This window comes from Candidatus Zixiibacteriota bacterium, assembly GCA_036397555.1.
Lineage (GTDB): Bacteria > Zixibacteria > MSB-5A5 > WJJR01 > WJJR01 > DATKYL01.
The window spans coordinates 57,672-115,342 of record DASWIS010000025.1 but is presented as its reverse complement, the minus strand read 5'-3'; the positions used below and the strand labels follow the sequence as shown (position 1 = coordinate 115,342).

Genomic DNA, 57,671 nt, shown 5'->3' with positions numbered 1-57,671 from the left:
ACCACGGCCGAGCGCGCCCCGGTAACGGAATCCGCGTTGCGCGTTCCTTTGAATCCCGCGCACCGTGCGTGTATCTTGGTACCATGCCGCAGGCGCTGTCATCGATCGCAAGTTCCATACCCCGCAGGGGCGAGACGGTCGAACTGACCATCGAGGATTGGGGCGACAAAGGACGCGGGATTGCGCGGCTGGGGCGGATGGTGGTGCTGACCGACCGTGGGTTGCCCGGAGACCGCGTACGCGCCCGGATTACCGCCCGCAAGCGCAATTTGCTGCACGCCGCGCTGGAGGAGATCGTAACGCCGGGTCCGGGGCGAATCGATCCGCTGTGCCGGCATTTCGGGCTGTGTGGCGGCTGCCGCCTCCTCGATCTGCAATATGAGCGACAATTGGAGGGGAAAGTCCGTCACCTGGCCGAGCAACTGCGCCGCATCGGCGGGCTCGACAGAATACCGGACATCGACATTGTTCCGTGCGAGCCGCCGTTTCGCTATCGCAACAAGATGGAGTTTTCGTTCGGCGGATTCGACGGTACGCTCGCTTTGGGATTGCACCCCCGTGAGAACTTTCGCGATGCCTTTGATCTGTCCGAATGCTGGCTGACGGACGCACGGGTGGCAGACATCGTCGGCGCCGTGCGCGGTTTCTTCGCAGATGGATCAGTGGCCCCCTATCACCCCGTTCACCATACAGGGTTTCTGCGGTTCGTGGTTACGCGCTTGGGACTTCGCACCGGCGATGTGCTGGTCAATCTCGTCACCGCCGCCGGTGAATGGGACCGGTCAGACGATTTCGCCCAGTGTCTGCGGCAGAGGTGTCCGTACGTGACAACTGCGCTGTGGACCGTCAACGACCGGCGCGCCAATATCGCCACCGGGTCACTGCGGCAAGTCTTCTTTGGTCCGGGGCGCCTCACTGAGCAACTCGGTGGCTTCACATTCGAAATCGCGCCCGGCGGATTCTTTCAGACCAATACGTTGCAAGCCGAGCGGCTCTTCGATCGGGTCATGACATACGCCGATCCGCAGGGAGGGACGGCACTCGACCTGTATGCGGGTGCGGGTGTGATTTCGCTGTTGCTTTCGCGTCGGGCAGACCGCGTGATCGGCGTGGAATCGCATGCGGACTCCGTCGCCGCCGCCGAGCGAAACGCCGCACTGAATGATGTCACGAACTGTCGATTCCTCTGTGGGGACGTGCTCGAGTATTTGAAAGCAGATTCGTCGGCGATGAGTCCATTCGACCTCATTGTCGTCGATCCGCCGCGCGCCGGACTGCATCCGAAAGTGGCCAGGGCGTTGACGCGGATGACACCGAGTCCCCGGCGCCTGGTCTATGTCTCGTGCAACACCGCGGCACTGGCGCGTGATTTCGTGCTGCTGGCCGAGGCATTTTCCTTGGAGCGTCTGGCAGCGGTCGATATGTTCCCGCACACGCCGCACATTGAAGCCGTCGCGCTGCTGACGCCGCGAGTGTCCGGCTGAGAGGATTCGACGATGGTCAAACGGCTGTATGCTCCATGGCGCGAAGAATTCATCCTCGGACCGCAACCGGACGGGTGCATATTCTGCGATCCCTCCAGGCACCGACCGGTGCGCGAATTGATTCTCCATCGGGGGAAGCGCGCCTATGTAGTGATGAACCGTTATCCGTATACGTCGGGCCATGTGCTGGTCATTCCCTTTCGGCATGTCGCCGCGCTCGAAGACTTGACGGTGAGCGAACGCAGCGAACTGATGTCGCTGACCGCGCTGTCGACCCGCGTCCTGAAGTCGATACAGGATCCTGCGGGAATGAACATCGGGATGAACTTGGGCCGTGCCGCCGGCGCCGGTATCGAGGGCCACCTGCATCTTCACGTCGTCCCCCGCTGGGTCGGCGACACAAACTTCCTGCCGGTCTTGGCTGATACACGGATCGTCTCTGTCGACCTGCTCAAGCTTAAGCGAACCTTGCGGACTGCGTTCCGCAGAGCATCGCGTTCCGCAAAGTGACAGTAACCATAAGTACTCCAATCGGTTACAAGCACTTGCCCGCAGGGATTGAGCCGCGCCCGGAACGCGCGGCACCCGTTTGACTTGGCAAAATCGAAATTCCTACATTGCGACTCAGACACGATTGCAATGCCGTGATTGTTCACCAAGCGGCCCGGCAGTTGTCTTTGGCGATGAGAATCCCGCGCAAAACAGAACTGATTCGTCTCCAGGCACTCTATAAGACCGATGCCCGCATTGCGGAGGCATTGGGGGGGATCCCGGAGTACCTGGTCACCTACTGGCGTCGCAAGAAGAAGATTCCTCGGCACACGTCGACTAAGTTCACTCAACAGCAGATTCAGGAACTCTGGGAACGATTCGGTGATGATTTTCGCGCCGGTCGCGAGTTGAATATCTCCAAGGCGGCCTTCTACACTTGGCGGCGCAAGTACGGCCTTGTCGAAAAACCCAGCGAATTGCGACTGGAACAATTGCAGCTGCGCCTGGGCGTGCCGCCGCCGCCTCGCGACCAATCCGAGATCGGGCCGCACGCACAAACCGCCAGTGCCAAGATCATGCGGCGCAGTCTGGACAACCGCCCCGATGGGAGTCCCGCCTTCGACTGGATCGTGCGTAAACGGGGTGACTCCGATGACGCACCCGTCGCGGTGTGTCCCGGACCACGGTTCCGTTGGCCGTCTACCGAACCGACTGCCGCCGACGGCGATCTCGCCGCGGCAGCGCATGGCGAGCCCCTGTGGTGCCTGCCACACGCGGGCGCGATCGACTGGCAACTGGTCGAATCACGACTCGTTTATCCCGGCCAACTGGTGCGCGGGCCGCAGACTCTGCTGTCGGGATTGGGCGGTGTCGGGTTACTGACCTTCGGTGAAGAGCAAAACGGCTTTCCCAAACACACCATCAAGATTGAATTGACGCGCCGCATATCCGGATCGGTCGATGTTGAGGATCTGTTTTTGACGATGCTGTCGCACCGATGGCACGAGGATTGGCCGGGAACCATCATTGAGTTCTGGGGGGGGCCGATCGAGCGCTTGTCGCTGGATCGCAAGGTCAAGCTCTGCCACCTCACGGTCCGGGCGGGCGCCGCAGCGGCGATGTGCCCATTCGACGATGTCATCCGTCGCCACTATGGGCGACTCCTGCAGGGGCGGTTTCCCCAAAGCCATCCCGACCGGGCGGCTGTCTATGACGGTGAGCACTTTCTTGAAGGACGGCATGTCGAATCGTCGCTGGGAGTGCTCCACGAAGAGACGCGCTGGACTGTCGCGCGATCCGCCGAAGAATCCGGCGAGCCGGGCGGGGTCCTGATCGGTCCGGGTGCGCTACCCTATGAGATCGAGCGTGCGGCCGAACTCGTCGATGGACGGCGCATCCAACCGGACCAGGCGGGGTGTTTGCTCGTCTGTCCGGCTACGCCCAGAGTATATCAGGGCGCCTTCCGGCGCGGCTGGGCGCAAAAGATCATCGCCGCCGGGGGATCGGTGCTTGATGTCGCGCTCAGTCGCCGGCTGGGAGTCGATGATCTTTTGCAATTGGCGGCCACCGGAACGTCATCCCGGCGCGTCTACATCAGCTCGATTCCCCAGACGACCACGCGATCAGTCGGTCAACTGATCCTATGCAGCGTGCGCACCGCGTTGCGTGCGGGTTTGGGCATCGGCTGAGCAGATGGAAGGAGAGTCTCGGGGATGCACCTATGTCTCGACGCCCGTCCAGTTGCGCAATTCGAAAGACCCATTCCGGAGCACGACATACTGAAACGTCTCGAAGAATTCGCCTGTATTAATCCACCATCCACGCTCCAATCTCCGTACCCACCCGACATGCAGGTGGCCGACGATGACCGCGTCGAATCCGGCCGCAAGCGTTTCGGTCGCCATCTTGTCGTGCTCCGGGAACGATGTCCGCTGCTGACGCAGGTGCCGCAGACGCGAGCTGCGCGACGAAAAATTGGCCAGTCTGTAGGCCCAATCGGCCGGAATCAACCGATAGGCGGCGATGTTCAATGGCAGCCGCAGAATTCCTCGGAGCATGCGATAACCGCCTTCCGACGGTGATAGACCGTCGCCGTGGGACAGATACAGGCGCAGCCCCTGACGGTTCGGCGTGTAGTCGCCTTGATGAACCGTGACGCCCAATTCGCGCGCCATGTAATCTCCGGTCCAATAGTCATGATTGCCGACGACGAGATGGAATAGACCGCCGCTTCGTGTGTAGTCCTCGATGGCGGCGAGGACGGTCAGATTGGTTTTGGGTATCCAGTGCCGATACTCAAACCAGAAATCGAAGAGATCACCCAGACAGAACACTTCGGCGCCGATTTCCCGGGCGTGCCGCAACAGTCCCCTCACGGACTCGGCGATGCGATGGTCCTGATCGGCGCCATGCACGCCGATGTGCGCGTCCGAGAAGAATACGACCGGAGGGTCGCCGGCTGTGGAGACGCCTGACATTCCGGGGAGTATAACCGATTGCCGCCGCGACCTCCATGACGGAACAAAGTGGGCATCGATCGACGATGAGTAGCAGTGACATCTTGACACCCCTGCGGATGGGCGGTATCAGTGCCCCGGCGTCGTCTCGGGGCGGGAGCCGGAGTCAGGGGGTCGGGTCTGGATAAATTCGTCATCAATGGCGGCCGTCATCTGAAGGGGACCGTCGCGGTCACGTCGTCGAAGAATTCCACACTGCCGATCATCTGCGCGTCGCTCTTGGCGTCGACCGGACGCACCGTCCTGCGGGACATTCCCGACTTAGTCGACATCCGCACAGCCGTCCAAGTCTGCCAACATCTGGGCGCCAGTGCCGCGTACGATCCGAAGAGTCGCACGGTCGCCATCAATGCCGCCCTCGTCGATGGCGACAACGTACCGTACGATTTGATGCGACGCATGCGCGCGTCGTTTCTGTATCTGGGCACCCTGCTGTCCCGCGTGCGGCGGGCGCGGGTTTCCCTGCCGGGCGGGTGCGCCTTTGGGCCGCGTCCGGTCGATTTGCACATCAAGGGCTTCGAAGCGTTGGGCGTGAAGTTCAACGAAGAGCACGGCTATCTTGTGGGCGATGGGCGAAGCATGAAGTCCGGCACGATCGTATTCGACCGCCCAACTCACACCGGCACTGAGAACGTCATGATCGGGGCAGCGCTGTTGCCGGGGGAAACGATGATCGTCAATGCCGCCTGCGACCCTGAAATCGCCGATGTCGCCGACTTCATGAATCGCATGGGAGCGAAGATCCAGGGCGCCGGAACAGCCACGATCCGGATACAGGGTGTTCGGAAGCTCAAGGGAGTCGAGTACCGACCCATACCGGACCGACTGGAGGCGGGGACTTTCATGATGGCGGCGGTCATCACCAAGGGGGCGGTCGAGCTGAGCCACGTGCGCCCGGATCACCTGACGGCGGTGTCCGTCAAACTGCGCGATATGGGTGCCAGAGTCGAGGAGAAGAAGACCTCTGTTTTTGTGCAGGGGCCCAGGAAGATCTGGCCGACGCGTGTGGCGACCTTCGCCTATCCCGGTTTCCCGACCGACCTGCAGCCGACGCTCCTGCCGGTGTTGGCGGTCGCCGATGGCGCTTCGCTGTTGTCCGAGACGGTGTTTCCGAACCGGTTTTCTCATGTCATGGAACTGGCACGCATGGGAGCCGACATTCAGGTGACGGGCGATGAGGCCCGCATCGCCGGGGTACCGTTTCTGCGCGGCGCCTCGGTCATGGCATCCGACATCCGCGCGGGGGCGGGACTGGTGACGGCGGCGCTCGGCGCAAAGGGGCAGTCTGAAGTTCTGCGCGTCTATCACATCGATCGCGGGTACGAGAGTTTGGAGGAAAAGCTCCGGCAACTCGGGGCCGATATCAAAAGAGTCGAAGACGGCTGATCGCTCGTGTCGGAACAATCGCCCCGGCGGGCTGTTTGATTCGACAAGAACGTCTGTCCGGTTTTGCGTGACATCAGAACGATGATTCCCCAACTCCATACACGTTTTTATCACATGCGTGATGCCGTTCTCAACGGATTCAACAGGACGGACGGGATGCGGTTCGTCGCCTTGGCCACATGTGCGATGGGGCTGGCGGTCCTGTTGTCCGCACCCAGTGCGCGCGCGCAGAGCGACCGATTCGGCAAAAACAAAGTCCAGTACCGCGAATTCGAGTGGCACTACCTCAGCACGGACAACTTCGACATCTACTTTTATGATGGCGGCTACGATTTGGCGGTCTTTGCGGCGCGTGTGCTCGACTCCGCATATGCCGAGGTCGCGTCACAGGTGAACCACCGGCTGCGCGAACGGGTCCCGTGCATTCTCTACCAATCGCACAACGATTTTCAGCAGACCAATGTCACCGGCAGCATTCTCGAAGAGGGCGTGGGAGGGTTCACCGAATCGTTTAAGAACCGCATGGTGATGCCCTTCACCGGTTCGTACGAGGACTTCCGGCATGTCCTGCATCATGAACTGACGCACGCTGTCATCTTCGACAAAATCTACGGCGGCGGGTTCGGCTCGATCCTCTCCACGCGGTCACTGTTTAATCTGCCGCTGTGGTTTGCCGAGGGTTATGCAGAGTACTCATCCCGCCACGGATGGGACACGTTCGCCGACATGGTCATGCGCGATGCGACGGTGCATGATTACCTCGTTCCGCTTGAATATGTCGGCGGATATCTCGCCTACAAGGAGGGACAGTCGGCGATTCTTTATCTGGCCGAGCGTTACGGCGAGGAGAAGATTCCGGAGATCATCAATCGCGGACGCTTCGAATCGACCATAGACAATTCGCTGAAAAAGGCGATCGGCATGGGGATGAAGGAGTTCTCCGAAGACTGGGAAAAGCGGCTGCGACGGGAGTACTGGCCCGAAATTTCCGAGCGCGAAGAGCCCCGGGAGTTTGCGCGGCAACTGACCGATCACGATAAAGACGGCAGCTACATGAACGACAAACCCGTCTTCTCGCCGCGCGGCGACCGACTGGCAATCTTCAGCGAGCGCTCCGACAACACCGAGGTCCGCATCATCTCCGCCGTGGACGGCAAGGAACTGAGCCGCGTGCTGAAGGGCGGACGCAGCGACCAATTCGAATCGCTGCACTCCTTCCAATCGGCAATGAGTTTCTCGCCGGACGGATCGACGCTCGCGCTGATTGCCAAATCCGGCGGTCAGGACGCCCTGTTCTTAGTCGATGTCGATGGATCGGGACGCGACGACGTGTTGACGTTTGGCTTCTCCGCCATGCGCTCGCCGGCGTACGCGCCCGACGGGAAGTCCGTCGTCTTCCTTGCGACGCGCTACGATCGCAGCGATCTGTATCGGGTCGATCTGGAAACTGAGAAGATTCTGCGGCTCACCGACGATCACTACGATGAGCAGGACCCCGAGTTCCACCCCGACGGCGCCCGAATCGTCTTTGCCTCCGACCGTCCGTCAGGGACGGCTTCGACGCTGCGTCTGGGCGGCGAGTTCGATCCCCGAGCCGCCGCGTACGGACGCTATAACATCTTCGAGGCCGACTTGTCGTCGGGCTCCGTACGCCCGCTGACGAACGACGATTTCGAAAACCGGATGCCGATCTATTCCCCCGACGGCACCCGTATTTGTTTCGTTTCCAACCGCAACGGCATCTACAATCTCTATGTCATCGACTCTTCGCGGTCTGAGCCGTACCCGATCACCAATGCGCTGTCGGGCTGCTTTTCGCCGACGTGGTCGCCCGACGGAACCGGCATCGCCTTCACCGCTTTCTTCAAGGGCGGATTCGATGTCTTCCTGATGGACAACATCCGACCCAAAATCGAAGAGGGCGACGCACTGGCGATGACCCCGTTCATGCGACGCCAGCTCGGTCTGGATACCAATTCTTTCGTCATGCGCGGCAACATCCGGTTGTCGGACCGCGTCCCCAAGGCGCTCCTTGAGGAAGACTTGGAATTCACTTCGTACGTGCATCGCGCGAAAAGCCCTCTGGAGCACGAGCCGCTGGGTGCAGCAGAGGCGGACACGGCAGGGGCGCCGGCCGACGATCAGCCAGCGCCGGAAGCCCGGCGCGACACGACCTCATCGGCGCCGGATACTGTGTCGGGGACTCGGGAGCTGGCCGGGAAGCCGCCGCCCGCAGAACCGTCGGCATCCGTCGCCGACAGCTCAGGCGACACGACCGAGTACGCCGTACGCAAGTACCGCCGTCGCTTTTCGCCCGACTTGGTATCGGGCGGGCTTGGGTACGACACATTTTTCGGTCTGCGGGGTCAGTCGTTTTTTGTCATCTCCGATTACATGGGCGATCACCAGCTTTTCATCGTCAGCGATCTCATCAACACGATCGATCAGTCGAACATCCAGGTCTACTATGCGTACCGTCCCAAGCGGATCGACTACGGAATCGGCCTGTTCCATTCCAAGTACTACTACATCGATTTCGACGACCGTCTCTTTTCGGATCGCACCTACGGCTTCGTCGCGAATGCTGCGCGGCCCTTTTCGAAATTCACGCGCGTGCAGCTTGACGGCGTCATGCTGTTCATCGATCGCAAATTCTTCGACCCAAACCTGCAGTCCGGCGAATACGAGGACCGCTTTGCCCGCGTCGGTCTGGGCTCAATCTCGCTGGTGCACGACGACATCATCTGGGGGCTGACGGGCCCCGTGACCGGACGCCGCTACCGGTTGGAGCTTGAGTATGCGCCGGGTGGCGTCTCTGAAGGAATTTCATATCAGGCGGCCTTGCTCGATTTCCGTCAGTACGCGCGTCTGGGCGGGCGCTACAGCGTGGCGTTTCGTCTGGCCGGGGGTGTGTCCGGCGGCAAGACCCCGAAACGCTACTACGTCGGCGGTGTCGAGAATTGGATCGGCTCGAGCATCGGGCGCGGCGACGTCTATGATGTCGAAGGGCTGTACTTCGCCGATGTGATCACGCCGTTGCGTGGATACAACTATTACGCACTGTCCGGCAACCGGTTCTTCGTTGCCAATGCGGAGTTTCGCTTCCCATTTGTCGAGTACCTCGCGTTGCGGTTCCCTTTGCCCATCGTCCTCTCCCGTATCGGCGGCGCCATCTTCGGCGACATGGGGGCCGCATGGGACGACAACAACTTCCGCGGCGCGATCACCGAAGACGGCTTCCGTCTCAACGACATCAAAGCGTCGTTCGGCTACGGAGTGCGAGCCAACCTCGGATTCATCGTTCTGCGCTTCGATCAGGCATGGCGGACCAACCTCGATTCGGTTGACGACAAGCCGAAGTCCTATTTCTCCATCGGCGCGGACTTCTAAGAGAACTTACCGCGAGAGTGGCGTTTCATCGGTTGCGGCACGATACGCGTAACCTCTTGTGGCAAAGCGTGATATGCCGACCTGACTAAGCGCGGCCTCGTGTCACTACGATCAAATGTCAGTCTCCAGGATAGACTGCAGCAAACTGCAATTTGACTCATTGCTGCCGGGTTGTGTATCTTCGCCGCCCCGCGATTAGTGCATCTGAGACCGCCGTTCAAAGGTCTGTTTGTTGCCCTCTCGCGGATCGGCAATGTGACTTTGTGCGCCCCGCAACTCTTTGGGCGTGAACGGTCAACGGACAAACAGAGGGGATCACTACCATGGGCCTGAACGGATACATGATCCTGATTATCGGGATTAGTTTGGCAAGCTTGGTCTTTGTCGTTTGGCTCTCCCGCCATGTTCTGGGTCATGACACCGGCAGCCCCGCCATGCGTGCGATCTCCGATGCCATCAAGGAGGGCGCGGAGGCATTCATGCGCCGTCAGTATGGCACCATCGCCATGCTGAGCATTCTGTTGTCAGCCATCATTTTTGTTCTCTACGGGTTCGTCCGATCGACGCACGAGTTCGATCCGGTCCAGTCAAGCATCGCCATGGCATTCTGGATCACGCTGTCGTTCGTCCTGGGGGCCCTGTGCTCGGGAATTGCCGGATTTATCGGAATGTGGATCTCCATTCGCACGAACATCCGGACCGCCAGCGCATCCACTCGCTCGCTCAATGACGCCTTGCGAGTGGCTTTACGTGGCGGCGCAGTTTCCGGGCTTCTGGTTGTCGCCATGAGTCTTCTTGGAGTCGGCGGGCTCTTCTGGCTTGTGAGCAGCACCACGGAAATCCCATTGGGGAAAATCCCCCTGCTGATCGTTGGATATGGGTTCGGCGCATCATTCGTAGCGCTGTTCGCTCAATTGGGAGGAGGGATTTACACCAAGGCGGCCGATGTCGGCGCCGACCTCGTGGGCAAGGTCGAAGCCGGCATCCCGGAGGATGATCCGCGCAATCCCGCTGTGATCGCCGATTTGGTCGGCGACAATGTCGGTGACTGCGCCGGGCGCGGCGCCGATCTCTTCGAGTCGACGGCGGCCGAGAACATCGGCGCAATGATTCTCGGGGCGGGAATTGCACTGGCGGCGGACAAGCAAGGGCTGGGCTTCGCGGCCGGGATCGTCGGCGTCATGCTGTTCCCTCTGATCGCCCGCGCCTTCGGTATCATCGCTTCCATCATCGGCATCATGGTTGTCAAGACCAGGGATGATGAGGACCCGATGAAGGCGCTCAACCGTGGCTATACGGTGGCGGTTGTGCTGGCCATGATCGGTTTTGCCGTTGCCACGCGCTGGCTGCTGTACATCGAGTCCAGCCCCAACGCCTGGCTGTATTTTCTCGGATGCGGCTTGATCGGCGTGATGACTTCGGTGGCATTTGTCTACATCACCCAGTATTACACCGAGTACCGATATCGCCCGGTTAGAGAGATCGCTGAGGCATCGCAGACGGGGCCTGCGACGAACATCATCACGGGCATGGCCGTGGCCCTTGAGTGCACGGCGATCCCGGTCATCGCCATATCGATTGCCATCCTTTCATCTTACTTCCTCGGAGAAGCAGCGTTGCCGCATGGCGGCTTCTTCGGGACGGCTGTCGCCACGATGGGCATGCTGGCAACAGCGGCCTATATCCTGGCGATGGATACTTTCGGGCCGATCACCGACAATGCAGGGGGCATCATCGAGATGTCCCATCAGCCCGAGGAGATTCGACGCAAGACAGACCGGCTGGACGCGGTCGGCAACACTACCAAGGCGCTGACCAAGGGGTATGCAATCGGATCGGCCGCACTCGCGGCATTCCTGCTGTTCACGGCATACATGGATGAGGTTCGCAACTATATCGGCGACCCCGAGGCCTTTCACGCGATCGACATCGCGAAGCCGGTTGTCTTTGTCGGTGGGCTCTTGGGCGCGATGCTGGTCATGCTATTCTCCGCATTGGCGATCCGTGCGGTCGGCAAGGCGGCGTACTATGTCATCAACGATGTTCGCCAGCAGTTCAAGGAAAAGCCCGGCATCTTGAAGGGCACCGAGAAACCCGACTACGGACGCTGTGTCGACATTGTCACGCGCGGGGCGCTGCGTCAGATGGTGTTGCCGGGCGTACTTGCCGTCGGGATGCCGATCGCGGTCGGGCTGTTGTTCCGCACGTTCATCACTGCGGAAGACCCGCTCATCGCGGCGGAGTCGGTGGCGGCGCTGCTGATGGTCGGCACGATTACGGGCGTGCTGATGGCGACCATGCTCAACAACGGCGGCGGGGCCTGGGACAACGCGAAGAAGTGGATTGAGACCGGCATGTACGGCGGCAAGGGATCGGAGGCGCACAAAGCCAGTGTTGTCGGCGACACGGTCGGCGATCCCTTCAAGGACACCGCGGGGCCATCGCTGCACGTGCTGATCAAGCTTCTGTCGACGATTACGCTCGTGTTGGCACCTCTCTTCATCTGAGGGGGTGGCTGAAGAGCCGATTCACCGTCAATTGCTTTACGGAAGTGCACGCTTGGATCCAGAGTTGCTTGTGCGATTTCGCTGCGGCTCATGTCTACGGGAAGGCGTCTCATCAATCATGCATCTGAATAATGAAACTTTCAGTGTCCCAAACCGTTTGTTCAACTCATGCCGGCCGAACCCGCCTGGTTCGCCGGAGTCTCGGGGTGGATGATGACGGAAACGACCTCTGAAGTGGGAATGGCGGCCACGCCGGGACCGGTTGGTGCCGCGCCGCAGATGAGCTTCCCCGCCAAGCTGTGGAATCTCTTTTTCGACCCGCGCAAGACATTTGCCAGTGTCGGGCGTACGCACGAATGGCTCATTCTCGGGATTCTTGTCTCGGCGATCTCAATCGGCGGCTATATGCCGATCAAATCGATCGTCAAAGAATCGCAGATGACCAGGACCAAGGAAGCGCTCGTGGAGCGTGGTCTCCCCGAGGAGCAACAGGCGGAGATTCTCTCGGGTATGGAGGACAACTTCGACAATCCGACCTACCTGCTCTTCGTGCCGGTATCGATATTCGCCGCGATGTTCATCGTCGCCGGAGTGTTGCTCTTCGTCGGCAACATCCTGCTCGGAGGCGATCTGAAATACCTGCGGACCTTGAATGCGTACGCGTGGACGGCGATGATCGTCATCCCGGTTACACTGGTCACCGTCCCGCTGGTGATGGCCAAGGGCTCGATGGATGTGTCCCTGGGGCTGGGAGTGCTCACATCTCCCGACACGGGCGCATTCATGAGAAAGCTGCTGTCTTCTTTCGAGATATTTGCGCTCTGGCAGCTATGGTTGTCATCGGTCGCAGTGTCGGTTATGGCGAACGTGAAGACGGGCAGGGCGTTCGGCGCGATCTTCGTGTTTTGGTTCATCTGGGTGCTGGCGCAGAGCGGGCTGGCGACTTTGGGAATTAATTTCAGCATGTAGCGAGCTTTCGAACACACACGGCCACACCGAGGGAGAAATCCATGCAGCGATTCGCAAAGGGATTGATTTGTCTGCTTGTTGCAATGAGTCTGACCGCCGCAGTCAATGTGAGCCGTGCCCAGGATGTTCTGACATTGGATCAATGCATCGATTTGGCGCTAACCAATCGCGGGTCGGCGGAATTCGGCCTGCCCGGCGCGCACACATCATACCACCGCGCCCAGCAGGGCGTGTGGTCGGCCTGGGGAAATCTGTTGCCGTCAGCGACATACGGTGCGAGCTATTCCCGCAGCAACAGCGATTCCTATTTTGATCAGAACTCTAACACCTTCATCGAAGCACTCCGGTGGAGCAGCGGCTTGTCAATTCGCCAGACGGTCTTCGACGGCGGCGCCAATGCCTACGGGGTCGCGGCCGCCTATCACTCACGAGCCGCCGCGCGCGAGAACTACTGTGCGACGGTCAACAACCTCGTCTTCGGGGTCAAAGAGGCGTACTTCAATCTCCTGAAAGCCATCAAGCTGGTCGAAGTTCAGGACGCAGCGGTCGATCGCGCCGAAGAGTCGCACAAGACCATTCGCAGCAAATACGAGCTGGGATCGGCGTCGCTCTCGGAGGTGTTGAAGGCCGAGGTCCAGTTGGGGACAGAACAACTCGAGCTGCTCCGCCGCCAAAACGAGGTGGAGAGCGCACGGGCGAGATTGAATACCATCCTCGGACGCTCCGTCGACGAGCCGTTCGAAATCGAGGACATCGGCGAGGGCGTAACGCAGACACCCGACTACCAGGCGGCATTGGCCGAGGCGCTGGAGAACTCACCGGAGGTCCAGGGCGCGCGCGCTGCACTGCGGCTGGCGAAAGACGATATCGGCATTGCGCGCGCGTCCCTGTTCCCGAACGTCGGCTGGAGTTATTCGCGCGGCTGGGTAGCCGGAGATTTCAGCGACCTGATGGGATTCGATCAAAACCAGAGTTGGCGATTCTCGTTGAGCGCCGATTTGCCGCTGTTTTCGGCATTTAGCCGCAAGACGATGATTTCCAATGCCCGCGTCGGCGTCAAGAACGCGCGCGAACAACTCGAGCAATCCGAACACTCCGTTGAGCTGGGCGTGAAGCAATCACACTTGGGCGTCGAGCTGGCACAGCGAAGCCGTGAGGTGGCAGATCAAACCGAGGCCTCAGCGCAGGAAGATTTCAAGCTCGCGCAGGAAAAGTACAATCTCGGCGCGGCGACCATCCTCGACTTGCTGGATGCGCAGGCATCCTTAACATCGGCGCAAAACGAGAAGGTCAATTCGCTCTACGACCACTATGTCGCCGTCGCCCGCCTGGAGAATGTTATCGGACGCGGACGCTGAGCGCGGTCTGCCGCGTGACAATGATCGCACCCGCCGGTCCGGGGGCTGAACCATATTCTGAGTTTTCCCGTATATTGACAGGCGGACGGTGTCAGTCGGGTCCGTTGACGCCGTAGCGCGACGCGTTCTATCCGTATGCTGAAGAAACGAAAAAAACTCCTGATCATCGGCGGCTCCATCGCGGCCCTGATCATTGTGGTCGTGTTGAACTTGACGCGCTCGTCGGAGAAAACCGTTTCCGTCAAGGTCGGAGAGGTCAAACGCGGTCATCTGGTGTCGGAAGTCTCCGCCTCCGGCAAGGTCCAGCCGCGCACAGAGGTCAATATCTCGGCCAATGTCTCCGGCGAGATTATCGCGATCCCGATCGTCGAGGGGCAGGCCGTCGCCAAAGGTGTGTTGTTGGTCCAAATCGACCCCAGGAATTATGAAGCGGCTCTTCGCCAGGCCGAGGCCGGCTTGGAGGCCGGTGTCGCGACTCTCCGTCTGGAAGAAGCGCAGGCGGCCGAGGCGAAGCTGGTCTGCGAGCGCCAACTGGCACTGCATGAGAGAGGTCTGACATCGCAGGAGACCTTCGATGCGGCACGGACCCGGTACGAAACGACCCAGGCGGCCGCCGAGGCGGCACGCTCGCGCATGCAACAGGCCCGGGCCACGGTCGATCAGGCGCGCGAAAACTTAGGATATACCACCATTCGCTGTCCCATCGACGGGTACGTGACCGACCTGCGCTCGGAGGTCGGCGAAATTGTCATGGGATCGCAAACCTATCAGGCCAGCATCATCATGGTGGTCAGCGATCTCTCGGAAATCGAAGTTGAGATCGAGGTCGACGAGACCGACATCGGCAACGTGGACTTGCAGCAGCCGGTCAAAATCTCACTTGATGCGTTTCCCGACACCGAATTTGTCGGTGCCGTCAACCAAGTCGGAAACTCCGCGCAAATCTCCGGTGCCGGAACGCAGGACCAGGTTACGAATTTCCTGGTCACTGTGCTGATCATCGACAGCGTTCCGAACATCAAGCCCGGCATGACCGCCACCTGCCGGATTACGACCGATCGGCGCGAGAGCGCGTTGACGGTTCCCATCGGCGCCGTAGTGCTTCGCGATGAGTCGAAGCTGAAGCGCGCCGGCGATTCTGTCAGGACAGAGTCGGCCGCACCCGTGGGAGAAGCCGTCGCCGCCGATACGGAGGACGATGGATCCGGCGGCGACAAACCGGATACCGACAAGAAGCCGTTACAGGGCGTCTTCGTGATTCGCGACAACAAGGCAATCTTCACCGAAGTCGAAACCGGCATCGCCGATCAACAGAACATTGAAGTTACGTTGGGTCTCAGCGAGGGGGACACGATTGTGGTGGGCTCATTTCGGACTCTGCGAACGCTCGAAGACGGAGACAAAGTCGAGCCCGAGAAGAAGGGCAAATCCGACGAAGACGCGTAGCCGCGCGCCAGGCGATACACAGATCGGAGCAGACCAATGTTGATCGAGACGAAAGACCTGTGGAAGACCTACCAGATGGGGGCCGAAGAGGTCCATGCGCTGCGCGGCGTTACGCTGGCGATCGAACGAGGCGAGTACATGGCGATCATGGGGCCGTCGGGCTCGGGAAAGTCCACTCTGATGAACCTGATCGGCTGCCTGGACACGCCGACGCGCGGAACATACCAGCTCAACGGGCGTCAGGTCGCGACCATGAACGATGACGAGTTGGCCCGCGTGCGGAACAAGGAGATCGGGTTTGTCTTTCAGACCTTCAACCTGTTGCCGCGTGCCACGGCGCTGCACAATGTCGAGCTGCCGCTCATCTACAACGGCACCGGCGGCGAGCAGCGCATCGATATGGCAAAACACGCGCTGGAAATGGTCGATCTGGGCGATCGCATGACGCATCGCCCGAACCAGCTTTCCGGCGGACAGCGGCAGCGTGTGGCCATCGCGCGGGCACTGGTCAACAATCCGTCGCTGATCTTAGCCGACGAACCGACCGGAAACCTCGACACCAAGACCGGTCTGGAGATTATGGGCCTCTTCGACCGCCTGCACGTAGCCGGCAATACGATCATTCTCGTGACGCACGAGCACGACGTGGCGCGTTACGCCGACCGAATCGTCCACATCCGCGACGGTCAGATCGAGCGCGAGGAGCGCGGCCGCAAAGATGCCGCCGCCTGATCGCTGTCCGACGCGGCACCTGCGGTCGTCGTCTCCGACGGCCGCCACTCACTGAGGTCGTATGGGGCAGTTCGTCGAAAGTGTCCGCATCGCCCTGGGCGCGCTGTGGGCGAACAAGCTGCGTTCGGCGCTGACCCTCATCGGAATCATCATCGGCGTCACGACCATCATTGCAATCGTCTCGATGATCACCGGGATGAATCAATACGTCGCCCGGGAAATCTCGACGTTGGGGGCTGCGACATTCATCGTCGACCGCGAGGGGATCATCACTTCCAATGATCAGTGGTGGGACCGCCGTGGCCGCAAGAATCTCACGATCGCGGACATGGAGGCGATCGCGTCGGCGTGCGAGTCGTGCGAGTTGGTTGCCGGACGCGCCATCACGGAACGACAGGTCCGGCACGGCAACCTTTTTGTCGACGACGTCTGGATCATGGGGTCGACGGCCAATTGGCCGCTGATCGTTGATGTTGAAATCGAGGAGGGCCACTATCCCACGGAGTCCGACAACGCGCATCGCCGCTCCGTGGCGTTTATCGGCTATGACTTGATTGACCACCTGTTTCCCGGCATTTCGTACATCGGCAAAACAATCCGCATCGGCGGACATGAGTACACGATCGTCGGCAATGGTAAGCGGCGCGGCTCCACACTCGGCCAAAGCCGCGACAATTACGTCATCATACCGCAGTCGACCTTCGAGAAGCACTTCGGGGCACAACGCTCGCTGGACATTTTCGTGAAGGTGTCGTCCATCGCGGCGATGACCGGCACTCAGGACGAAGTGCGCATGGTCATGCGGGCGCGCCACAAGCTCTCGTATGCCGCCGACGACGATTTCGAGATTTACACGGCCGCCGACCTGATGTCGGTCTGGGAGAACTTCTCGCAGGGTGCTTTCCTGGTGATGATCGGCATTTCGTCGATCGCGCTCGTAGTCGGCGGCATCGTTATCATGAACATCATGTTGGTGTCGGTGACCGAACGGACGCGTGAGATCGGCATTCGCAAGGCGATCGGCGCGCGGAAGATGAGCGTGCTCTGGCAGTTTCTCTCCGAATCGCTGACGCTGGCGGTCGCGGGAGGCGCAATCGGCATTCTCGGTGGCGTCCTGTGCGGTTGGGCGCTGTCTGCCATCTCCGGGCTGCCGATGGGGATCGAACTGTGGTCGATCATCGCTGGAATCCTTGTCTCCGGGGGCATCGGCACGATATTCGGAGTCTATCCGGCCATGAAGGCAGCACGCCTTGATCCGATCGAGGCGCTTCGATATGAGTAACCGCGCCAACACGCCATGAACCTCAACGCATTCGAGTTCCGCGAGTCGGTCGTGATGGCGCTGTCGGCGCTCCGCGCCAACAAGCTGCGCTCGATCCTCACCGTGTTGGGGGTCATGATCGGCGTGTCGTCGGTCATCGGCATGGTATCGCTGATCACCGGGCTGAACAATTCGATGGCGCAACAAATCCAATCACTGGGATCCAACGTTATCTATGTGTCCAAGTACAAGCCGGGGATTACCATCGGCCGACGCTCCTCGGAGGAGCGCAACCGCAAGGGGATCGTCTACGAGGACGCGGTCGCCATCGCACAACACTGTTCACTCATCCGGGCCGTTTCGCCGGAGAATCACTTCTGGCGCACGCCCGACGGCAACAAGGCCAGTTTCGCCGGGCATGAGGCGATGCGACCCGACCTGGTCGGCATCCTGCCGACATATCAGGATGTCAACAACTCCGAAATGGCCGAGGGCCGCTTTGTCAGCGACATCGACAATCACTTCAAGCGCATGGTCTGCGTATTGGGTTACGACGTCGCCGAGGCGCTGTTCCCACAATTGGATCCCATCGGCAAGACGATTCAAGTCAACGGACGGCCTTTCGAGGTGATTGGTGTCATCGCCAAGCGTGACGCGTTTCTGGGAGAGTCGCTCAACGATTTCATTCTGCTCCCTTACAACACGTTCGCCAAGCTGCATCCGTGGGAGAAGGAGCTGTGGCTGGAGTGCCAGGCCGCCGATCCCGACCGTCTCTCTGAAGCAATCGACCAAATACGCGAACTGATGCGTCGTCGGCGCGGCGTGCCCTATGACAAGCCCGACGACTTCGCCGTCTTCACGCAGGAGACGCTCTACGAACAGTATCAGAGTATCACCGGGATCATCTACATCGCCATGACTGTCATTTCGTCGATCGGACTGATGGTCGGCGGCGTCGGCGTCATGAACATCATGCTCGTCTCGGTAACCGAACGGACTCGCGAAATCGGCATCCGCAAAGCCGTCGGCGCCCGTCGCCGCAACATCATTTGGCAGTTCCTCATTGAGGCAATGACACTGTCCGGCATCGGCGGTGTGATCGGTATCATCGCCGGGCTAGGTATCGCGGTGTTGGTGGACGTGACGACACCCCTGCCGGCCGGTGTGTCGGCCACCTGGGTCATCATCGCCTTCACCGTGGCAGTCGGCGTGGGCCTGGTCTTCGGTATCTATCCTGCCTATCGGGCCGCACGCGTCGACCCCATTGTCAGTCTGCGCTACGAGTGATTCCGCCGGCGTCCAGCCCGTTTCGCCTTTCGCAAATGGGTAGCGCCGTCCGGGCGAGGGGTATATTCTTGTAAAGACCGGCGCACCCGCTTGAAGGGGCAAGAGGTGATCCAAGGCGCAATCAGCAGGGAATTTCTCTTCATCCGGTGGGTAATCTGCGCGGCTGTGATCCTCACAGCCCCGATCTGTGCTCATGGGCAGGCCGAGTTCTCCGGGTTGCCACGTCCGGGAACGCCGACTTTCGATCTGGATTTTGCGCCCTTCCGGGTCGGCGCCGACAGCGTGCGCATCGAGGTTTACTATCGGATTGTCAACCACCGGCTCTCCTATCTGCGTCGCACAGCCGACGGGCAGGATTCGTCACAATCCGTGGCCTCGGACACGGCGGACGAGTCTCCCTCGGACTACTATGTCGCGGCCTACGAGATGGCGGCACTGCTGTCGGGTGAGAGCGACCGTCAGGTTGCCAGCACTATGAAACGAGAGAACTACCGCCTGGAGACATTCGATGAGACGCGCAGCAACGAGGGATATCTCGTCAACGTGTTATCGATGACGGTCGTGCCCGGAAACTACCTGCTGACCACGACACTGACCGACCGCATATCCGGCGCGTCGCACTCGACGGAACGCGACGTCGACGTACGACACTTCGCCGCATCCGACTGGAGGTTTGGGGGGCCGGCCTACTTCGATCCGGCCGCACGGGCCCCCGAATACCCGGCGTTTGCGCGCGGCGGGCAATCGTATGTCCCCAATGTCCGGCGATCGTTCGCCGGTATGTCCGACCGTGTCGCCTTTTTCATGGAGGTCTATCAGTCGCCTTCTGCGGCCGCTGTCGCTGTCGAGATTACCATCGATCAAAAGGGGAATCGCGACTCGCACAAAGACACACTGCGACTGGATTCGCTGAGGATGACCGATACGATCGTCTACAAAAGCGATCTCGCCGGTCTCCGAACCGGAGAAGTGCGGATGAGGGCCGCCACCCTGAATCGAGAGGGTCAGCAGCTCGGCGCGTCACTGGAAAGTTTCTTTTGGATCGATTGGACCGTCGGGGCGCTGGTTCACGATAGTTGGGAGGAGGCGGTCGACATGCTGGTTCATATCGCCTCGCACGACCAGCTAGACAGTCTGCGCAACGCATCTGAATCGGAACGCGAACGGCTCTTTCGCGCGTTCTGGAAGTTGAAGGATCCGACGCCGGAGACCGACGAGAACGAGTGGCAGCAGGAGTACTATCGTCGGATACGGTTTTCCGATTTGCGCTTTACCACGCCGTTTCGCCGCGGGTGGCGGACCGACTTCGGGACCGTCTATGTCCGTTACGGCGAACCCGATGAAATCGAGCGCTTTCCGTTCGAGAGCGGGCAGAAGCCGTACCAGATTTGGAACTATTACCAGCAAAACCGTCAGTTTCTCTTTGTCGATGTGCGGGGAAACGGCGATTATGAACTGCAGTATCCTTACGACGGATATCACCGATGAAGACCTGCTCACGAAGCCGGTTGCCGGCGCCGGCGAAGCCCGACGCATTGCGCATGAACTCGTGCTGTGCCGGGTGGTTCTGTGCGCTGACTGTGCTGTTGTTGCCCGCCATCGCTGCCGCGGTCGATGGCCCCGGTGCGCATCAGTTTTGGACGGATGCGGCGGTGTTTCGTATGTCCGACGAGTCGCGCGACGGCTATGTCGAGTTTTACTTCGAAATCAAGCGCTCGACGTTCGTGTTCCGGCCGACCCAATCCGGCCTGCGCGCCGATGTCGCCACGCGCGTCCGAATCACCGACCGTGAGGGCCGGGCGGTCGATTCGGCGGCGGCCGTATTCGCCGCCATGGCAACCGACTCATCCGATCTGGCCGATGCCGACTATACGCTCTTTTTCGCGATGGCCATCGATCTGCCGCCGGGGCGTTACTCGGCGCAGGTCGACGTGACGGATTTGGCCGATTCCTCGTCGTCGAAGGCGACCTACCCCGTCATTGTCCCCGATTTCAGCGGGGACACGCTGATGCTCTCGGAGATCCAGCTCGGCTACGACATTCAGCTCGCCGCGGACACGGCGGCCAATCTGTACGATGTGCTGGTCAAGAACGGGTACAAGACGTATCCCGATTGCCGGGGGCTGGTCAGTGAATCGCGCACCCAACTGTACTTCTATTGCGAATCGTACAATCTCTCGTATTCACCGACAAGCGCGGCGGACTACACGGTCGGTTTTTCCATTGTGCCGACCGATGGTACTCCGGCGCGAAGTCTGGGTGTGCAACATCTCAAGAAACCCGGCCCATCGACAGTGCTCGCATCGCATGTCACCGTCGATGACCTCAGTTCCGGCGTCTATCGCCTGCGGCTTGAGGTCAGTGATCCGGCGACCGCTCAGCACGCTGTCGTGGAGAAACCGTTTCAGGTCTTGCGGCCCATGACCGACTCCCTCACGGTCGAGGAGGTCGAACGGGTTCGTGACATTATCGCGTTTATTGCGCGTCCCGGTGAGCTGACTGCCTTCGATCAGTTCGATGCGCGCGGCAAACTGAGCTTTTTGATTCAGTTTTGGCGTGAACGCGACCCGTCGCCCGATACTCCCATCAATGAGTACCGCGATGAGCACATGCGACGGATGAACTACGCCAATGATCAGTTTTCAATCGGGTTTCGCGAGCGCAGCGATGGCTGGCGGACCGACCGCGGACGCGTCTACATCGTGTATGGACCGCCCACGGAGATTAAGCGGTACCCGTTCACACCCGACTTTCCGGCGGCGATCCATTGGGTCTACGACAACATTCCCAATCAGGGCAGCGCGGACTTTCTGTTCCTCGATGAGGCCGGATTCGGGGACTATCGCCTCGTTCATTCCAGCGCGCGCGGAGAACGGCGCGATCCCAACTGGGAGTATCAACTCCAAATCGGCGCCTTTGAGGGACCGACCCGCTGACAGCGACCGATTAACATCTCACTCCTCACATCATCTCGTTCCCCGGTCTAACGAGAATCGACAACGACAGGAAGCGCCGAGAAACCGAAGCGCTCGACCGTCTCCGTCCCCAATGCCGCTCCGATGACATCTTCTTGCTGCTCGGGCTCAACGCCGCCGTCTCTGCGTCTGCCGGCCGCCAAGCTGCACCCTGACAACGGCACGGCGCGCAAGTTTCAGCGCGAGTCAGACTTGGCTCGCACCTGAATCGATTCCACAAAAAGGGCCCCGACGGAGTCGGGGCCCAGTGACACATCGGATCGGTTACGTCAATTCGACGGGGGCGGTTCGGGACCCCAGCGCATCTTTTTGACGATCGGCACTGTGTACCGGGTGTTTGCCGTATCGGAGGCCTCGATCGTAAACGACTTCGTGAACAGCTTCTCATCCAGCTCCGGGCTGATCTTGACCTTGATCTTTTTTTCTTTTCCCGGAGCGATGTCGCCCGAAGGAACATCGATTTCGATCCCTTCCAGTACGACCGGGCTCACCAGTTGAAGTGAGAATCTCTCTTCGGATCGGTTTCGCACGACCACTTCGTAGTCACCATGTGACCTCGGAGAATCGATATGGGTGGAATCCAGATCGAGCACAGGAGGCATCACCGCAAAGACCTGCAACGACTCCGGAATCGACAGCGGAAACGCCTGGATGCCCAGGCGCGGCGGGTCAATGACCGAGTTGGACATGATCCGCGCGCTCTTGTTTGTCCGGTTCGTGTAGTGCCCGGTTGAAAAAATCAACTCGACGAATGTGCTGTCACCGACAGCCAGCTCCCGTTTTGTCAGAGGAGCCTTTGTGCATCCTCACCCGGGTTTTATGTCGCGCAGCAGCAGCGTGTCGGTCCCGGTGTTCATCATCCAGAATGCGTGCGAGATCTGCGCTCCCTGGGGAGTATACCCGAAGTCGAACGACGACTCGCGCAACTCCAAAACCGGCCCGTCGAGCCCCTCCAGGGGTTTTCCGTCCTGCGCCAGTGCAGCGGCAGCAATGGCCACGGACACAGTCAAGGTGAAGGCGTACGGAGAGCGAATTCTCATAGGCTTCCTTCCCGGTTCTTCGGGGCACACATTATACACATCGGCTTCAAAGTGGGCAACCGTCATGCGGAGACGTCAATGGTCCGCCCGCGGCAGAGGGCCCCATCGCAGCGGCTTTCTGACGGCGACGGTGAATCGCGTTCGGGCGGAGTCCGAGGCCTCGATCGTAAACGACTTGGTGAGAATCTGTTCCGCGATGTCTCCCTCGAGCGCGACTCGAATCGCGGCCACCTCTCCGGGGGCGATCCCCCGCCTCGGCAGCGTCACACGGACTCCCGAAATGTCCGGGTCCTGCGCGAACCGAAAGCGGAGTGTCTCAGAGGAGACATTCTTCACTCTGATCGTCTGATTCCACACCGCGGTGTCGTCGTCGGCACGGAGCTCATCGAGTTGCAACTCGGCCGGTGAGACGGTATACACGCCCAGTGTATCGGGGAACTTCAGCGGATAGGCATCGAAAAACAGCTCCGGCGCGCGCCCCGGAACATTGCAGATGACGCGTGCCGATTTGTGTACGTGGCCGTCAAAGTGCCCGGATGCAAAGATCAGATCGACGAATGAGCTGTCCCCGGCCGGGATATTCTTCTTTTGCAGCGGCGCCCTGGTGCAGCCGCAGCCGGGCTGGACATCCTCGATTCGCACCTCCTGTCCGCCGACATTCTTCATCCAGTAGCGGTGCGACACCTGCACCCGCTGCTGCATGTACCCGAAGTCGTAGTCTGTTTCGCTCAACTCCAACTTCCCATATGTCGTGGCGGTCACTTCTTCAGGGTCATCCGCCGTTGCCGGTATGGCCAATGCGACCGTGCCGGCAACCGCTGTGTACAGGGCAACCCGGATTGCGCGCAACACGGTGTGCACCGACGACATCACGCAGGAGGGCCGCTTTACCGACGTCTGCTTCTGTTGCGCGGTGAAGCGGCCCGAACACTGAGATTCTCGCTCACCGCGAGGACGACACCGGCGTCGGCCCCCACCGCATCTTTTTCTCGATCGGGAAGGTGTAGCGGGTCTGCAGGGCGTCGGTGGCCTCAAACGTAAACGATTTGGTAAAGATTTCCGAGCTCAACGAGCCATCGAGCGTAATCGAAATGGTCTCCTCGCTGCCGGGACTGATCGCACCGCTGGGCAGTTCGATCTTTAACTCCGGCATCGCCGGAAAGGACACGAGCTTGAGGGCGTATGGCTCCGACGACTTGTTGTTGATCCTGACATCGAACTTCATCGGGCCGTCGCCGTCCGCCGACCGTGATTCGTCCAGGTTCAGCCGTGGAGGATCCAACGAGAACAGTTCAAGCGAGTCGAGGTCCTTCATCGGATGCGACATGATCATCAGAGTCGGCGCCACGTTGCCGGCGTTGCTGAGGATGCGAGCCGACTTTGTCGTCCGAGTGCTGTAGTGGCCGGTCGAGAAGATCACCTCGACATCGGTGCTGTCCAATGATGCCAGTTCCGTCTTTTTTAGCGGCGCCTTTGTGCAGCCGCAGCCCGGCTTGACATCCTGAATGAAGAGCGTGTCATCGCCGGTGTTCTTGATCCAGAAGACGTGTGTAACCTTGGCGTCCTGTGGCGTGTAGCCGAAATCGAATGACTCCTCCGGGACCATGATTTCGGCTTTTCCGGCGAAGGCATTGGGCGCCGACAGCATCGCCGCTGACACCAGCGCCGGGATCACGAAATGTGACATGGGATTGCTCTGTGACATAACACTCTCCTTGGGTGGTTCATGTATGGTTTTTGCCACTGCATCTGCCTCAATCACGGGTCGTTGCTCCTAATGGGCCGGGCGCTCTCCGACGGGCACGGTCAGACGCATCTCGTCTTTCCCGTGGGCGGCGAACGTGACCGACCGTCCATGCTCCAGAGTCAGAATCGCGGGGTCGACACGGAACATGATTGTGCGGCTCTGCCCAGGACCAAGCGTAAACTCCGATTCGGATAAGAATACGTACCGCGACGGCACATCAATGGCGGTGATCCTCATGTTCTCTGTTCCGCTGTTCTTCAGCGCCACCGGGATTTCCCAGCGCTCTCCATCCGCCTCAGGACGAGCCGTCGAGTCGACAAATACACCCTCCGGCTCAGCAACGAGATTCGGCGGCTGCGTACCATCGGCCAGCACATGAGATTTGATGATCAGCGCCGGCACACGCCCGATCGCATCGGTATACAAGCGGGCGTACTTTTCGACTTCGCCGATCATCTTTCCAGTCCCCAATATGACTTCGATCGAGGTACTATCGCCGGGTGCTATGATGCTGTCTGTCAACGGTGCACGAGTGCAGCCGCAGTTTGGTTTAATTCGTTGAATCGTAGCCACTTCAGTGCCAATGTTCTTGATCCAGAATGCGTGGGAGAGATGCGCCAGTTGAGGGGCATATCCAAAGTCGAAACTCTCGACACTTGCGCGAAGTCGGGGCCCAGGGTCTGAGGGCGAGGTGGGGACGCTCGATCCAAGCCCAAGACCGACTGTGGGTATGGAGAGCATCACAAAGGCAACCGCAACCTGCACGTAATACATTGGTAATAAACGACTTAGTAGCTTCATGGCTGTGCCGGGATTAGACATTCTGGTGATACAGGGGTAATCTACCGTCGCCGTATCGTTATACAGCTTCTCTCCACAACCCGATGACGTCTGTCAGAAAGTGATCGTTACAAGTGATTTTATGCTTGTGGACCACACAAATGTTCAGTATCAGGGTTGAGAAGCGGAATATCCCGCTGCGGCTGTCTGTGCATAGCCGGAGGGAGTTCTAAACGCCATGGAAGACTCAAGAAAACAGCTCACACCCCGCCAACGGCAAATATACGGGTTTCTACGCGATCATATCCAGGGTGAAGGGCGTCCGCCGACGATGCGTGAGATCGGCGAGCAGTTCGAGATTCGGTCCACGAACGGGGTCCGTGATGCGCTGGCTGTTCTGGAGAAGAAGGGATACATCCGGAAGACGCCGTTTTTGTCACGAGGTATCGAATTGATGGAGACGATCTCGACCCCGGTCGAGTCGATTCCGGTCGTCGGACGCGTCGCCGCGGGTCTCCCGCTCTTGGCCGTCGAGAATATCGACGGCCACATCGCCGTGGACCGCTCGTTCCTGCCCGGGGGCGAGGTTTTCTCGCTGCGCGTCACTGGCGAGAGCATGCGCGACGAGGGGATCAAGGATGGTGACATGGTCCTGGTCCGCAAGCAGCCGAGCGCCGACACCGGTGAGATCGTCGTCGCCCTGATCGGAGAGGAAGCGACCGTCAAACGATTCTATCCCGAACGTAATCGTGTCCGACTCGAGCCCGCGAATCCCGATTTCGGCCCCATTATCGTCGATCGTAACGCGCCTGGCTTCAGTATTGCCGGGGTCGTGGTTGGGCTGTTGCGACGGATGTAAGAAACTGCAGACCCGGATCCTTCCGTTTCACGACTTGTCAAAAGATCCGCCTGTCATGAGGCCGAATGCCAATTGGGCCGTATCATGTGTGAGCGGTGAGGCTGTCTCCGCCGATCATAGGACGTAGTGGTCTGATCTTGACCGCGAGACCGATGGAAGGGTAGGTTTGTGTCATGGATCTCGAAACCCTCGTCCGCGATGAAGTCATGCCAGAGCCGTTCGCGTTTACCCCCAGCCACTTCTCTCGGCACGCGTACCAGCTTGAGTCGTCGATCATTCGCGACATCCTGAAGTTTTCCAGCCAGCCCGGGGTCATTTCGTTCGCCGGCGGACTTCCGGCTCCCGAGCTGTTTCCGGTTGACGAGATCAAATCCGCGGCGGATCGAGTGCTGACGAAGTACGGGTCGGCGGCGCTCCAGTACGGTCTTTCCATGGGGTTTCTCCCGCTGCGAGAGTTTATCGCTGAGCGGATTTTCCGTCAAACGGGATACCGTCTGACCGCCGAAAACATCCTGATCACCGCTGGATCGCAGCAGGGACTGGATGCGGTTGGCCGTGCATTCATCGAGCGCGGGGACTATGTGGTGTGCGAACGGCCGACGTATGTCGGCGCCATGCAGGCGTTCAACTACTATGGCACGCGTTACGCGCTGGTCGAAATGGATGACGAGGGAATGCTGGTTGAAACGATCGATCCGTTGATCACGCGTTACCGGCCGCGCCTGATCTACGTCGTGCCGAATTTCCAGAACCCCACCGGGATCACATTGAGCGAGTGCCGCCGCCGATTGTTGGTCGAGAAGGCGCGCCGGTATTCGGTCCCGATCATCGATGACAACCCGTACGGCGAGTTGCGCTACTCCGGGACACCTGCCCCGTCGATCAAGTCACTCGGTGGTCAGGCGGTCCTGCAGTTGGGCACCTTTTCCAAGATCGTCTCGCCGGGGCTTCGCATCGGCTGGATCGCTTGCTCACGGCAAATCACGCCCGTGCTCGAACGGGTCAAGCAGTGCACCGACCTGCACACCAACCAGTTTGCCCAGCATGTCATCTACGAATACGCGCATGATGGATCGCTGGAGCGGCACATCGAGTCACTGATCGGCGCGTATCGCCAGCGGCGCGACGCCATGCTGCGCGCGATGAGCGAGTTTTTCCCGGATACGGTCACCTGGACCAGGCCGGAGGGCGGGTTGTTCCTCTGGGTGCGGCTGCCCGAAGGGACCGATGCGACTAAGCTCTTGCAGAACGCGATCGAAGAGAAGGTGGCGTATGTCCCCGGACGGCCGTTTTTCCCCGACGGCACCGGGCTGAACACCTTACGGCTCAACTTCTCCAACGCGTCATTGGAAAACATCCATGAGGGTATCAAGCGTCTGGGACGGGTTTTCTCAAACGAGGCGCAGGATTGACCAACAATCGCGTTGCGTGAGGCGTATTCCCAAAGCGATGGAAAGTACCGGATTTGGAATGAAACAACTGCACACCAACTGGGTTTGGCGCACGGAGGATGTCCCGTAGATCGATGGGTGCAGTCACAGTCAAAGCCAAAGGCCCGTCGATAGACGGGCCTTTTTTGTTGTCGTGCAACATCCCGTCGGGAACGGCCTTGTCGGCTCCGCCGAATACACGTAGTCTGCCTGACCGTTGGCCAGCGAAACCAATTGCGATGCCCAATCAGAAGCCACGACGGATTCACTTCGCCAAGGCCGAGTCTCTGCGAAACGACTTTATTATCGTTCATCAGAGCGCGACATCAGTGCGCTGGACCCGGTCGCTCGTACAGCGGCTGTGCAACCGACGCTGTGGAGTCGGCGCCGATGGCTTAATCATCCTGTCGAAGCGGCGGGCCGCGCAAATCGGCACACGAATGTTTAATGCCGATGGGTCACCCTTTGAATGGTCAGGAAACGGGCTGCGCTGCGCATCGGCGGTTGTCGCCGCACAAAAGGGGGATCCGCGTCGCATCACGTTCCTGACCGGGGCCGGATTGATGAGCGTCTCGACAAAAGCCCTGCGGGATCGGCACTACGAGGTCAGTATCGTGCGGCCGGCTCCGGCGGTGACGAAGGGGCGGCCGCTCTCGGGGATGCCGCGACGTACACCGGGCTCCTACTGGACCGTCGCCGTCGGCAATCCACAGTGGGTGTTCTTCGTTCACGGGTTTGACTTTGATTGGCAAAACGTCGGTCTGTTATGTCAAAGGCGCGCACACGCAACCGGAGGCGTCAATGTCGGCTTTACACGAATACATTCACGTCGAAAGCTCGAGATGCGTGTGTACGAGCGCGGGGTCGGACCGACCCCGGCCTCGGGGTCTGGTGCACTGGCCGCCGTCGCGGCCGCCGCACACCTGGGCAAAGCGGACTCCCGCGTCACGGTAGTGTCCCCGGGCGGGAGACAGCGGTTCATCGTGGACACACGCAGCGGCGGTGTCACCATGCTCGCGCGGGCACGAGTTCTCTTTGAAGGAGACTGGGGCGTCTGAGCATGTCACCGGAGCACACGCGAATGGACTTCCGCGCATTTGAACGGCAGGCGCGCAGCGCGGCGATCGTGTCGCTGAGCGAGGAAATTCCGGCCGATCTCCTGACTCCGGCGGCGGTCTATCTCGCATTGGTCACCAGGCAGACCAGCGCTTCGTTCCTGTTTGAGAGTGTCGAAGGTGGGGAGTCGGTCGGTCGGTACTCCTTCATCGGCGCAGATCCGGTTGAGACACTCACGGTCTATGAGCCCGGCGGTGTCATCGCACGCGGTCGCCGCCGGCGTCGATTTTCGACGGACGAGACGCTCGATGTCCTGCGGGCATGTATGCCACGGCGCGAGGTTTTGACGTCTGGGGCGACCACCCACGGGTTCTTCAGTGGCGGGTGGGTCGGCTACTTCGGCTACGACTGCGTGCGATTATTCGAACGCATTCCGTCGAATTCGCGGGAGGCACTCGAACAGCCCTGGATCATGCTGGGCTTGTACGATCGCATCGTCGTTTTCGATCACGTCAGGCAGTCGGCGAGGGTCGTGGTGACAGTCTTCCCCGATGGCCGATCACGTTCTCACCTAAGGTCGGAGTACGACACGGCGTCCCGCCGACTGGATGCCACCGTTCGGCGCCTGCACAGCCGACCCGTTGTACCGCCGCTCGGTTCGCCGCGGCACGGGAGAATTCGCTCGAACACGACGCGGGAACGGTTTTGCGAGTCGGTGCGAGTGGCCAAACGGCACATCGCGCGCGGCGACATCTTTCAGGGCGTGCTGTCGCAACGATTCAGCGTCGAGGGCCGTGCTAAGCCGTTTGATGTGTATCGGCGACTGAGACGCGCCAACCCCTCGCCGTACATGTACTTTGTTCGCTTCGGCGAACTGGCGGTTGCCGGTTCGTCACCGGAGACATTGGTGCAGAAACGCGGCGCGTTGATTACGACCCGACCGATTGCCGGCACACGCCGTCGCGGTGCCGACCATCAACGCGACCTGGCGCTGGAGCGACAACTGCGCGCATCACCGAAAGAGCGGGCTGAACACGTCATGCTGGTCGATCTCGGACGCAACGACATCGGTCGCGTCTGCCGCCCCGGAAGCGTCGACACGGTGCAATTCTGCGCGATCGACCGCTACTCACATGTGATGCACATGGTGTCGACCGTGACGGGGACCGCGAAGCGCAACACCGATGCATTCGATGTGCTAGCGGCGACCTTCCCGGCAGGGACCGTCTCCGGTGCGCCCAAGATTCGCGCGATGGAGATTATCGACGAGCTCGAACCGGATCGTCGCGGCGTGTACGCCGGATCGGTCGGATATGTCGACTGGCGCGGCGACATGGATATGGCGATCGCGATTCGCACAGCGGTAATGGATGGCCGGGCGTCCTATGTGCAGGCGGGCGCCGGCATCGTCGCCGACAGCGACCCGATGCGCGAATATCGCGAAACTCAAAACAAGGCGGCCGCCCCGCTGGCCGCCGTCGGCGGCGAATGGAGCCGGGAGATGCGGCCGTGATTCTCCTGGTCGACAACTACGATTCGTTCACGTACAACCTCTACCAATACCTTGAGGAGTTGGGAGCGCGCGTTCAGGTGCGACGCAACGACACCGTCGATGTGGGCACAATCCCGAAGCGATATGATGCCGTCGTCCTCTCGCCGGGGCCGGGGCGGCCGGCCGAGGCGGGAGTCACGCCGAAGATCGTAGCCGAGTTGTCCGGTAAACTTCCGATCCTCGGCGTCTGTCTGGGCCACCAGGCCATCGGTGAGGTCTTCGGCGGACGCGTCGTCCGGGCGCGACGGCTGATGCACGGCAAGACATCGATGATCAAACACGAGAATTGCGGCCTGTTTATGGGCGTTGCCAACCCCTTTGAAGCGACGCGATATCACTCGCTGATCGTTGACAGGGAAACTTGTCCTTCGTGCCTGAAAATCACGGCCGAGACCGATGATGGAATCATCATGGGGCTGCGTCACAAGGAACATCCCACGGTCGGTGTGCAATTTCATCCCGAGTCGATCCTGACGCGCGAAGGGAAGGCGATTCTGAAGAATTTCCTGGACGGTTCTCTGTAGTCGCGGGCAAAAAGCATGCTGAAACGATATATCAAAGCCGCGCTTGAGGGTGAACACCTCGACAGCGAGTCCGCCTACGGGGCGATGGCGATTGTCATGGAGGGGCAGGCAACTCCGGCGCAGATTTCGGCGTGGCTGGTCGCGCTGCGTGCCAAGGGCGAGACGATCGACGAGATTGCCGGATTCGCGCGCGCGATGCGTGGGGCGATGACGCCGTTGGAGGGCGCGCCGGACGGCGCCATCGACACGTGCGGCACCGGCGGCGATGGTCTCTCAACATTCAACATCTCAACGGCCGCCGGTTTGATCTGTGCGGCGTGTGACGTTCCTGTGGCCAAGCACGGCAACCGCGCCGTCTCGTCACAGTGCGGATCCGCCGACGTGTTGCTTACGCTGGGTTTCGACATCGACCCCGGAGCGGCCGTTGCCGCGGAAGCGCTGTCGCGCACGAACTTCACGTTTCTATTCGCACCGCGTTTCCATCCGGCGATGAAACACGCCGCTGGGCCCCGGCGAGACATCGGCGTTCGGACGGTGTTCAATATTCTCGGCCCGCTGTGCAATCCGGCCTCGGTGCGACGGCAGGTCGTCGGCGTGTACGATCCCCGGCGACTCGAGCCCCTGGCGCGCGTGCTTGGCGCGCTGGGTGCCGTGCGTGCCATGGTTGTCGCCGGTCCCGATGGCGCCGATGAATTGCTGCCGACCGGCGAAAATCGCATTGCCGAATGGGACGGCGAGTCTGTTCGCACCTACACCGTATCGCCGCAAGATGCCGGACTGCGCCGTTCACAACTCTCCGATCTCTCCGGCGGCGACGCTGAAACAAACGCCGAGATTCTCCGAACCCTCACCCGCGATGAAAACCGCCCAAAGATGGAGGCCGCGCTCTTTAATGCCGGCGCCGCGCTGGTTGTCGCCGGTATAGTGCAGTCGATCGCCGAAGGCGTCGAAAACGCTCGCGCCGCTGTAGCAAACGGGCGTTTCGAGCACACGCTTCAGGCAGCCGCGGCCGCCTCGCGCGGCTGATATGAGAAGATGATGACCGTCCAGACCGACCAATCAACCCGACCGACCGTAGCCGCCGAGTCGAAAGCCGAAGCTGAGGTCTCTGTGGCGCCATCGCACTGGCTGCGCGAATACATCCGAAACTTGCGCAGCATTTCGGTTGCAGCGCGGTGGTATCTCATCGGATCGTTTCTGGTCGGTCTGGCATGGCTCACGTTTATGCTGCTGTTCAATCTGTACATGAAAGAGCGTGGCTTCAGCGAAACGGTGATTGGCCGCATCCTTTCCGCGCAATCGTTCGGGACCGTGGCCATGGCCATTCCCGGAGCCCTGCTGGTGTCGCGCGTATCGCCACGGATCTTGCTGATTCTCTCGTCGCTGGGGGTCGCGGCCGGATTTGCCTTACAAGTGCGGTCCGACGGCGCCGATGCGATTCTCGCCGCCGCTTTTGCGGCCGGGGCCATGCTGGCATTCAGCCGGGTCACCAGTTCGCCATTTCTGATGATGTATTCCTCGCCAGCGGAACGCGCGCATGTGTTTTCGCTCGGATTCGCGGCGATGCTTGGTGCGGGGTTGGTCGCGCACTTCGGCGCGGGGACATTGCACCGTGCACTCACCGCACCGGCCGGTTCCTCGGTGCAGGCGTATCGCTGGGTTCTGTGGATAGGAAGCGCCTCGGCCGCGATGGCGGTCTTCGCCTATGCCAAAATCCCGAGCGCCGTCGTGGGCCGACGCAGCTTGCGAGTCCCGTGGCGGCAATACTGGAGCACACGCGGGCGCCTGCTGTTTCGGCTGACGTTTCCATTCTTTCTGGTCGGCCTGGGTGCGGGGCTGATCATACCGTTTATGAACCTGTACTTTCGCGACCGATTCGGACTTCCGACGCAAACCATCGGCATCTACTATGGATTCGTGCAATTGTCGATGATCATCGGCGTGATGATCGGTCCCGAGCTGGCCCGGCGCTATGGCATGGTGCGGACCATCGTGGCGACCGAACTGGCGTCGATCCCGTTCATGCTGGTGCTCGCGTTCAGCCGCAACCTGCCGTTGGTCACGGCGGCGTTTCTGTGTCGCGGCGGCCTGATGAATCTCGGAGTGCCGATTACAAACAATTACATGATGGAACGCGTCGGCGAATCCGACCGCGCATTGGCCAACAGTTGGTCCATGGTTGCTTGGACTCTGTCGTGGGCATTGACAGCGGCGCTGGGCGGCTGGATGATCGAACGCTGGGGGTATGAGGTCCCGCTCCTGTTGGCATGTGGTCTGTACATTGCCGCCAGCTGGGTCTACTGGTTCTACTTCGCAAACTTTGAAATCTACGCCGGACGATCCGCGGTCGGTGTCGTGCGACCAGGAGATGAGTAAGCGCATGATCGATCGCACGTCAGCAGGATCACACTCGATCACGACACCGACACCCGCACGGTTGGCGCCGATTGTCGCGGCCGCCCACAAACGGGCAGCCGCGTTGAGTTCGAAGACGTCGGCGGGAGCTCTGCTTCGACGCGCTATTCGGTTCGAGCGCCGATCGCTGACCGCGGCATTGAGCCAGCGCTCTTCGGGCATTATCGCGGAGATCAAGAAGGCGTCGCCCTCCAGAGGCGTGTTCCGCTCCGATTTCAATCCGACACGATTGGCCCGCGCCTACGATTTGGGCGGCGCCACGGGCATTTCGGTCGTGACGGAACCAGACTTTTTCCTCGGATCCGAAGATTGGATCGAAGTCGTTCGGGACACGTGTGGGTTGCCGATCCTGCGAAAGGACTTCATCGTCGATCCGATCCAAGTCGCCGAATCGGCGGCTTTGGGCGCCGATGCGATCTTGCTCATTGCGCGCATCCTGTCATCCGAACTCCTGAAGAATCTGTCCGTTGCCGCCGAAGAACTCGGGCTTGGCATACTGTACGAGGCGCACGACGAATCGGATTTGACTAAGCTCGCGTCGCTGAATCCGCAGATGGTCGGCATCAACGCGCGCAATCTGGACGACTTTCGTGTCGATCACCAAACGCCCGTCCGGCTCAGCAAGTTGTTGCCGCGATCGGCGCTCGCGGTTGCCGAGAGCGGGATCGAATCTGCCGAACAGATCCGCCGACTCCGCGCAATCGGATATAGCGGGTTTTTGATCGGAGAGTCACTGGTACGTGCCGATGATCCGGCCGCCTTTCTGCGACAATTGCAGGGACTGAAATGACACGCACCCGCGTCAAGATTTGCGGCATCACGAGTCCCGACGATGCACAGGCCGCAGCGAGCGCCGGCGCCGATTCCATCGGCGTCGTGTTTTGGTACGGCAGCGCCCGATGTGTCTCGGTCCATCAGGGGCGTGCCATCGCCGATTCGGTCTCGCCGGCGGTGGTTGTTGTCGGCGTGTTTCTCGATCCAGATATCGAAACTGTTATGCGCACCGTACGATCCGCCGGTCTCTCTGCGGCGCAGCTCTGCGGAACGCTCGCCGACGGACCCTGGATGCAATTGGCGCATTCGATTCCGTTGATCCGTGCGGTTTCCTGCACTGATCAACGCGGTATGATCCGCGACCGTGGTCTGGCTTTCGGCGACTACTTGTTGGACAGTGCCGGCAAGGCGAATCCCGGCGGAACCGGCAAATCATTCGACTGGTCGATCGCCAAAACTGCGAGCGGGTGGGGACGTATCTGGCTCGCCGGCGGCTTGAATCCCGTCAATGTCGGAGATGCGATCGTTGCGGTTCATCCGTTCGCAGTCGATGTCTCCACCGGCGTCGAGCAATCACCCGGGGTAAAATCGCACGACGCCATCCGCGCATTCGTCAAGGCCGTGCGGACGGCGGACGGGGCCATCAATCCCGGTGGTTCAGAGTGACACGGTGAGCACTTGCTGATGACTGATACGCGACACAACCACGCAACGTCAACGCCGGCGTACCTGCGGCGCCCGGATCGGCACGGACGGTTCGGCCGCTACGGCGGACGCTATGTTCCCGAAACGCTGATTCCCGCGCTCGATCAGCTCACGTCCGATTTCAACAGGGCGTGGCGCGACCGCCCGTTTCGCCGGTTATATCATGCCCTGCTCGCCGAGTATGCCGGACGGCCGACGCCGCTGTATTTCGCGGAACGGTTGACACAAAAGCTGGGACGTGGACAGATCTTTCTGAAGCGAGAAGATCTCAACCACACCGGTTCGCACAAACTGAACAACACGATCGGACAGATATTGCTCGCAATGAGACAAGGCAAGAAGCGCGTCATCGCCGAGACCGGAGCGGGGCAGCACGGTGTCGCCACAGCCACAGTGGCCGCGCGATTCGGCCTGCGGTGCGACGTCTATATGGGCGCCAAGGACCTGAAGCGGCAGGCGACGAATGTCGATCGCATGCGCCTGCTCGGCGCGCGCGTCATTCCGGTTGCCTCGGGTGCGCAAACTCTCAAAGATGCCACCAGCGAGGCGATTCGCGACTGGGTGACCAATGTCGAGGACACTTACTACGTGATCGGTTCCGTCGTCGGGCCGCATCCGTATCCCTACATGGTGCGTGAATTTCAACGGGTGATTGGGCAGGAAACCAAACGCCAGCTCGTGTCCCGCATCAAACGCCTGCCCGACGTGTTGATCGCCTGCGTTGGCGGCGGCTCCAATGCGATCGGGTTCTTCACCGAATTTCTGGGCCACGCGTCGGTCGAGTTAATCGGCGTTGAAGCGGCCGGATGCGGACTTCGCTCGGGCAAACACGCGGCAACGCTCACAGCCGGTCGCGACGGTGTGCTCCACGGATCGATGAGTCTGCTGCTGCAGGATCGTGACGGGCAGGTGGTTGTCCCACACTCGATCTCCGCCGGTCTGGACTATCCCGGTGTTGGACCCGAACACGCGTTCCTGAATGAATCCGGGCGCGTGCATTACACGTCCGTGACCGACAGCGCAGCGCTGGGAGCATTCCTTCTCCTGTCGCAGACGGAAGGAATCCTGCCGGCTCTGGAATCAGCGCATGCGATCGCCGCTTTGTCGAAGCTGCCCCGCGACCCGAAGAGGAACCGTGTAGTCATCGTCTGCCTGTCCGGACGTGGTGATAAGGACCTGACAACCGTTTTGACGCGCGGTCGCGAGCCGGCGGGTCAGGACAGGAAGTAGCCCGCCACAATGACCAGCGTCTCCCGACTCGCATCCATGTTTCACGGCACAGCGCCGGTGATTCCGTTTATGACTGCCGGATTCCCAACGCAGCCCGTTTTTCTGGATGCCGCCGCGGCCGTCCTTGATGCCGGCGCGGGAGCATTGGAGATCGGAATGCCGTTTTCCGACCCCTTGGCCGATGGCCCGGCAATTCAGCAGGCATCGCAGCAAGCGATCGGGAGGGGAGTGACTCTCGGCACGGTATTCCGGCTCGCAGAAACGTTACGGCGTCGCTCGTTACGGCCGCTTCTCCTGATGGGGTATGTAAACCCTCTCCTCCGGTATGGTTTCGAACGGTTTGCCAGGATGGCAGCCGACGCAGGCGTCGATGGCACGATCATCCCGGATTGCCCGTTGGAAGAAGCCGGCGAATGGCGTCGCGTCTCCCAACAGCATGGTCTGGCCAATGTTTTCCTGATGGCTCCGACGACGCCCGCCGTGCGGCTGAAGCGGATCGACCGTGCCTCGACCGCCTTTTCGTACTGTGTTTCGGTAACCGGCGTCACCGGGGCCCGGCGTGGTGTGCCCACATCGACATTCGAGTTCCTCACGCGTGTCCGGACTGTTGCCCACAAACCTTTCGTTGTTGGCTTTGGCATCTCCGGCCCCGATCATATCCGCGCCCTGAGGGAATATGCCGATGGGTTTGTCGTCGGATCGGCGCTGGTGCCTATGTTAAACGGCGGCAAGAGTCGTTCCATTGCCCGGAATGTGGGCCGATACATCCAGAAGTTGACCGATGCGGCGCGTTAGAGTGAATTGACAATGACGAGCGCAACACAAGAGTCGATCGCATCCTATCTCGATGACGCCTGCCGGGCGACTGCCGACGGACTGGCGCGTCTGGGAGCGGTTATCTCGGTCGATGCCATTGCCGCCTCGATCGAGTACCCCAATCGCAAGGATTTCGGCGACGTTGCCGTGCCGTGTTTCCCGCTCGCGCAGTCGATGCGTCTGGCGCCGGCGGTCATCGCGCAACGGTTGTCCGAGACGTTTGTCCCACCCGGATCGATTACCAGAGTGAAGGCGATCGGCGGCTACTTCAATCTCTGGTTCGATCCGCAGGCGATCGCAGACGTGGTACTGCCGCGCATTCTGGCTGAGAAGTCCGGCTTCGGATCGTCGACGCTGGGACGCGGCAAAACGATCTGCATGGATTACTCGCATCCGAACATCGCCAAACCGTTCGGGGTCGGACATCTGCGATCGACCGTGATCGGACACGCGCTGAAAAACATTCTGGAGAAACTCGGCTACACCACGGTCGGCATCAATCATCTCGGCGACTGGGGCACACAATTCGGCAAACTGATCGTAGCATTTCGCGACTGGGGCAGCGAAGAGACAATTGCCCGCGAACCGATCCGTCATTTGTACGACCTGTACGTGCGGTTTCACCAGGAAGCGGAATCCAATCCGTCGCTCGATGAGCGCGCGCGGGCCGAGTTCAGGAAATTGGAGGACGGTGATCCCGACAACCGTGCGCTCTGGAAACGCTTCCGCGATCTGTCGTTGCAGGAATTTCAGCGCGTCTACAGTCGCCTCGGCGTCACTTTCGATTCCGATGCGGGCGAGGCGTTTTACAACGATCAACTGTCACCATTGATCGACCGGATGGTTGCGGTCGGCGCCGCACGGGTGGGCGACGATGGTGCGCTGGTTGTCGACGTTGGCCAGGGGGATGAGCCCCCACTCTTGTTGCGCAAAGCCGACGGCGCAACGCTCTACGCGACGCGCGACCTGGCCGCTGCCGAATACCGGCACAACACCTACGGTTTCGACCGGTGCCTGTACATCGTCGGTTCAGCGCAGGCGCTGCACTTCAAGCAGTTGTTCGCGGCATTAAAGAAGATGGGGCACGACTGGGCCGACAGCATGATCCATGTCGATTTCGGCTGGGTGAAATTCGGTGATGAGATGATGTCAACACGTCGTGGCAACATTGTCTTTCTCGATGAAGTGCTCTCGGAGGCAGTCGAACGCGCAAGGACGATCATTGCCGAGAAGAATCCGGATTTGGACGATGCCGGGTCGATTGCAGATGCCGTCGGGATCGGCGCCGTGGTTTTTTGGCAATTGTCGGCCAGGCGGCAACGCGACGTCAACTTCACGTGGCAGGATGCGTTGTCCTTCGACGGTCGCACGGGTCCGTATTTGCAATACACACACGCGCGCATCTGTTCTCTGATTGAACGATCGGGGCAGGCGATCCCACAGGGCGGATTCGATAGTGCCGCGTTGTCCGGCGATGACGAGCGACGTGTTCTCTTGCAGTTGGCCGATTGGCCGCGACGCATCCGCATGGCCGCCGAACAATACGAGCCCCACATTCTCGCCGGGGCGCTGCTGGACCTGGCGCAAACATATAACTCGTTCTATCAGCGCGTGCGCATTCTCGACGGGGAAGAATCCGCACGGATTCCGCGGTTGTGCCTGTCGCAATCGGTCCGATGGATTCTCGCCGAGGGGCTGCGCCTGCTCGGATTACGTGCGCCGGAACGGATGTAATGTGCCGACATCGGGAATCCAGGGAGTTCTGACATGCTGATCGTAATGGACACCCATGCCACGCCCAAGCAGGTCGAATCGGTCTGCGAGGAAATCAGGATGCTGGGCCTGACGCCGCATCCAATGCCCGGCGCCCAACGTACCGCCATCGGTATCACCGGCAACAAGGGCGCCGTCGACGCGGCGCGGTTTGAGCAACTGCCGGGCGTGATGCGTATCATACAGGTCACCGCACCGTACAAACTGGTCTCCCGCGAATTCCACGAGGCCGATTCGCTTGTCCACGTCGGAAATGTCACCTTTGGCGGCAACCAGTTTGCGGTCGTTGCGGGTCCTTGTGCCGTCGAATCCGCCGAACAGATCGACAAGGCCGCGGCCGCCGTCAAGAGCGCCGGCGCCCACATGCTGCGCGGCGGCGCATTCAAGCCGCGCACCTCGCCATACAGTTTTCAGGGACTGGGCGAGCCGGGCCTGAAGCTGCTGGCGGAAGCAGGACAGCGGAACGGGCTGCCGGTCGTCACCGAGGCCATCGACGCTGAGTCGCTCGAACTGGTCGTCCGCTACGCGGACATGGTGCAGATTGGCGCGCGAAACATGCAAAACTTCTCGTTGTTGCGACGCGCCGGACGCTGCGGCAAGCCGGTCATACTCAAGCGCGGCATGGCGGCGACGCTGGAGGAACTGCTGATGGCGGCGGAATACATCGTCAACGAAGGCAATCACGATGTCGTGCTCTGTGAACGCGGCGTACGCACATTTGCCGATCACACGCGCAACACGCTCGATTTGTCGGCGATACCGTTCGTGCAGCGGACCAGTCATCTGCCCATCATCGCCGATCCCAGTCACGGGACCGGACGGCGCGAGAAGGTGACGCCGCTTTCGTGCGCGGCAGCGGCCGTCGGCGCCGATGGCTTGATCATCGAGGTCCATCCTGACCCCGATCACGCGCTGTCCGATGGCCAACAATCGCTGTACCCCGATCAGTTTGTCGATCTGATCGCGCGCGTCCGGGCGATCACCACCGTGATCGGACGTCACCTGAATTGATCACAGCGATATGACCAAGACAGCTGCAGCGACATCGTCGCAAGACATCGTCCGGATCGAACCGTCACATCGCCTACGCGGGGAGTACCGGCCGCCCGCGGATAAGTCGATCTCACATCGCGCGCTGATCCTGGCGGCGATGGCAGCGGGCCGCTCGACGGTCTCGCCGGTCTCTGGTTCAGCCGATGTGGCATCGACCGCACACTGTCTGCGGACGCTGGGTGTCAGAATCGATCAGACGACCGATGCCTGGATCGTCGAGAGTCCCGGCATCGCCGGCTGGCGGCAGCCGTCGAAGCCGCTGGAATGCGGCAACTCCGGCACGACGATGCGCTTGCTGACGGGGTGCCTTGCCGGTTGTCCATTGACCTCGACGTTGACCGGCGATGCGTCGCTGAATCGTCGTCCGATGTTGCGCATCGCCGACCCACTTCGCGCCATGGGTGCGATGATCGAATTGAGTGACGATGGAACGCCGCCGGTCACGGTCACAGGCGGAGCGCTCCGCGGGATCGACTACGAGCTTCCCGTAGCGTCCGCACAAGTCAAGTCGGCGCTGCTTTTTGCCGGGTTGACGGCAACGGATGCGCTCACGATCAATGAGCGTCATGTCAGCCGCGACCATACCGAGCTGATGTTCAAAGCGCTGGACATTCCCTGCGTATTGGAGCATCCGCCGCGTTACGCCGACGAGCGTGAACGGCTCCTGGATCCGTCCCAAGCCGTCGCATGGCCGGAAGGGATCGAGCGCCGCATCCGGCTCCGGTGCCCCACACAGAGCCAGCCACATGAGTGGCGCATTCCGGGGGATTTCTCCGCGGCGGCGTTTTTCATCGGTGCCGCGCTCGGCGTGCGCCAGGCCGATTTGACGATTGACGACGTGTTGCTGAACCCGACCCGTATCGGGCTGTTGAAAGTCTTGAAGCGCATGGGCGCAGAGATCGAGTCGCATCGCGAGTCGGCACGATCGGGCGAACCGTTCGGACGAATCCGAGTCTCGACGTGCGGCGAGTTGAAGGCAACGCGGGTCGGCGAAAGCGAAATCGCCACGCTGATCGACGAACTCCCGGTGCTGGCGGTCGTCGCCGCAAACGCACATGGCGTCACTGTGATTCGTGGCGCGGGCGAGCTGCGGTCGAAGGAATCGGACCGGATTGCCGCCGTCGCGGTGAATCTGCGGGCGATGGGAGCGAAAGTCGCTGAACTCGAAGACGGTTGGGCGATCGAGGGGCCGACCGAGTGGCACGGAGCGTCCCTCGATTCATTCGGCGATCATCGGATTGCAATGGCGTTCGCGGTCGCCGCACTATGGGCCGACGGCCCCAGCGAGATTCGCAATGCGCACGTTGCGGCTGTTTCGGACCCGGAGTTTTTCGCGATTGTCAGATCGTTGACGCAATAATCCCGCAACCTGCCTCGGCTGCACGCACACGGTATGGTCAGACCACAGGATGCCGACTTACAACGACTGAAGAGCGGCCTGTACGGCGTGCTCGGATCGTCGATCGCATACACGCGCTCGCCATCGATCTTTCGTGCAGTTTTTGCGCACATGAAGTGGCCCGCGACATATGCGCGCTTCGATCGTATGCCGCGTGAGTTGGAACGGTTTCTGCGCGCGGCACCGGAGGTCGGGATCGTGGGCCTGAACGTGACGATTCCCTACAAGCGGCGTGTGCGGCATATATGCGACCGTCTTGCGCCATCGGCACGACTCACGGGCGCGGTCAATGCCGTGTCGTATGTGAATCGACGAACCACCGGCCACAACACCGACATCGACGGCGTGCGGGCGACGCTGAGACGGTATCGACGGGGACTGACCGGGGCGCATGCCGTCGTTTTCGGTGCGGGTGGCGCGGCGCGCGCCGTGGCATGGACGCTGCTGTCCGATTTTCGGATTGGCCGGTTGTCGATTGTCGGGCGCTCGCGACGAAAGGCGGACGACTTGCTCGCGACGATCGCCGGCGCTGCGAAGGGACACATCGAGGCAGACGCTCTGGGATGGAGCGATCACGATGTCCGAATGGCGGTTGCCGATGCCGCATTGATTGTCAACGCGACACCGCTGGGTGGCGGGCTTTTCAAAGGCGTCAGTCCTCTCTCCGGCAGAATCAGCCTCCCCGACGCAACGATCGTATTCGACTTAGTTTATGAGCCCCCCGAGACACTCTTGCTCAAGCAGGCGAGAGCGGCTCGATGCCGCGTGTGCATCAATGGCTGGCCGATGTTGGTGGCGCAGGCGGAGGCAAGTTTCCGCATATGGACGGGGCGTGGATTTCCGGGCTCTGTAACACGGATGCTCCTCACAACTCAGGGACGCATCGGGTGACGACGATAGCCGCAGTGACATGGCGCGCGGTGACGCGACGCGGGTTGGCCAACGGATGGTCGACCTATTGGACCTTGATGAGAGTCATGGTGCCGGTCTACATCGGCGTCTCGCTGTTGCAGCGCACACCGGCATTTCAATTCATGGCTGACCGGTTTGCTCCGGCGATGTCGCTCTGGCATCTGCCGGGCGACGCGGCCTTGGCGATGGTTGTCGGGCATTGCGTCAATCTGTACGCCGCGGTTGCCGTCATTGCCGCGGGGCACTGGGATCCGATGGCGGTCACCGTGGCCGGTGTCATCCTCGGCGTGTCACACAACCATTTCGTTGAAGGCGCGATTCTAAGACAAATGCGCGCGCCGGCGCTGGCGCTGATCGGCATGCGAATCACCGTCGGTTGGTCGCTGGGCTGGGTCGTCGCGCAGTTGATGAATTTATAAGAGGGCCAGGCCAATGGGGATCATGATCACGGACATCGCGATCGGGCTCGGCGGACTGCTGCTGAAGGTGTTCGTCATCATCATGCCGCTGATGGTCGCGCTGGAATGGGTCAGGACACGGCATTGGTTTGGCGGGTTCATCCGAAATGGGGAGAACGTGTTTCGACCGTTCGGATTTTTGCCGCCGGCGATGCTGTCGTTGATCACCGGGCTTGCATTCGGAATCGCCTACGGCGCCGGTGTCCTGATATCGCAATCCCGATCGGGGGAGCTTGAAGCGCGTCAGATTGTGCTCGTCAGTGCCTTTCTCGGGATTTGTCATGCCATCGTCGAGGATACGTTGCTATTTGCTGTTATTGGTGGCAGTGCCTGGATCATGGTCACGGCACGGCTGTTGACCGCGCTGGTCGTCACGCTGGTGCTGGCACGATTGACACGCGGTCCCCTGGTGCAACCGTCGGGGGCCGTGCGATGACCCAGCCGCGCTGGCGACACCTCTACATTGCCGGATTCATGGGCACCGGCAAGACAACTGTCGGCCAAACGCTTTCCCATCGCCGAGGGCGTCAATTCTGGGATCTTGACAGGCAGATCGTTGAACTGGTCGGATGCGACATACCGGCGTTCTTCCAATCGCAAGGAGAATCGGTGTTTCGGGCCCATGAATCCAAAGCACTACGCCTCCTGGCGGCAGCACCGCCTGCGGTCATCGCCCTCGGCGGCGGCACACCGACCGTTGCCGCCAATGTCAATGTGGTCAAGCAGACAGGATTGACAGTCTTGCTGACCGCGGACACGAAGACGATTTGGAACCGCATCCGCGCCATGACGGATCGCCCGCTGCTCCTCGATGGAACCAAGCCGATTTCAGATTACGACCAGTTTGCTCGGCATGCCGAATCGATTCTGCTGTCGCGGGACTGTGCCTACCGGGCAATTGCCGATTACACGGTCGATACGTCCGATCAGCCGGTCGACGCCGTCGCCACCCGCATAATACAATGGATCGAGTCGCTCGCATGATTCGCCCATCCATCGTCGGCCAGATCCCGCCGCGCCGTGTGCCGATCTACATCAAGGCAGGATTGCTGAAGCAACTGGACCGATGCCTCTTCGCGCCGCAGCGCGGTTGCCCGCTGGAGTTGGTCACAGACAGGACGGTCGATTCTCTTTACGCGTCGCGTGTGGTGGCGTCTCTATGTCGCGGCAAATGGCACGTTCATAAAACCGTTCTCCGAAACGGAGAGGCGAGCAAGAATGCGTCGACCGTTCATGCCCTTCATGAGGGATGGTTTCAACGCCGACGCGGCCGCACGACTCGTGTTGTCGCGCTGGGCGGCGGCGCTGTGACGGACACGGTCGGCTATGCGGCGGCAACCTTCATGCGCGGTGTGCCGCTGTGGCTGATTCCAACGACGATCATCGGACAAGTCGATGCCGCCATCGGCGGAAAAGTCGGAATCAATGACCACCGCGGAAAAAACCTCATTGGCTGCTTTTATCATCCGACGGGCATCATTGTCGATCCCGAGACATTGGTGACGCTCCCGTTGCGCGAGCGACGCTCAGGATTGGCCGAAGTCGTCAAATACGGCGTCATCGGCGACCTTGAGCTCTTCGCGCGCTGCGAATCCGAATTGACGTCGTGGCTGGCCGGGAGCAGTTCTCTGCCGCTTGAGGTGCTGCGCCGTTGTATTCGTGCCAAGACCGAGATCGTAGCCGCCGATGAGACCGACATCGGTTTGCGTCATATCCTGAACTTCGGACACACGCTCGGTCATGCGCTCGAGAAATGGGGCCGGTACCGGCGGTTCCGTCATGGCGAAGCGATTGCCCTCGGCATGGTCGGAGCCGCGTGCATCGCATCCCTGCGGGGTATGTTTTCACATCGTCAAATGGACCGGCTGGCCGGTCTGTGCGGCAGCTTGCACGGTCAGACACGAGCGGTCGAAGTCACCGAGACTGAACTCAGGACACACCTGTCGTTTGACAAGAAGCGACGTTTAGGGCGTCCTGTCTGGGTCCTGCCGCGCGCCATCGGACGCGTTGCTGTTTATGACGACATTACCGACCGGGAAATCCACGAAGCGATTCGGTTCCTGCGGGACTGGGTCAAGAGGTAGACATGTCGCGTCCGATCGTCGTCATCAACGGTCCTAATCTCAATCGCCTCGGTCAACGAGAGCCCGGGGTCTATGGAGCAGAGACTCTGAATCAGATCAACACCCGCATCAGCGAACGCGCCGCCCGTCACGGCATCCCGATCGAGTTCTTTCAATCCAATCTCGAGGGCGCGCTCATCGACCGGATCCACGGGGCTTCCGGCGCGCTCGGTGTGATCTTCAACCCCGGCGGCTACTCGCACACCTCAGTCGCGTTGCGCGATGCAGTCGCGTCGATAGCGGCCCCGGTCGTCGAAGTGCACATGACCAATATTCACGCGCGCGAAGAATTCCGCCACCAGAGTCTGATTTCCGGAGCTTGCCGTGGCGTCATCACCGGACTGGGTGCCGATGGCTACCTCTACGCCGTCGATTACATCGCCTCTGTCTCCCAGACTGCACCTTAGCAGACCGATTTCCATCGTCCGATAAACACCGGATGTTTAGATTGTTCCCCGCGGGAATACGCCGCGCGAGCGCCATGACACATGAACCGACTGCCGCTCCGATCAGCCGCGATGTCGAGTCCATCCTGCGCGGTCACCCCTATCGTGCGATCATGCGCCTGGCGTGGCCCGCCACCGCGTCGATGCTGTTTGAAACGCTCTTTGCGGTTGTGGACATGATTTGGGTCGGACGTCTCGGTCCGACGCCGTTGGCGGCGGTGATCTCCGCCACATTTGTCGTCTGGATCATGATGTCGCTGTCGTCAGTGCTGACGACCGGCCTGGTCGCCGTCGTGGCGCGCGCTATCGGCGCATCCGATCTCAACCGTGCCCGCGCCGTCACCGAAGAGACCTGGCGGCTGGTGTTTCTCTTCGGTGTCATCATCACCGTGGCGGTCATCGGTCTGCGTCATCAGATCATCGCGGTCATGCAATTGGAGCCGGAGGTCACGCGGTTGGCGGAACAGTATCTCCTCGTGTACTTCGCCGGATCGGTCATCATCGTGTTTTTCCAGTGGGCGGGTGCGCTCTATCGCGCCTGCGGCAACACGCGTACCCCGCTGTTGGTGTTCAGCATCAGCACCGTCGTCAACATCGTTCTCGATCCCCTTCTGATCTTCGGCATCGGCCCGTTCCCGGAATGGGGCACCGTCGGTGCCGCCGCCGCCACCGTGGCCTCCTACGCGGTCGCATCGGTCGTGTTCATCATCCTTCTGCGTCGTCAGCGTTTGCCGTTTCGCGTCGGATATGCCATCATCGGGCCGATGAGTTGGCCGCGCATCGGCCGCCTCCTGAGCATCGGGCTGCCGATTTCTGTTTCCGGGATTACCTTTTCCGTCGTCTACCTGTTTGTCAATCAGGTGGCATCGCGCTTCGGCACCGAATCGGTTGCGGCGCTGGGAATCGGAAACCGCATCGAGTCGATCGACTACCTGGTGTCCTACGGGTTCGCGCTCGCGGTGGCGACGCTCGTCGGCCAGAATCTTGGAGCGGGCAATCCCGCCCGTGCTGCGTCGCTGGCGCACAAGACACTGCTGTTGGTCACCGGATTTACCGGCATGATGACCGCGATCTATCTTTTGTTCCCCGGCCCACTGTTGCATGTCTTTAGTGACGATCCAACCGTTATCACCGCCGGGGTCAGCTACGTGAGGATTCTGGCGCTCTCGCAAATCCTGATGGGATGGGAAATCGTCCTGGAGGGTGCATTTTCCGGTGCGGGCGATACCCTGCCGCCGATGATCGTGTCCATTGTGGGGTCCATCGGACGTATCCCGCTGGCGTGGGCGCTGGCCGTCTGGCTCGATTGGGGCATCGTCGGCGTGTGGTGGACCATTACCATTTCTTCAATAGTGAAGGGATCGGTCTTGTACGTCTGGTTCGGTCTGGGACGCTGGAAGTTGCGCACGGTTTGAGGACTTCACGCCGGATCGGCACGATGACGGGGTGGGTCTTCTCCGACGAATTCCTGCGACACAATGCGGGTCTGGCACATCCGGAGTGCCCGCAGCGTTTGGCTGCCATCGTAGGGAGGATTAAGGACGACCACCTGATGGAATTGCTCCAGTCGGTGAACTTCGGAGAAGCGTCGGATGCTGAAATCGCTTTGGCGCATGATCACCACTACATCTCATCTCTGCAGGAGGCAGAAGGAACCTGGTGGGATGCCGATACATTCATCGGCGAAGATTCGCCGCGGATTGCCCGTCTGGCTGCCGGAGGCGTGTTGGCGGCGACGCGCGCTGTTTGGAACGGCCGGGTTGCCAATGCCTTCTGCGCCGTGCGTCCGCCAGGGCATCACGCGCTGCGTGGACAGGCGATGGGGTTTTGCCTGTTCAACAACGTCGCGGTGGCCGCGGCAAGTACTGTCGTTGAGAATCCCGGTGCGAAGGTCTTCATTCTCGACTGGGATGCTCATCACGGCAATGGCACGCAGGCGATCTTCTACGACTCAGCCGACATCTTGTATGCCTCGGTCCATCAGTACCCGTTCTATCCCGGCACCGGCGCGGCCGACGAGACCGGACATGGCGCCGGACGGGGATTCACGGTCAATGTTCCGCTGCCCGCCGGAACAGGGGATCGGAAGTTCCTCGACGCGATCGAACGCACTCTCTTCGTACACGCCGCGCAGTTCGCACCGGACATCATAATTCTCTCGGCCGGATTCGATGCACATACCGATGACCGGTTGGCCGGACTGTGTGTCAGCACAAGCGCGTTCGCTGCCGCGAGTCGCCTGGTGTGCGAATGTGCGCGGGAAGTCTGTGGTGGACGGGTTGTTTCCGTTCTCGAAGGTGGGTACAATCTCTCCGCTCTGGCCGAATCGGTCTCGGTGCATGTGCGCACATTATTGGAATTCGCGGACATTGATCTCATGCAGGCAGGTACGACATGACCCGATATGTGCGATTCATGTGGCAGCGCGGCAGCTATTGGGGGACGCATGAGGGGGAATCCGTCCGACGCTGGAGCGGACCGTGGTATCAGGGCGGGGTCGCAACACAACGAACCCACTCGGTCGATGAAGTGACGTTCCTGCCGCCTGTGCGACCGGGCAAGATCCTTGCCATCGGCCTCAACTACGCAGCCCACGTGGCCGAGAGCGCCTCAGCGGATGCAGTCCCCGATGAACCGGTGATATTCATGAAACCGCCATCGGCACTGTTGTCTCCGGGGGGGGCGATTGTCATCCCGCCACAGGTCGATCGGGTCGATTACGAAGGCGAGCTCGGAGTGGTGATCGGGAAGTTCGCATCACAACTCCCGGCTGAAGCGGCGGGCGAAGTGATCGCCGGCTGGACGATCGGCAACGATGTGACCGCCCGCAACCTGCAGAAAAAGGACAAGCAATGGACGCGCGCCAAGGGGTTCGACACGTTTTGCCCGATCGGACCGTGGGTGCAGGACGCGTTTGATCGCACCGCATCCGGACTGACCACGCATCTCAACGGCGAGGTCCGTCAGCAGTCGGCTTTCGACCGAATGGTCTTCAGCGTCGAAGAGCTCATCGCCTTCATATCACGTGTGATGACGTTGCATCCCGGCGATCTGATCCTCACCGGCACACCGTCGGGCGTGGGGCCGATTTCGCCGGGTGACACGGTGTCCATCACCGTCGACGGCCTGGGAACGCTGACCAACACCGTTGTGACGGCCATCAGCCCCCCTGACCGTCGCACCTTCGCCCGCCGTCTGTTCTGACAACATTCGGCTTCCGGTTGTGGGGCGATCACTCGATAATGCGTGATCGGGTCTGACCCGAAGACAGCGCCGTGTGTACTATTAGCGGGCTATCGGGGGCACGCGTGCCATTGGGATTGGAAACGATCTTTCGACACATCAATACCCGCACGGTGTTTGTGCTGGCCGTCGCGCTCGGCACGGCAGCTTCAAGCGCTGCTGACGCAAAGGATGGCGCACAGCCGCTGATCCTCGAACATGCGGACTCGACCGAGATCATCAGCGAGGGTTCGGTAGCGACCTATCATCTCTTCGGGGATGTCCGCTTTCGTCAAGGCGAGACGACCATTGATGCCGACATGGCGACATGGAATCCCGGATCCGGCGAGGTCGAGTTTCTGGGCCATGTCCGTGTGCGCCGCCCCGGAAGCGTTGTCTCCGCAGAACAACTCATCTATCACCGCGACCAGCGCTGGGTTACCGCACTCGATAACGTACTGGTCGAAGACACGACCGAGCGATTCTCTCTGCATTCGCAGCGTGGACACTTCGACCGCGTTCAGGACATCGCCATTGCCGACTCGCTCCCGATACTGTACTGGGATTTCACACTCGATTCGTCCCGGCAGACCATCGTCATCGCCGACACGATCAAGTATTTCCGTTCCGAGTCACGCGGGGTCGGCATCGGGAATGTTTCCGTTAACAAAGGCGACTGGCGCGCGCATGGGCAGTACGGAGTCGTTTGGCCCGATTCGGCGCGCGCCGTCCTTTGGGGCAAGCCGAACGCAATGGGACTGGGAGGAGAGATCAGCGGCGACACGCTGACCCTCCTGTACGCGTCGGGGAGCGTCGACCGCGTGATTGCCGTAGGCAACGCGTCGGGTCAATACAGCGACACATCGACGGGTCTGGCCGGTGTGAGTCTGCTCAAAGGAGAGCGCGCCGACTTCTTCCTGACAAGAGACACGCTGCGCGCCATCCGTGTCATCGGTCAGGCGTATACGGATCACATTCCGGGCGATTCGACCCAGGGAGCCAATCACGCCTCCGGCGATTCGCTGTGGTTGCGATTCGCCGCCGGCCGTCTGCAAACGATGACCGTTGAGGGGGGCGCGCGCGGCGTCTATGTTCCCGATCAGGGGAAGGGCCGCGATACGGTCCACTACGAGGGCGCGCGCATTACATTTCATCCCGACTCGTCACGCATCGATCTGGAGGCCGAGGCACAATTGGTCTATGGCACCGTCGTCCTGAATGCGGGGCACATTACCTATTGGGCTGACAGAAAGGACCTGCTGGCACGGCCGCGCATCGAGGCAGACTCCGCCCAACAGCGCACCGAGGGCCCGCGACTCGCCGACGGCAGCCAGGTGGTCACCGGCGACATGCTGACCTACAACATGGATACCGAACGGGGCCGAATCCGCGGATCGCGCACGGAACTCGAGGATGGCTTCTATCGCGGTGGCGACTTCCGCAAATTTACCGATAGTGTGTTCTTTGTTTCCGACGGCATCTATACGACGTGCGATCGTGAGGAATCTCATTTCCAGTTCGATGGACGGGAAATGGTCGTGGTCCGTGACGACAAGGTCATCGCGCGTCCGGTCGTGATGCGCGTCTATCGAATTCCTGTCGCGATCCTGCCGTTCTACATCTTTCCGATCCGCAAGGGACGACACTCCGGGTTCCTGCCGCTGCGGTTCGGAAACTTCGAACGGGGAGAACGCTTCATCGGCAATGTCGGCTACTACTGGGCGGCGTCCGACTACTGGGACGCGGAGGGTGCGCTCGACTTCAACGAGGAAACCGGGTTACGGCTGCGCGGCGTGGTCAACTATGCCCTGCGATACCGATTTCACGGCAATGTCTCCGGGTCGTACGCCCGCGAGTCGCGACAATCGGAATTCACCGAAACACGCACGACCCGCTGGAGTCTGCAGGGGAGCCACCAGCAGACCCTGTCGCCGAGCGCGACCCTGTCGGCGACCGCCAATTTTCTCTCGGACAATTCGTACTATCAGGATTACAGTTACGATCCGACCGACCGTCGCAATCGCTCGCTGCGTTCGCAGGTGAATCTGCGCAAACGATTCGGCGGTGCTTCCCTGACCGCCTACGCCGAAGTGACGGAAAATCTGGATACCGACAGCCGCCGCCTGCGACTGCCGCAGGCCAGTCTCTCGTTCTACGAGCGCCGAATCCTGTCACCCGACTCCGGCGCGGACAATCGCTGGTATCACAATGCCTACATCGGGCTGAACACGACCCTGACGCACACCGAGAGCAAAGATCCGACTGTCGGCGACACGACCGGCATGTTCGACGAGAAGGATTACGCCACCGTGACGTACGATGCATCGCTGCGCTTTCCGCAAAAACTCCTCCAGCACATTACTGTCTCGCCGAACGCGTCGTTTTCCGAGGCGTGGTATTATGTCTTCAACACCAACCTCGCCCGCGACGCCGGTGTGCCGATCGAGGAGCCCTCGCGACGTGCTTCCGGCTCTTTGGGTGTCGGTACGAGCGCCAATCTCTACGGATTTCTCAACCCGCATCTGTTCGGACTTTCGACCGTTCGTCACACCCTGTCGCCGCGCGTCGGATACACATTTACCCCGGCGGTGACACGCCACGACGATCTGCGCGCTTTCACCGGGGCGGGCGGCGGTTCATCGGCCCAGAGCCAAAGCGTGAGCTTCTCACTCGGCAATGTCTTCGATGCCAAGCTCGGTGAGGGAGACAGCGCGCAAAAAGTCTCGCTCTTTTCCGCCAGTTTCTCGACGCGCTACGACTTCGAACGCGACACACGCCGCTGGGGCAATCTGGCCGGCAACGCGCGCACAACGCTGGCGCGACGGCTGGAGCTGGCCGCCGACGCACTCTGGGACCTGTACGACCCTGAGACGCTCGAACTGCAATGGTCGCGCCCCCGTCTGACCAATCTTGGACTCAGCGCCGGAATGACACTGAAAGGAGACGCCTCGGCGCTCAGTAGTGTCACGCAATTGGGAACCGGAGACTCCTACCTCGACAGCACGCAGGTCGGCGAGGGGATTCCGATCAACGCGAGCTTCTCCTATCGCTACAGCGAGTCACACGGCAGCGGACCCACGTTCAAGACACACTGGCTGGGATGGCGCGTCGATCTGAAACCGGCGACAAACTGGGGGCTCAATTATCAGCAGACCTACGACTTTGTCCGTCATACCGTGACCGACATGACATTCGAGTTGCAGCGCGACCTGCACTGTTGGCAGGCGATGTTTGTATGGATCCCGGGCGGATCGCGCAGCGGCTACTATTTCAAGCTGAGTGTCAAAGACATTCCCGACATCAAAATCGAACGTTCCGAAAGCGGCCTCTTAAGCGGCTTCGGCCGTTAAGCGTCGTAAGCGACTGTGGCACTGTGTGTTAAGCTGACGCCGCTGGCCATGGCCGCGACGCTTCCAAGCCAATCGCGTCCGGGAGCCCGCACAAACTGGCGGTCAATTCTTCGAATTCGGCTTACAGACGGCAACCGCACGCATTTTGCCATTGACAGTGTTGAGAGCCGCAGATACGATTCGCCCCGAAACGGCGAAAGTAAGCCAAAAACACTATGCAGGGGGTTGTGAAATGAAACGCGAAGAAATGATCGAGAAAATCTCCAAGGAGGCGAAGGTCAACAAAGCCCAGGCCGAGCGTGCCATGAAGGCGCTCTTCGATGGTGTCGCCACATCGTTGAAGAAGGGCCAGAAGGTCACGTTCGTGGGATTCGGCACCTTCAGCATCTCCAAGCGCAAAGCCCGCATGGGACGCAACCCGCGCACCGGCGAGCAGATCAAGATCGCGGCGGCCAAAGTTCCGCACTTCAAGGCCGGCGAGCAGCTCAAGCGCTCGGTACGTTAGTACGGCCAGACAGGACCACCGGCGGGGCTCCAACTTTGGGGCCCCGTTCGTCTTTGTGGCGCTCGACTCAGCTTTGGAATTGACAGGTCGAACTGCGCAGACCTATTTGCCGGGGTCAGGGGGGATCGCGTCTCTCCAAAGATGCGGTCCATAGGGAAAGGCAGTCCGCAGTGCGGTGGTTCGGTTCGGTCTCGTACCAACGCAAGTCTGAGATATTCGGCTTTCTGCTGATCGTGCTCGGGCTATTCACGGCGCTCTCGCTGGCCACGCACGAAGGCGGCGACGACCGCTGGATCCATGCCGGTCCGCAGGACTTCTGGGCCGACGCCTACCTGCCGCGAAATCTCGCCGGCACCGTCGGCGCGTTGCTTTCCAATGCGCTCTTTGAGTGGTTCGGGTTTGTCGCGTGGGGACTTGTTTTGTGCACCGGATCGCTCGGACTCAACCGCTTCCTGAAGTCGTTCGGCCGACGCGGGGTCGTAATCAGCATCCTGATTCTGGCCGCCGGATTCTTAAGCGGCGTTCTGGTCGATCTGCCCGCCGCCGGACGCGGGGATGTCTGGACCGGCGAAACGACCACCCTCGGCGGCTGGATGGCGCGCTCATTTGCGGGAAGTGTAGTCAGTTTGCTGGGTGTCGCAGGCGGGATGTTGATCATCGGTTCGATTCTCATCGGCGGTGCATTGTTTCTGTTGCCCTGGCAGCGGCTCAATGTCCGCTGGCCGCAATTGCCCAAACGCAAGACCGTCGCCGAACGACGCGCGCAGCCGCGTCGATCGGTTATGGCCACCGTGAAAATATTCTTCGCGAGGCTGAAGAGTCGTACGGCCGACTGGGTTGGGCAGATTCGTCGTCCGTTGGATCGACGTGCGCGTGGCGACGATTGGCTCGACGGCGGCGACGAACGTGAGAGTGCCGCAGACGTTGATCCGCCCGATGATGGGGAACTTCCGAATTGGTCGCGTTACGGCTCGACGATGACGATCAAGCGGGCGCCGGAACGCGCCGTCCCGATGCCGATGCCGCCGGCGTCGCTTCGTAACGAACCGCGCGTCGTTTCAATGGGTGAGCCGATTGACGCCGGAGACTACGAATTCCCATCGCTTGATTTGTTGGTCCCGATGGCGCCCCATCACCGCCGCCGCGTCGATTCCGACGGCGCGTCGTTGCTGCGCGAAGCCCTGCAAACATTCGACATCGGCATTCAGGGTGAGATCGAAATCTATCCCGGCCCGGTGATCACGCGCTATGAGTTCCGCCCCGCGCCGGGCGTGAAAGTCAATCAGGTCGTCGGATTGGCCGACGACATCGCGCTGGCGTTGTCGGCATCGCGTGTGCGCGTTGTGGCGCCGGTGCCGGGTAAGGCGGCGGTCGGGATCGAGATTCCCAATCGCGACCCGGAGATGGTGAGTCTGCGGCGCATCCTGGAAAGCCGCGAATTCGCCGCTACAGATGCGGTTTTGCCGTTGGCGTTGGGTGAAAGTATCGATGGCCGCCCTTACGTCGCCGACCTCGCCTCCATGCCGCACTTGCTCATCGCCGGGGCGACCGGGTCGGGCAAGAGCGTCTGCATCAATGTCATCGTCGCATCGCTTTTGTATCGCCATCATCCGCGCGATGTCCGCCTCCTGTTCGTCGATCCCAAGCGGCTTGAGTTGTCGGTTTATGCGGGGATTCCGCACATGGCAAAACCGGTCGTGACGCAGCCCAAGGCGGCCGAACGCCTCCTGGCCGATGCCGCGCGAGAGATGGATGACCGTTACAAACGGCTGGCGGGAAGCGGCGTGCGCAACATCGTCGACTACAATCGCAAGTCTGACGAGAGCGAACGGCTGCCGTATCTCATCATCGTCGTCGATGAACTCGCCGACTTGATGATGAGTGCGGAAGCGGCGCGCATCGAGCTTTTGATCACACGTCTGGCGCAGATGGCGCGCGCGGTGGGAATCCACTTGATCCTCGCCACGCAGCGGCCCTCGGTCGATGTCATCACCGGCCTGATTAAGGCGAATTTCTCTTGTCGAATCGCATTTCAGGTCGCGTCAAAGACCGACTCTCGGACCATTCTCGATGCGAATGGCGCTGAGAAGCTCCTCGGCCGCGGTGACATGCTCTATTTGGCGCCGGGGCAGCCCGAAGCGCTGCGCGTGCATGGCGCCTATATCTCCAGCGAAGAGACATCATCATTGGTCACCTGCCTCCGGGAACAGATCGTCGAGGTATCGCCGGTGTCGGCGTTTGCGGCCGTGTCATCCAATGCCGAAAGTGGTGGCGGCGATCCCGACGACGATCCGACCAGCGACCCGCTGTTTCTTCAAGCGGCCGAGGTCGTCTGTCGTCACAAGCAAGGATCGGTGTCCCTGCTGCAACGCCGCTGCGGCATCGGCTATCAGCGTGCCGCCCGTCTCATCGACCGCCTCGAAGAGGCGGGTGTCGTTGGGCCCTACGACGGCAGCAAAGCCCGCGAAGTCTTGATTTCCGTCGAAGAACTCGAACGACGGTTCGCCAAGCCCGTTCCCTGAGCCGGCTTACAAACTTTCCGGAAACCGGGCCAAATACCGGCAATGCGGACGGCGTATGTCGGGCTTGATTTGGGGTACAACAGGTATTAGCTCTCGACCGCATATGAATGAGAGACTACCAGCGATTCGCGGCTCCGTCCGTCGGGTGTCAATTCTCCTGTTGGCGGGATTGTGTGCGTATCCGCTGGCACAGGGTGCTCAATGCTGCGAGTCTGATTCCGCGATCGATGCGTTCGAAGCAAGGATCGCCACGCACAAGACGATCCGATTGAAGTTCCGACGGGAATCGCGCTCGCTGCTGTTCGGTGAACGTGAACCGGAGAGTGGCACTCTATGGCTCGGCCCGCCCAAGAGATACCGTGTCGAGACCGACGCGCAGACGGTCGTTCGCGGAACAGACACGCTCTGGACCCACGCATCTGAGACGAATCAGGTCACCATCCGCGCCGGGAAACTCGATTCTCTTGAATTCGGTCCAGCCGGATTCTTCGGGTCGCTGCGCACCGATTTTCTGATCGTCGACTGCGAAGATGTCGATCGCGACGGCCAGAAGACATGGCGCATCCGCCTGGCGGCCAAAACTGAAACGGCGGCGATCCAACGGTTGACACTGTGGATCAATGCTCAGACACACTGGGCCGACAAAGCCGAGTACGTTGATTACAACGAAGAAACCTCGACGCTGTATTTCTCCGCATACGAAACCGATGATCAGAAGGACAGCGGGCGCTTCAGCTACTCTCCTCCAAAAGGCGCCGAAGTGATTGTCCTGCCGTCACGTACAGCTTCAGACAGTTCGTCCAAAGACAATTAGTTATATTGTAGAACGAGCGCGCGGGGATTCTGCGCGCTGTTTTTTGTAAGGGTTCGGAGATGAACAAAGGTCGCGTTTACATCCGCACGTTGGGCTGCCCCAAGAACGAAGCCGATGGCGCGGCGCTCACCCGGCATCTGAAGCTTGCCGGGTGGACGGTCGTTGACGATCCCGAGTGTGCCGATGCCGAAATCGTCAACACGTGCGGTTTCATCGAGCCGACCAAACTGGAATCGCTGGAGGCGATTTGGGAGGGTGTGTCGCGCCGAGACACGGACCGCTCCGGCCGTCGCAGACTTGTCGTCACCGGTTGTCTCGCGCAGCGGTACGCCGGCGATCTGGCAAAGGAAATACCTTCGGTCGACGCGATCGTGGGATTTAATCGTCCCGATCTGGTCGAGCGCGCGCTCGAAGCCAACTGCACCGGTCCACTACCGGTCTGCTGGGTGGAAAAGCCCGACGCGATCTACCGTGAACACACAACGACATGGCAAATCGACACCGAATCGGCGCCGCTTTCGACCTATATCAAGATCGGTGACGGTTGCGACAACGCCTGCCGCTTCTGTGCCATACCTCTGATTCGTGGTCGTCTGCGATCACGACCTCTGCAATCGATTGTCGAAGAGGTCACGATGCTGGTGTCCAACGGCACCAGGGAAGTCATTCTGGTATCACAGGATACGACATCTTGGGGAACTGATCTTGATAATGGCACCGATTTGGCCTTATTATTGCATCATATTGACAGTATCCCCGGAGACTTCTGGGTGCGTCTGATGTATGCGCATCCCGCTTTCGTGACAGAACGACTGATTGCCTCCGTGGGAGACTGTACCAAGCTGGTTCCGTATTTGGATATGCCCATGCAGCACATCAGCGACCGTATGCTGACGATTATGAATCGCCACACGACCAAAGTCGACACCCAGCGCACCATCGACGCGTTGCGTCGTGTGCGTCCCGACCTCGCCATGCGGACCACATTCATCGTCGGCCATCCCGGCGAGACCGAACACGATTTCGCCGAATTGCTGACGTTCGCCGAGGAGAACGGATTCGAACGCATGGGCGCATTCGTCTACTCGACCGAAGACGGCACACCATCGGCACGGATGGATGATGTCGTCCCGCGCGAGCTGGCGTCGCAACGAGCGGGGCTGCTCGCCGAAGCATTCGACCGCTGGTCGGCCGATCAGTCGGTGCAAAAGCTCGGATCCTTCGTCCCAACATTGCTGGAACAACGGAGTGAAGACGGCTGTTGGGAAGGCCGTACCATTCACGACGCGCCCGATATCGACGGACGAATCATCGTCTCAGGCGACGCGATCACCGCTTTCGGCATCTACAACGTTCTGGTCACCGGAGCCGAAGGCGTCGATCTCACCGGCCGCTGTGATGCGCAGCACGATGCGGCATCCGGGCGCCGCCCGTCGGCCACTGTTGGAGCTACAGTATGACAAACAACGATTCGATCCCCAAGCGACGCGGCCTTGCGATCTCCTGGCCGATGGCAGCGGCCTTCATGGCGATCTGGATTGTGGCCGTCGTCGGCTTCGCACATCAGGCCAACCGGAATGTCGAACTCGGACGGCAACTGCAGCAGCAGGAAGAACGCATCGCCGATCAGGCCGAACGCATCGCGTATTTGGAAGACCGCCTGCGTGTGCTGGAAGCCGTCGAGGATCTGCAAACGAATCTGAGTCACGATGACGAGGCCCGATTGGCGGCCGACATTTACGAGGTCAGCCAGGAGCATCAACTGCCGCCGCTGCTGATAGTCGCTGTGATCAAAGTCGAATCGTCGTTCGGCACCGATGCAGTATCGATCATGGGAGCGCGAGGATTGATGCAGGTCAAACCGTCGACCGGACGTTGGGTGGCTTCCCAGGTCGGATGGGAGTGGCCCAGCGATGATGCGCTCTTCGAGCCGGACTTCAACCTGCGCGTCGGTACGCGCTACCTGGCTGATTTGTGCCGCCAATTCGGATGTGTGGAGAATGCGCTCGTGGCCTACAACCGCGGCGAAACCGTGGTCCGCGAATCCCTGCAAAAGGGACGCAGTCTGCCGTACTCATACACACGGCGTGTCATGGACGCCTTCAACGACCTGCGCCTGCGCTATGGCGCGCCACGCATCCCGCTGACGGCGCCCTGTCTATAGTCTGATTCCAGACGACAATCGCACCGACGGACCGCCCGCCCCTCCCGATTGGAACTCTGATCGGCGGCGACACTACAAGGACTGGGCTTTTGCCTTGGTCCATAGATGGGACTGACATAACTTGCCCGGCCATGCACGCGCGTCCCTGGCGATCGATCATCCCGACAGACCTATTGTCCCATGCTGCGGCCTGTTCCAT

Annotated in this window: 50 protein-coding genes (1 of these 50 only partly in view); 44 read left to right on the top strand and 6 right to left on the bottom strand. The window is 60.7% G+C overall.

The features are described from left to right. Positions 1–83 precede the first annotated feature (83 nt). The 3 genes from rlmD to VGB22_08100 all read left to right on the top strand — a co-directional run bounded on the left by rlmD (position 84) and on the right by VGB22_08100 (position 3,664). Positions 84–1,484: a 23S rRNA (uracil(1939)-C(5))-methyltransferase RlmD gene (gene rlmD / locus VGB22_08110; GenBank protein HEX9751230.1), complete on the top strand. Its 1,401-nt coding sequence runs from the start codon at positions 84–86 to the stop codon at positions 1,482–1,484. 12 nt (positions 1,485–1,496) lie between these two features. Further along, on the top strand, positions 1,497–1,994 hold the full coding sequence (locus VGB22_08105; protein ID HEX9751229.1) for an HIT domain-containing protein: 498 nt from the start codon (positions 1,497–1,499) through the stop codon (positions 1,992–1,994). 173 nt (positions 1,995–2,167) lie between these two features. Further along, the gene (locus VGB22_08100; GenBank protein HEX9751228.1) at positions 2,168–3,664 is read left to right on the top strand and encodes an aconitase family protein; all 1,497 of its coding nucleotides are present in this window, start codon (positions 2,168–2,170) and stop codon (positions 3,662–3,664) included. A gap of 30 nt (positions 3,665–3,694) precedes the next feature. Here VGB22_08100 and VGB22_08095 read toward each other — a convergent pair whose 3' ends face one another. After that, positions 3,695–4,453, bottom strand: coding sequence for a UDP-2,3-diacylglucosamine diphosphatase (locus tag VGB22_08095; GenBank protein ID HEX9751227.1), 759 nt, complete (start codon positions 4,451–4,453; stop codon positions 3,695–3,697). Between the two features lie 111 nt (positions 4,454–4,564). On the opposite strand from VGB22_08095, the gene murA reads away from it, so the two are divergent. The 11 genes from murA to VGB22_08040 all read left to right on the top strand — a co-directional run bounded on the left by murA (position 4,565) and on the right by VGB22_08040 (position 21,764). Next, complete coding sequence (murA, locus tag VGB22_08090) at positions 4,565–5,878, top strand: UDP-N-acetylglucosamine 1-carboxyvinyltransferase (GenBank protein ID HEX9751226.1); 1,314 nt, start codon at positions 4,565–4,567, stop codon at positions 5,876–5,878. Positions 5,879–6,034: 156 nt separating this feature from the next. Next, entirely contained in the window at positions 6,035–9,268 is a 3,234-nt protein-coding gene (locus tag VGB22_08085) for a BamA/TamA family outer membrane protein (GenBank protein ID HEX9751225.1), read from the top strand. A 329-nt stretch (positions 9,269–9,597) separates the two neighbouring features. After that, entirely contained in the window at positions 9,598–11,775 is a 2,178-nt protein-coding gene (locus tag VGB22_08080; protein ID HEX9751224.1) for a sodium-translocating pyrophosphatase, read from the top strand. Between the two features lie 210 nt (positions 11,776–11,985). Further along, on the top strand, positions 11,986–12,744 hold the full coding sequence (locus VGB22_08075) for a YIP1 family protein (GenBank protein ID HEX9751223.1): 759 nt from the start codon (positions 11,986–11,988) through the stop codon (positions 12,742–12,744). A gap of 41 nt (positions 12,745–12,785) precedes the next feature. Then, positions 12,786–14,102, top strand: coding sequence for a TolC family protein (locus tag VGB22_08070; GenBank protein HEX9751222.1), 1,317 nt, complete (start codon positions 12,786–12,788; stop codon positions 14,100–14,102). A gap of 135 nt (positions 14,103–14,237) precedes the next feature. Continuing rightward, complete coding sequence (locus tag VGB22_08065; GenBank protein HEX9751221.1) at positions 14,238–15,548, top strand: efflux RND transporter periplasmic adaptor subunit; 1,311 nt, start codon at positions 14,238–14,240, stop codon at positions 15,546–15,548. A gap of 36 nt (positions 15,549–15,584) precedes the next feature. Beyond that, positions 15,585–16,280, top strand: a complete 696-nt coding sequence (locus VGB22_08060; protein ID HEX9751220.1) for an ABC transporter ATP-binding protein — start codon at positions 15,585–15,587, stop codon at positions 16,278–16,280. A 61-nt stretch (positions 16,281–16,341) separates the two neighbouring features. Further along, complete coding sequence (locus VGB22_08055) at positions 16,342–17,562, top strand: ABC transporter permease (GenBank protein HEX9751219.1); 1,221 nt, start codon at positions 16,342–16,344, stop codon at positions 17,560–17,562. Positions 17,563–17,577: 15 nt separating this feature from the next. Next, positions 17,578–18,828 carry an ABC transporter permease gene (locus tag VGB22_08050; GenBank protein ID HEX9751218.1) on the top strand — a complete coding sequence of 417 codons (1,251 nt, stop codon included), beginning with the start codon at positions 17,578–17,580 and terminating at the stop codon, positions 18,826–18,828. A gap of 216 nt (positions 18,829–19,044) precedes the next feature. Continuing rightward, positions 19,045–20,316: a GWxTD domain-containing protein gene (locus tag VGB22_08045; GenBank protein HEX9751217.1), complete on the top strand. Its 1,272-nt coding sequence runs from the start codon at positions 19,045–19,047 to the stop codon at positions 20,314–20,316. Beyond that, on the top strand, positions 20,313–21,764 hold the full coding sequence (locus tag VGB22_08040; GenBank protein ID HEX9751216.1) for a GWxTD domain-containing protein: 1,452 nt from the start codon (positions 20,313–20,315) through the stop codon (positions 21,762–21,764). Before VGB22_08045 ends, VGB22_08040 begins: the two co-directional genes overlap by 4 nt. Before the next feature lie 308 nt (positions 21,765–22,072). Here the strand turns inward: VGB22_08040 and VGB22_08035 are convergent, their stop codons facing one another. The 5 genes from VGB22_08035 to VGB22_08015 form a co-directional block, all read right to left on the bottom strand. Continuing rightward, entirely contained in the window at positions 22,073–22,492 is a 420-nt protein-coding gene (locus VGB22_08035; protein ID HEX9751215.1) for a hypothetical protein, read from the bottom strand. Positions 22,493–22,609: 117 nt separating this feature from the next. Beyond that, positions 22,610–22,843, bottom strand: a complete 234-nt coding sequence (locus VGB22_08030; protein HEX9751214.1) for a hypothetical protein — start codon at positions 22,841–22,843, stop codon at positions 22,610–22,612. A gap of 75 nt (positions 22,844–22,918) precedes the next feature. Then, on the bottom strand, positions 22,919–23,704 hold the full coding sequence (locus tag VGB22_08025) for a DUF1573 domain-containing protein (GenBank protein HEX9751213.1): 786 nt from the start codon (positions 23,702–23,704) through the stop codon (positions 22,919–22,921). Positions 23,705–23,786: 82 nt separating this feature from the next. Then, positions 23,787–24,548: a DUF1573 domain-containing protein gene (locus VGB22_08020; GenBank protein ID HEX9751212.1), complete on the bottom strand. Its 762-nt coding sequence runs from the start codon at positions 24,546–24,548 to the stop codon at positions 23,787–23,789. A gap of 69 nt (positions 24,549–24,617) precedes the next feature. Further along, complete coding sequence (locus VGB22_08015) at positions 24,618–25,331, bottom strand: DUF1573 domain-containing protein (protein HEX9751211.1); 714 nt, start codon at positions 25,329–25,331, stop codon at positions 24,618–24,620. Between the two features lie 277 nt (positions 25,332–25,608). On the opposite strand from VGB22_08015, the gene lexA reads away from it, so the two are divergent. The 30 genes from lexA to bamD all read left to right on the top strand — a co-directional run. Then, entirely contained in the window at positions 25,609–26,229 is a 621-nt protein-coding gene (lexA, locus tag VGB22_08010; protein ID HEX9751210.1) for a transcriptional repressor LexA, read from the top strand. A 173-nt stretch (positions 26,230–26,402) separates the two neighbouring features. Beyond that, positions 26,403–27,641: a PLP-dependent aminotransferase family protein gene (locus tag VGB22_08005; protein HEX9751209.1), complete on the top strand. Its 1,239-nt coding sequence runs from the start codon at positions 26,403–26,405 to the stop codon at positions 27,639–27,641. A 257-nt stretch (positions 27,642–27,898) separates the two neighbouring features. After that, positions 27,899–28,717 carry a diaminopimelate epimerase gene (gene dapF / locus VGB22_08000; GenBank protein HEX9751208.1) on the top strand — a complete coding sequence of 273 codons (819 nt, stop codon included), beginning with the start codon at positions 27,899–27,901 and terminating at the stop codon, positions 28,715–28,717. Positions 28,718–28,740: 23 nt separating this feature from the next. Further along, positions 28,741–30,228, top strand: coding sequence for an anthranilate synthase component I (gene trpE / locus VGB22_07995; GenBank protein ID HEX9751207.1), 1,488 nt, complete (start codon positions 28,741–28,743; stop codon positions 30,226–30,228). Further along, the gene (locus tag VGB22_07990) at positions 30,225–30,791 is read left to right on the top strand and encodes an aminodeoxychorismate/anthranilate synthase component II (GenBank protein HEX9751206.1); all 567 of its coding nucleotides are present in this window, start codon (positions 30,225–30,227) and stop codon (positions 30,789–30,791) included. The genes trpE and VGB22_07990 overlap by 4 nt, the downstream gene beginning before the upstream one ends. Before the next feature lie 15 nt (positions 30,792–30,806). Then, complete coding sequence (trpD, locus tag VGB22_07985) at positions 30,807–31,817, top strand: anthranilate phosphoribosyltransferase (protein ID HEX9751205.1); 1,011 nt, start codon at positions 30,807–30,809, stop codon at positions 31,815–31,817. A 9-nt stretch (positions 31,818–31,826) separates the two neighbouring features. Then, entirely contained in the window at positions 31,827–33,167 is a 1,341-nt protein-coding gene (locus tag VGB22_07980) for an MFS transporter (protein HEX9751204.1), read from the top strand. Between the two features lie 4 nt (positions 33,168–33,171). Continuing rightward, complete coding sequence (trpC, locus tag VGB22_07975) at positions 33,172–33,996, top strand: indole-3-glycerol phosphate synthase TrpC (GenBank protein HEX9751203.1); 825 nt, start codon at positions 33,172–33,174, stop codon at positions 33,994–33,996. Then, complete coding sequence (locus VGB22_07970; protein HEX9751202.1) at positions 33,993–34,646, top strand: phosphoribosylanthranilate isomerase; 654 nt, start codon at positions 33,993–33,995, stop codon at positions 34,644–34,646. Before trpC ends, VGB22_07970 begins: the two co-directional genes overlap by 4 nt. Positions 34,647–34,664: 18 nt before the next feature. Beyond that, positions 34,665–35,915 carry a tryptophan synthase subunit beta gene (trpB, locus tag VGB22_07965; protein HEX9751201.1) on the top strand — a complete coding sequence of 417 codons (1,251 nt, stop codon included), beginning with the start codon at positions 34,665–34,667 and terminating at the stop codon, positions 35,913–35,915. Between the two features lie 36 nt (positions 35,916–35,951). After that, complete coding sequence (gene trpA, locus VGB22_07960; GenBank protein ID HEX9751200.1) at positions 35,952–36,710, top strand: tryptophan synthase subunit alpha; 759 nt, start codon at positions 35,952–35,954, stop codon at positions 36,708–36,710. 12 nt (positions 36,711–36,722) lie between these two features. Next, complete coding sequence (argS, locus tag VGB22_07955; GenBank protein ID HEX9751199.1) at positions 36,723–38,465, top strand: arginine--tRNA ligase; 1,743 nt, start codon at positions 36,723–36,725, stop codon at positions 38,463–38,465. 33 nt (positions 38,466–38,498) lie between these two features. Then, positions 38,499–39,515: a 3-deoxy-7-phosphoheptulonate synthase gene (aroF, locus tag VGB22_07950; protein ID HEX9751198.1), complete on the top strand. Its 1,017-nt coding sequence runs from the start codon at positions 38,499–38,501 to the stop codon at positions 39,513–39,515. A 10-nt stretch (positions 39,516–39,525) separates the two neighbouring features. Beyond that, positions 39,526–40,917 carry a 3-phosphoshikimate 1-carboxyvinyltransferase gene (locus VGB22_07945; GenBank protein HEX9751197.1) on the top strand — a complete coding sequence of 464 codons (1,392 nt, stop codon included), beginning with the start codon at positions 39,526–39,528 and terminating at the stop codon, positions 40,915–40,917. Between the two features lie 33 nt (positions 40,918–40,950). After that, positions 40,951–41,847 (top strand): shikimate dehydrogenase, encoded by an 897-nt coding sequence (locus VGB22_07940; GenBank protein HEX9751196.1) that lies wholly within the window; start codon positions 40,951–40,953, stop codon positions 41,845–41,847. Next, complete coding sequence (locus tag VGB22_07935; protein HEX9751195.1) at positions 41,844–42,287, top strand: nucleoside recognition protein; 444 nt, start codon at positions 41,844–41,846, stop codon at positions 42,285–42,287. The genes VGB22_07940 and VGB22_07935 overlap by 4 nt, the downstream gene beginning before the upstream one ends. Positions 42,288–42,309: 22 nt before the next feature. After that, positions 42,310–42,762 (top strand): hypothetical protein, encoded by a 453-nt coding sequence (locus VGB22_07930; GenBank protein HEX9751194.1) that lies wholly within the window; start codon positions 42,310–42,312, stop codon positions 42,760–42,762. Next, positions 42,759–43,310: a shikimate kinase gene (locus tag VGB22_07925; protein HEX9751193.1), complete on the top strand. Its 552-nt coding sequence runs from the start codon at positions 42,759–42,761 to the stop codon at positions 43,308–43,310. The genes VGB22_07930 and VGB22_07925 overlap by 4 nt, the downstream gene beginning before the upstream one ends. Then, on the top strand, positions 43,307–44,410 hold the full coding sequence (locus VGB22_07920) for a 3-dehydroquinate synthase family protein (GenBank protein ID HEX9751192.1): 1,104 nt from the start codon (positions 43,307–43,309) through the stop codon (positions 44,408–44,410). The genes VGB22_07925 and VGB22_07920 overlap by 4 nt, the downstream gene beginning before the upstream one ends. Positions 44,411–44,412: 2 nt before the next feature. After that, positions 44,413–44,856 (top strand): type II 3-dehydroquinate dehydratase, encoded by a 444-nt coding sequence (gene aroQ, locus VGB22_07915; protein ID HEX9751191.1) that lies wholly within the window; start codon positions 44,413–44,415, stop codon positions 44,854–44,856. 74 nt (positions 44,857–44,930) lie between these two features. Then, positions 44,931–46,310, top strand: a complete 1,380-nt coding sequence (locus tag VGB22_07910) for an MATE family efflux transporter (GenBank protein HEX9751190.1) — start codon at positions 44,931–44,933, stop codon at positions 46,308–46,310. 23 nt (positions 46,311–46,333) lie between these two features. Continuing rightward, positions 46,334–47,293 (top strand): histone deacetylase, encoded by a 960-nt coding sequence (locus VGB22_07905; protein ID HEX9751189.1) that lies wholly within the window; start codon positions 46,334–46,336, stop codon positions 47,291–47,293. Next, positions 47,290–48,099 (top strand): fumarylacetoacetate hydrolase family protein, encoded by an 810-nt coding sequence (locus tag VGB22_07900; GenBank protein ID HEX9751188.1) that lies wholly within the window; start codon positions 47,290–47,292, stop codon positions 48,097–48,099. The genes VGB22_07905 and VGB22_07900 overlap by 4 nt, the downstream gene beginning before the upstream one ends. 104 nt (positions 48,100–48,203) lie before the next feature. Next, positions 48,204–51,467 (top strand): putative LPS assembly protein LptD, encoded by a 3,264-nt coding sequence (locus VGB22_07895; GenBank protein ID HEX9751187.1) that lies wholly within the window; start codon positions 48,204–48,206, stop codon positions 51,465–51,467. A 232-nt stretch (positions 51,468–51,699) separates the two neighbouring features. Further along, entirely contained in the window at positions 51,700–51,972 is a 273-nt protein-coding gene (locus tag VGB22_07890) for an HU family DNA-binding protein (GenBank protein HEX9751186.1), read from the top strand. Positions 51,973–52,142: 170 nt separating this feature from the next. Next, complete coding sequence (locus tag VGB22_07885) at positions 52,143–54,494, top strand: DNA translocase FtsK 4TM domain-containing protein (protein ID HEX9751185.1); 2,352 nt, start codon at positions 52,143–52,145, stop codon at positions 54,492–54,494. Positions 54,495–54,597: 103 nt separating this feature from the next. Next, complete coding sequence (locus tag VGB22_07880; protein ID HEX9751184.1) at positions 54,598–55,308, top strand: outer membrane lipoprotein carrier protein LolA; 711 nt, start codon at positions 54,598–54,600, stop codon at positions 55,306–55,308. Between the two features lie 59 nt (positions 55,309–55,367). After that, entirely contained in the window at positions 55,368–56,768 is a 1,401-nt protein-coding gene (gene rimO / locus VGB22_07875) for a 30S ribosomal protein S12 methylthiotransferase RimO (GenBank protein ID HEX9751183.1), read from the top strand. After that, positions 56,765–57,472, top strand: a complete 708-nt coding sequence (locus tag VGB22_07870) for a lytic transglycosylase domain-containing protein (protein HEX9751182.1) — start codon at positions 56,765–56,767, stop codon at positions 57,470–57,472. The genes rimO and VGB22_07870 overlap by 4 nt, the downstream gene beginning before the upstream one ends. 131 nt (positions 57,473–57,603) lie before the next feature. After that, on the top strand, positions 57,604–57,671 hold the 5' portion of the coding sequence (gene bamD / locus VGB22_07865; protein ID HEX9751181.1) for an outer membrane protein assembly factor BamD. The gene runs 766 nt beyond the window's last position; the window shows 68 of its 834 coding nt (coding positions 1–68); it begins with the start codon at positions 57,604–57,606; its stop codon lies off the right edge, out of view.

Excerpts from the sequence above, each read along its gene's own strand:
- rlmD (HEX9751230.1), top strand. The coding sequence starts at position 84 with ATGCCGCAGGCGCTGTCATCGATCGCAAGTTCCATACCCCGCAGGGGC.
- VGB22_08105 (HEX9751229.1), top strand. The coding sequence starts at position 1,497 with ATGGTCAAACGGCTGTATGCTCCATGGCGCGAAGAATTCATCCTCGGA.
- VGB22_08100 (HEX9751228.1), top strand. The coding sequence starts at position 2,168 with ATGAGAATCCCGCGCAAAACAGAACTGATTCGTCTCCAGGCACTCTAT.
- VGB22_08095 (HEX9751227.1), bottom strand. The coding sequence starts at position 4,453 with ATGTCAGGCGTCTCCACAGCCGGCGACCCTCCGGTCGTATTCTTCTCG.
- VGB22_08085 (HEX9751225.1), top strand. The coding sequence starts at position 6,035 with ATGCGGTTCGTCGCCTTGGCCACATGTGCGATGGGGCTGGCGGTCCTG.
- VGB22_08075 (HEX9751223.1), top strand. The coding sequence starts at position 11,986 with ATGATGACGGAAACGACCTCTGAAGTGGGAATGGCGGCCACGCCGGGA.
- VGB22_08070 (HEX9751222.1), top strand. The coding sequence starts at position 12,786 with ATGCAGCGATTCGCAAAGGGATTGATTTGTCTGCTTGTTGCAATGAGT.
- VGB22_08065 (HEX9751221.1), top strand. The coding sequence starts at position 14,238 with ATGCTGAAGAAACGAAAAAAACTCCTGATCATCGGCGGCTCCATCGCG.
- VGB22_08060 (HEX9751220.1), top strand. The coding sequence starts at position 15,585 with ATGTTGATCGAGACGAAAGACCTGTGGAAGACCTACCAGATGGGGGCC.
- VGB22_08055 (HEX9751219.1), top strand. The coding sequence starts at position 16,342 with ATGGGGCAGTTCGTCGAAAGTGTCCGCATCGCCCTGGGCGCGCTGTGG.
- VGB22_08050 (HEX9751218.1), top strand. The coding sequence starts at position 17,578 with ATGAACCTCAACGCATTCGAGTTCCGCGAGTCGGTCGTGATGGCGCTG.
- VGB22_08040 (HEX9751216.1), top strand. The coding sequence starts at position 20,313 with ATGAAGACCTGCTCACGAAGCCGGTTGCCGGCGCCGGCGAAGCCCGAC.
- VGB22_08035 (HEX9751215.1), bottom strand. The coding sequence starts at position 22,492 with ATGTCCAACTCGGTCATTGACCCGCCGCGCCTGGGCATCCAGGCGTTT.
- VGB22_08030 (HEX9751214.1), bottom strand. The coding sequence starts at position 22,843 with ATGAGAATTCGCTCTCCGTACGCCTTCACCTTGACTGTGTCCGTGGCC.
- VGB22_08020 (HEX9751212.1), bottom strand. The coding sequence starts at position 24,548 with ATGTCACAGAGCAATCCCATGTCACATTTCGTGATCCCGGCGCTGGTG.
- VGB22_08015 (HEX9751211.1), bottom strand. The coding sequence starts at position 25,331 with ATGCTCTCCATACCCACAGTCGGTCTTGGGCTTGGATCGAGCGTCCCC.
- lexA (HEX9751210.1), top strand. The coding sequence starts at position 25,609 with ATGGAAGACTCAAGAAAACAGCTCACACCCCGCCAACGGCAAATATAC.
- VGB22_08005 (HEX9751209.1), top strand. The coding sequence starts at position 26,403 with ATGGATCTCGAAACCCTCGTCCGCGATGAAGTCATGCCAGAGCCGTTC.
- dapF (HEX9751208.1), top strand. The coding sequence starts at position 27,899 with ATGCCCAATCAGAAGCCACGACGGATTCACTTCGCCAAGGCCGAGTCT.
- trpE (HEX9751207.1), top strand. The coding sequence starts at position 28,741 with ATGGACTTCCGCGCATTTGAACGGCAGGCGCGCAGCGCGGCGATCGTG.
- trpD (HEX9751205.1), top strand. The coding sequence starts at position 30,807 with ATGCTGAAACGATATATCAAAGCCGCGCTTGAGGGTGAACACCTCGAC.
- VGB22_07980 (HEX9751204.1), top strand. The coding sequence starts at position 31,827 with ATGATGACCGTCCAGACCGACCAATCAACCCGACCGACCGTAGCCGCC.
- trpC (HEX9751203.1), top strand. The coding sequence starts at position 33,172 with ATGATCGATCGCACGTCAGCAGGATCACACTCGATCACGACACCGACA.
- VGB22_07970 (HEX9751202.1), top strand. The coding sequence starts at position 33,993 with ATGACACGCACCCGCGTCAAGATTTGCGGCATCACGAGTCCCGACGAT.
- trpB (HEX9751201.1), top strand. The coding sequence starts at position 34,665 with ATGACTGATACGCGACACAACCACGCAACGTCAACGCCGGCGTACCTG.
- trpA (HEX9751200.1), top strand. The coding sequence starts at position 35,952 with ATGTTTCACGGCACAGCGCCGGTGATTCCGTTTATGACTGCCGGATTC.
- argS (HEX9751199.1), top strand. The coding sequence starts at position 36,723 with ATGACGAGCGCAACACAAGAGTCGATCGCATCCTATCTCGATGACGCC.
- aroF (HEX9751198.1), top strand. The coding sequence starts at position 38,499 with ATGCTGATCGTAATGGACACCCATGCCACGCCCAAGCAGGTCGAATCG.
- VGB22_07945 (HEX9751197.1), top strand. The coding sequence starts at position 39,526 with ATGACCAAGACAGCTGCAGCGACATCGTCGCAAGACATCGTCCGGATC.
- VGB22_07940 (HEX9751196.1), top strand. The coding sequence starts at position 40,951 with ATGGTCAGACCACAGGATGCCGACTTACAACGACTGAAGAGCGGCCTG.
- VGB22_07930 (HEX9751194.1), top strand. The coding sequence starts at position 42,310 with ATGATCACGGACATCGCGATCGGGCTCGGCGGACTGCTGCTGAAGGTG.
- VGB22_07925 (HEX9751193.1), top strand. The coding sequence starts at position 42,759 with ATGACCCAGCCGCGCTGGCGACACCTCTACATTGCCGGATTCATGGGC.
- VGB22_07920 (HEX9751192.1), top strand. The coding sequence starts at position 43,307 with ATGATTCGCCCATCCATCGTCGGCCAGATCCCGCCGCGCCGTGTGCCG.
- aroQ (HEX9751191.1), top strand. The coding sequence starts at position 44,413 with ATGTCGCGTCCGATCGTCGTCATCAACGGTCCTAATCTCAATCGCCTC.
- VGB22_07910 (HEX9751190.1), top strand. The coding sequence starts at position 44,931 with ATGACACATGAACCGACTGCCGCTCCGATCAGCCGCGATGTCGAGTCC.
- VGB22_07905 (HEX9751189.1), top strand. The coding sequence starts at position 46,334 with ATGACGGGGTGGGTCTTCTCCGACGAATTCCTGCGACACAATGCGGGT.
- VGB22_07900 (HEX9751188.1), top strand. The coding sequence starts at position 47,290 with ATGACCCGATATGTGCGATTCATGTGGCAGCGCGGCAGCTATTGGGGG.
- VGB22_07890 (HEX9751186.1), top strand. The coding sequence starts at position 51,700 with ATGAAACGCGAAGAAATGATCGAGAAAATCTCCAAGGAGGCGAAGGTC.
- VGB22_07880 (HEX9751184.1), top strand. The coding sequence starts at position 54,598 with ATGAATGAGAGACTACCAGCGATTCGCGGCTCCGTCCGTCGGGTGTCA.
- rimO (HEX9751183.1), top strand. The coding sequence starts at position 55,368 with ATGAACAAAGGTCGCGTTTACATCCGCACGTTGGGCTGCCCCAAGAAC.
- VGB22_07870 (HEX9751182.1), top strand. The coding sequence starts at position 56,765 with ATGACAAACAACGATTCGATCCCCAAGCGACGCGGCCTTGCGATCTCC.